This is a genomic window from Williamsia sp. (assembly GCF_036566845.1).
GTDB lineage: Bacteria > Actinomycetota > Actinomycetes > Mycobacteriales > Mycobacteriaceae > Williamsia.
In genome coordinates this window covers 1-47319 of the sequence record NZ_DATCVM010000063.1, presented here as the reverse complement: position 1 = coordinate 47319, position 47319 = coordinate 1, and the positions used below count along the sequence as shown (strand labels likewise).

At 62.5% G+C, this 47319-nt stretch carries 42 protein-coding genes and 1 tRNA gene; 27 read left to right on the top strand and 16 right to left on the bottom strand.

The features are described 5' to 3' along the window. Positions 1-77: 77 nt before the first annotated feature. Positions 78-206 carry a helix-turn-helix transcriptional regulator gene (locus tag VIQ49_RS05670; protein WP_331881830.1) on the top strand — a complete coding sequence of 43 codons (129 nt, stop codon included), beginning with the start codon at positions 78-80 and terminating at the stop codon, positions 204-206. A 265-nt stretch (positions 207-471) separates the two neighbouring features. Here VIQ49_RS05670 and VIQ49_RS05665 read toward each other — a convergent pair whose 3' ends face one another. Genes VIQ49_RS05665 through VIQ49_RS05640 form a run of 7 tightly spaced genes read right to left on the bottom strand, consistent with a single transcriptional unit; the run spans position 472 to position 7589 of the window. Beyond that, complete coding sequence (locus tag VIQ49_RS05665; RefSeq protein WP_331881828.1) at positions 472-927, bottom strand: MarR family winged helix-turn-helix transcriptional regulator; 456 nt, start codon at positions 925-927, stop codon at positions 472-474. Between the two features lie 56 nt (positions 928-983). Beyond that, on the bottom strand, positions 984-1655 hold the full coding sequence (locus VIQ49_RS28885; protein ID WP_414731580.1) for an MBL fold metallo-hydrolase: 672 nt from the start codon (positions 1653-1655) through the stop codon (positions 984-986). Beyond that, positions 1628-2572 carry a zinc-binding alcohol dehydrogenase family protein gene (locus tag VIQ49_RS05660; protein WP_331881825.1) on the bottom strand — a complete coding sequence of 315 codons (945 nt, stop codon included), beginning with the start codon at positions 2570-2572 and terminating at the stop codon, positions 1628-1630. Before VIQ49_RS05660 ends, VIQ49_RS28885 begins: the two co-directional genes overlap by 28 nt. A 21-nt stretch (positions 2573-2593) precedes the next feature. Then, positions 2594-4180 carry an MFS transporter gene (locus tag VIQ49_RS05655; RefSeq protein ID WP_331881823.1) on the bottom strand — a complete coding sequence of 529 codons (1587 nt, stop codon included), beginning with the start codon at positions 4178-4180 and terminating at the stop codon, positions 2594-2596. Positions 4181-4210: 30 nt separating this feature from the next. Beyond that, positions 4211-5644, bottom strand: coding sequence for an FAD-dependent oxidoreductase (locus VIQ49_RS05650; RefSeq protein ID WP_331881820.1), 1434 nt, complete (start codon positions 5642-5644; stop codon positions 4211-4213). Beyond that, entirely contained in the window at positions 5641-6681 is a 1041-nt protein-coding gene (locus VIQ49_RS05645) for a hypothetical protein (protein ID WP_331881817.1), read from the bottom strand. The genes VIQ49_RS05650 and VIQ49_RS05645 overlap by 4 nt, the downstream gene beginning before the upstream one ends. Positions 6682-6683: 2 nt before the next feature. Further along, positions 6684-7589: an aldo/keto reductase gene (locus VIQ49_RS05640; RefSeq protein WP_331881815.1), complete on the bottom strand. Its 906-nt coding sequence runs from the start codon at positions 7587-7589 to the stop codon at positions 6684-6686. A gap of 248 nt (positions 7590-7837) precedes the next feature. On the opposite strand from VIQ49_RS05640, the gene VIQ49_RS05635 reads away from it, so the two are divergent. The 7 genes from VIQ49_RS05635 (at position 7838) to VIQ49_RS05605 (ending at position 11748) form a co-directional block, all read left to right on the top strand. Beyond that, entirely contained in the window at positions 7838-8338 is a 501-nt protein-coding gene (locus VIQ49_RS05635; protein ID WP_331881812.1) for an AfsA-related hotdog domain-containing protein, read from the top strand. Further along, positions 8331-8603: a hypothetical protein gene (locus tag VIQ49_RS05630; protein WP_331881809.1), complete on the top strand. Its 273-nt coding sequence runs from the start codon at positions 8331-8333 to the stop codon at positions 8601-8603. The genes VIQ49_RS05635 and VIQ49_RS05630 overlap by 8 nt, the downstream gene beginning before the upstream one ends. Then, the gene (locus tag VIQ49_RS05625; RefSeq protein ID WP_331881807.1) at positions 8600-9286 is read left to right on the top strand and encodes an HAD-IB family hydrolase; all 687 of its coding nucleotides are present in this window, start codon (positions 8600-8602) and stop codon (positions 9284-9286) included. Before VIQ49_RS05630 ends, VIQ49_RS05625 begins: the two co-directional genes overlap by 4 nt. A gap of 8 nt (positions 9287-9294) precedes the next feature. Further along, positions 9295-9465 carry a hypothetical protein gene (locus VIQ49_RS05620; RefSeq protein WP_331881804.1) on the top strand — a complete coding sequence of 57 codons (171 nt, stop codon included), beginning with the start codon at positions 9295-9297 and terminating at the stop codon, positions 9463-9465. 157 nt (positions 9466-9622) lie between these two features. Beyond that, positions 9623-9922, top strand: a complete 300-nt coding sequence (locus VIQ49_RS05615; RefSeq protein WP_331881802.1) for a hypothetical protein — start codon at positions 9623-9625, stop codon at positions 9920-9922. Between the two features lie 364 nt (positions 9923-10286). Further along, entirely contained in the window at positions 10287-11246 is a 960-nt protein-coding gene (locus VIQ49_RS05610; RefSeq protein ID WP_331881800.1) for a hypothetical protein, read from the top strand. 304 nt (positions 11247-11550) lie between these two features. Then, positions 11551-11748: a hypothetical protein gene (locus VIQ49_RS05605; RefSeq protein ID WP_331881797.1), complete on the top strand. Its 198-nt coding sequence runs from the start codon at positions 11551-11553 to the stop codon at positions 11746-11748. A gap of 276 nt (positions 11749-12024) precedes the next feature. Here VIQ49_RS05605 and VIQ49_RS05600 read toward each other — a convergent pair whose 3' ends face one another. Continuing rightward, a complete protein-coding gene (locus VIQ49_RS05600) occupies positions 12025-12654 on the bottom strand; it encodes a hypothetical protein (protein ID WP_331881794.1) in 630 nt (209 codons plus the stop codon). Positions 12655-12899: 245 nt separating this feature from the next. Between VIQ49_RS05600 and VIQ49_RS05595 the strand changes: the two genes are divergently transcribed. Beyond that, a complete protein-coding gene (locus VIQ49_RS05595; RefSeq protein ID WP_331881791.1) occupies positions 12900-13925 on the top strand; it encodes a hypothetical protein in 1026 nt (341 codons plus the stop codon). Between the two features lie 116 nt (positions 13926-14041). Here the strand turns inward: VIQ49_RS05595 and VIQ49_RS05590 are convergent, their stop codons facing one another. Then, positions 14042-14461 (bottom strand): hypothetical protein, encoded by a 420-nt coding sequence (locus VIQ49_RS05590; protein WP_331881788.1) that lies wholly within the window; start codon positions 14459-14461, stop codon positions 14042-14044. Positions 14462-14674: 213 nt separating this feature from the next. Between VIQ49_RS05590 and VIQ49_RS05585 the strand changes: the two genes are divergently transcribed. Beyond that, positions 14675-15211, top strand: a complete 537-nt coding sequence (locus VIQ49_RS05585; protein WP_331881785.1) for a hypothetical protein — start codon at positions 14675-14677, stop codon at positions 15209-15211. A gap of 186 nt (positions 15212-15397) precedes the next feature. On the opposite strand, the gene VIQ49_RS05580 is transcribed toward VIQ49_RS05585, so the two are convergent. Then, a complete protein-coding gene (locus tag VIQ49_RS05580) occupies positions 15398-15559 on the bottom strand; it encodes a hypothetical protein (RefSeq protein ID WP_331881782.1) in 162 nt (53 codons plus the stop codon). 548 nt (positions 15560-16107) lie between these two features. Here VIQ49_RS05580 and VIQ49_RS05575 point away from each other — a divergent pair. The 3 genes from VIQ49_RS05575 to VIQ49_RS05565 all read left to right on the top strand — a co-directional run bounded on the left by VIQ49_RS05575 (position 16108) and on the right by VIQ49_RS05565 (position 17720). Next, entirely contained in the window at positions 16108-16419 is a 312-nt protein-coding gene (locus VIQ49_RS05575; protein ID WP_331881834.1) for a hypothetical protein, read from the top strand. 65 nt (positions 16420-16484) lie between these two features. Further along, entirely contained in the window at positions 16485-17423 is a 939-nt protein-coding gene (locus tag VIQ49_RS05570; protein ID WP_331881779.1) for a hypothetical protein, read from the top strand. 123 nt (positions 17424-17546) lie between these two features. After that, complete coding sequence (locus VIQ49_RS05565) at positions 17547-17720, top strand: hypothetical protein (protein ID WP_331881776.1); 174 nt, start codon at positions 17547-17549, stop codon at positions 17718-17720. 71 nt (positions 17721-17791) lie between these two features. Here VIQ49_RS05565 and VIQ49_RS05560 read toward each other — a convergent pair whose 3' ends face one another. Next, complete coding sequence (locus tag VIQ49_RS05560; protein WP_331881773.1) at positions 17792-19582, bottom strand: long-chain fatty acid--CoA ligase; 1791 nt, start codon at positions 19580-19582, stop codon at positions 17792-17794. Positions 19583-19850: 268 nt separating this feature from the next. On the opposite strand from VIQ49_RS05560, the gene VIQ49_RS05555 reads away from it, so the two are divergent. From VIQ49_RS05555 to VIQ49_RS05545, 3 genes are all read left to right on the top strand, one after another. After that, positions 19851-21527: a DEAD/DEAH box helicase gene (locus VIQ49_RS05555; protein WP_414731581.1), complete on the top strand. Its 1677-nt coding sequence runs from the start codon at positions 19851-19853 to the stop codon at positions 21525-21527. A 156-nt stretch (positions 21528-21683) separates the two neighbouring features. Continuing rightward, positions 21684-22034 carry a rhodanese-like domain-containing protein gene (locus tag VIQ49_RS05550; RefSeq protein ID WP_331881767.1) on the top strand — a complete coding sequence of 117 codons (351 nt, stop codon included), beginning with the start codon at positions 21684-21686 and terminating at the stop codon, positions 22032-22034. A gap of 103 nt (positions 22035-22137) precedes the next feature. Then, positions 22138-26301, top strand: coding sequence for an AAA domain-containing protein (locus tag VIQ49_RS05545; RefSeq protein WP_331881764.1), 4164 nt, complete (start codon positions 22138-22140; stop codon positions 26299-26301). Between the two features lie 2 nt (positions 26302-26303). On the opposite strand, the gene VIQ49_RS05540 is transcribed toward VIQ49_RS05545, so the two are convergent. After that, complete coding sequence (locus VIQ49_RS05540) at positions 26304-27077, bottom strand: NAD-dependent deacylase (protein ID WP_331881761.1); 774 nt, start codon at positions 27075-27077, stop codon at positions 26304-26306. Further along, a complete protein-coding gene (locus tag VIQ49_RS05535) occupies positions 27070-27504 on the bottom strand; it encodes an HIT family protein (RefSeq protein WP_331881758.1) in 435 nt (144 codons plus the stop codon). The genes VIQ49_RS05540 and VIQ49_RS05535 overlap by 8 nt, the downstream gene beginning before the upstream one ends. 437 nt (positions 27505-27941) lie before the next feature. Here VIQ49_RS05535 and VIQ49_RS05530 point away from each other — a divergent pair, with 437 nt between their 5' ends. Together VIQ49_RS05530 and VIQ49_RS05525 are read left to right on the top strand one after the other, a co-directional pair. Beyond that, positions 27942-37169, top strand: a complete 9228-nt coding sequence (locus VIQ49_RS05530; RefSeq protein WP_331881755.1) for a fatty acid synthase subunit beta domain-containing protein — start codon at positions 27942-27944, stop codon at positions 37167-37169. 13 nt (positions 37170-37182) lie between these two features. Further along, complete coding sequence (locus VIQ49_RS05525; RefSeq protein ID WP_331881752.1) at positions 37183-37587, top strand: holo-ACP synthase; 405 nt, start codon at positions 37183-37185, stop codon at positions 37585-37587. 27 nt (positions 37588-37614) lie between these two features. Here VIQ49_RS05525 and VIQ49_RS05520 read toward each other — a convergent pair whose 3' ends face one another. Continuing rightward, positions 37615-38328: a TetR/AcrR family transcriptional regulator gene (locus VIQ49_RS05520; RefSeq protein WP_331881749.1), complete on the bottom strand. Its 714-nt coding sequence runs from the start codon at positions 38326-38328 to the stop codon at positions 37615-37617. Between the two features lie 19 nt (positions 38329-38347). Then, the gene (bcp, locus tag VIQ49_RS05515; RefSeq protein ID WP_331881746.1) at positions 38348-38821 is read right to left on the bottom strand and encodes a thioredoxin-dependent thiol peroxidase; all 474 of its coding nucleotides are present in this window, start codon (positions 38819-38821) and stop codon (positions 38348-38350) included. Between the two features lie 141 nt (positions 38822-38962). Between bcp and VIQ49_RS05510 the strand changes: the two genes are divergently transcribed. After that, the gene (locus VIQ49_RS05510) at positions 38963-39184 is read left to right on the top strand and encodes a DUF3618 domain-containing protein (RefSeq protein ID WP_331881743.1); all 222 of its coding nucleotides are present in this window, start codon (positions 38963-38965) and stop codon (positions 39182-39184) included. Between the two features lie 194 nt (positions 39185-39378). Here VIQ49_RS05510 and VIQ49_RS05505 read toward each other — a convergent pair. Beyond that, positions 39379-39451 (bottom strand) — tRNA-Lys (locus VIQ49_RS05505). A gap of 247 nt (positions 39452-39698) precedes the next feature. On the opposite strand from VIQ49_RS05505, the gene VIQ49_RS05500 reads away from it, so the two are divergent. The 8 genes from VIQ49_RS05500 to VIQ49_RS05465 all read left to right on the top strand — a co-directional run bounded on the left by VIQ49_RS05500 (position 39699) and on the right by VIQ49_RS05465 (position 47224). Next, on the top strand, positions 39699-40931 hold the full coding sequence (locus VIQ49_RS05500; RefSeq protein WP_331881740.1) for a L,D-transpeptidase: 1233 nt from the start codon (positions 39699-39701) through the stop codon (positions 40929-40931). 454 nt (positions 40932-41385) lie between these two features. Continuing rightward, positions 41386-42456, top strand: coding sequence for a site-specific integrase (locus VIQ49_RS05495; RefSeq protein WP_331881737.1), 1071 nt, complete (start codon positions 41386-41388; stop codon positions 42454-42456). Positions 42457-43069: 613 nt separating this feature from the next. Then, positions 43070-43264, top strand: coding sequence for a helix-turn-helix domain-containing protein (locus tag VIQ49_RS05490; RefSeq protein ID WP_331881832.1), 195 nt, complete (start codon positions 43070-43072; stop codon positions 43262-43264). A 160-nt stretch (positions 43265-43424) separates the two neighbouring features. After that, positions 43425-43586 (top strand): helix-turn-helix domain-containing protein, encoded by a 162-nt coding sequence (locus tag VIQ49_RS05485; RefSeq protein ID WP_331881734.1) that lies wholly within the window; start codon positions 43425-43427, stop codon positions 43584-43586. A 214-nt stretch (positions 43587-43800) separates the two neighbouring features. Further along, entirely contained in the window at positions 43801-45711 is a 1911-nt protein-coding gene (locus VIQ49_RS05480; protein ID WP_331881731.1) for an AAA family ATPase, read from the top strand. 597 nt (positions 45712-46308) lie between these two features. Then, positions 46309-46566 carry a hypothetical protein gene (locus VIQ49_RS05475; RefSeq protein ID WP_331881728.1) on the top strand — a complete coding sequence of 86 codons (258 nt, stop codon included), beginning with the start codon at positions 46309-46311 and terminating at the stop codon, positions 46564-46566. Beyond that, a complete protein-coding gene (locus tag VIQ49_RS05470) occupies positions 46567-46731 on the top strand; it encodes a hypothetical protein (protein WP_331881725.1) in 165 nt (54 codons plus the stop codon). A 154-nt stretch (positions 46732-46885) separates the two neighbouring features. Beyond that, a complete protein-coding gene (locus VIQ49_RS05465) occupies positions 46886-47224 on the top strand; it encodes a hypothetical protein (RefSeq protein ID WP_331881722.1) in 339 nt (112 codons plus the stop codon). Positions 47225-47319: the final 95 nt, after the last annotated feature.

Genomic DNA, 47319 nt, shown 5'->3' with positions numbered 1-47319 from the left:
TCCGCGACATGTGAACATCCTCCCAGCGGGACCGGTGATCCCGCTATCTCGGTGTCCACTACCTCGGGGGAACCTCAATGGGCTTCCATCGCACGTACATGGGCAGCGTCGAACGAGGGGAGCGCAACCTCACCCTTCAGACTCTCGAGAAGATTGCCGACTTCCTGGAGGTAGATCCGATTGACCTGCTTAGGGAGTCGGCGTAGCTCAGCAGTTTGAGCCGCGGATGCCAGCGGGATCGGACGACGGGATCGGATCTTCGCGGCGCTAGCGATATGACGACGCGGATGCCCACGGGTGTCCAGACATCGTCTGTGGTGTATTCCGTCCCGCTGTCGCTGCGTAGTCGTGATGGCGCGGGGCGGGCTCAACCGCGGTCGGGCTGTGTGACGCAGGCCAGTCGTGAAGACCTCAGACGTCGGATCTTCGCGACTGCAATCGGTGAATCTGGTCGAGGGGGCTTTGGTGAGGTCATACCTGCAAGTGTCTTGCGGTGATCTGCTCGATCTTTACGAGGCTCTCGAAGAGTTCTTCTCCGATGGCTTTGCGTAGTTTGCGTTCGATACCTGCTGCGAGGTCGTCTGCTTTGTTGACAGTGTCGGTCCCGAGGTCCGTCAACCGTATTTCGATAAGCTTTTGATGGATTGGAGACGTCTGGCGCTCGATGAGGCCCTTGTTCTCGAGATTGTTGAGCATTGTTGCTATCGATTGGGGGGCTCCGAGCCCGCTACGTGCAAGTTGCGCAGCAGAACTGGGCTGAAGGTGCTTGATCGTGAGGAGGGCGGCGTATTGCGGGACGGTGATGTCGAGCGGACGCAGTTCTGCGGTCTTGGCCCCGATGATCAGTTGCTCAAGTCTTTTTACGTAGGTGCCAATCCTTTGGTCGAGGACCTCTGACAACAGCGCAAGGCCCACGTCGTCTGGCAAGGGTCTTCCTCCTCATTTGTTCCGTACTTGTGACAGCATACTGGGGCATATCAGATCTAGGGCATGATCTGGTAGGGGTTCCCGTGTCCTGGAAGGATCGTGCATGTCTCGTGGATCCATGCGGCGCGCAGGATGCCGGTGCTGCGGGAAAGTTGGTGTGCGTCACCTCCTGGTGGAACAGGTGTGCTGACCCGCCCATTGCCGAGGAGTGTGTCACCCGTGCAGACGATCCGTGCCGATCCGCAGTCGAGGACATAGGTGACTGAGCACGGAGTGTGCCCCGGCGTCGGTACCGTCGTGACCTGAAGACCGGCCAGGCGCATTACGGGGGCCGGGGCGAGGAGTTCGAGAGGTCGCCGATGCGGGTGCTTTTGGATCAGTCGGTGGGGAAACTGCGCGGGTAGTCCTTCCTCCGGTCGCGCGAGTAGGTGGTGTCCGGCCCGTGGAAGATGTACTGGGATGCGCAGTGTATCGGCGAGTGGCGCGGCGTCCCATGTGTGGTCCATGTGCCCATGGGTCAGGAGTACCGCGACGGCGTCTAGTCCTCGTTCGTCGAGTGTGTGGTGGACCCAGGGTGCGCTGCCGCGTCCTGGATCCACCACCACCACTTCATCGGAGTCTGTCGGCCCGACGATGTACGTGTTGGTGAACCCAAATTCAGGGCCAAAGGCCTTGTGGTGGTAGTCGATCACGGAGCTGGCTACCAGGTAAGGACGTACTTGCCACATGACGTGCGCTGTTCAAGGCGAGTGTGAGCCTCGCGCACCTCGTTGGCACCAATCTCGGTGAACTTGGCCCTAATCCGTCCGTCTGCGAGATGTGTGAGTGCCTGGCGCATGTGTTCGCGTAGCAGGTCGGGTTTGGAGTACCCGATCGCGCCTAGGTTGTAGCCGACCAGGGTGGTGCAGCCGAACCAGATGCTGTCGCAATCAATTTGAAGATCGTCGTTTGCTGCATCACCCATGATGACGTGACGGCCGAGTAACCGTGTCTTGTCTCGCAGCAGCTTTCGGACTGGGCCGCCGATGGTGTCAAAGATGACATCGAAGTCCTCGGCATCGGCAAGTTCGTCGTAGGTGACTGCTTCTGTGTCGGAGGTGAGTTCTCCGAGTTTGCTGAGATCGCTGGTGACGGCGACCAGGGTGAGATCTTCGCCCTGGAGTAGGTCGAGCAGGCACCGCCCGACGCCACCGGCCGCAGCGGTGATCAGGACTCTGTCGCCCGTGTGTGGTCGGCCGCTGAGTGCGATCGCGCCGATCGCGGTGGTGGCATTGCACAGAATTGCGGCGGTGCTTGCTCCGTCGAGTCCAGACAATCGGCCATCCAGCTTGATGGATTTGTCGGTGTCGGCAAGGGCGAGCTCTGCTTGCCCGCCTCCGCCGAGGGTGAGTGCTGCGACGCGATCCCCTATCGAGATGGGCCCTGGCTCAGTGCCTGTGGCGACGACTGTGCCCACCACTTCGAGCCCTGGCGTGTGGGGGAGGTCGACCGAAATCTGGCCTCGACGGAACATGACCTCTGCGAAGTTGATGCCAGCGTGGTCGACGTCGATGAGAATCTGTCCTGGTCCGGGTTTGGGAGCGGGGTCTTCGGCGACGTTGAGTACATCGGGCCCACCGAAGCGGTCGAATGAGATTGACTTCATAGAATTTTGTCCTTATCGGAGTCAGCTGGGTGTCGGAGCATCGACGGGTTGTGGTTGGTGGGAGGAAGAAGTGGCATCGGGTTCGCGCATGAAGACTGCGATGAAAGGCACAGTTAGCGCGCAAACGATCCCGATCCAGAAGTACGACCAGTGCATGGCGTGGTCGAACGCGTCGAGTGCCCAGTCGAGGAAGTCGCCGCGTGGGGGTTCCTCAAGTGCTTCGCTTGCTGTTCTCAGGCTGCCTTCGGCGATGGTGTTCGCGACGTCAGGGACGTCAGTTGCCAGGGATGCAGATTGATCGATAGGGGTATCGGAGAGAGCGCTTCTCAAGTAGGCCACGATCAGGCTGCCCATGACAGCGATGGCCACAACCTCCCCGGCGATGCGAGTGGTGTTGAACATGCCGACCGCCATGCCCGCACGTTCAGGAGCGACCGATGTAGCGGCGGCAGCGTCGAGGATTCCGTTCGAGATGCCGAAGCCGGTACCGATCACAATGAGCGGGAATGCTGTGGCTATCAGCGAGCTACTGCTATCGATGCTGATCATGCCGAAACAGCCGGCCGCGACGAGCGACATACAGACAACCATCAACCAGCGTGCGCTGTAGCCGCGGGCAACGAGTGCGCCAGCGACTCCGGGCATGACGAGGGTTGGCAGTGTCAGAGCCATCATGTAGACGCCGGCGTTCCAGGCAGTGAGGTCATGCGCGGTCATCAGGTACGTGGGGAGGTAGACCAGTAAGGCAACGAATCCGAATGCGAGCGAGATCGGGGCGAGGCATACCGCGAAGTAGCGCTTCTGTTTTAGTAGCGAAAGGTCGAACATCGGGTGCGAGGACCTAAGTTCGATGACGACGAATGCGGCCGCAAGCGCGACAGTGGCACCGAATAGAGCGAGAATATATGGGTCGTCGAGTCCTCGTTGTGGCGCTTCGACGAGGCCGAGGATGAAGCTAAACAGGCAGAGAACGAAGGCGACTGCTCCCGGCCAGTCAATATTTCTGGTGGCTGCTTCTGGTCGTCCAGGCAGTGGCTTCGAGCAACTCAGGGCGAGGATTGCCACGACGACTTGGGCGAGGAAGAATGCCCGCCAGCCGAACGCAGTCGACAAGCCGCCGGCGAGCATGGGGCCGAAGGCGAGCCCGATGCCGAAACTTGTTCCGAATAGTCCAAAGGCGCGAGCTTGGGCGGGGCCTTCGAAGTTTTGGGCGATGGCCGCAGCTGCGCTTGTCATTACTGCTGCCGCGGCGATACCCGTAATACCGCGTACGAGATCGAGGAAGAGCAGGTTGCTGGCAGCGCTCGCTGCCAGCGCGCATATGCCGTAGGTGGTAACTCCGATTCGGAACATCCGGCGGCGCCCGTAGATGTCTGACATTGAGCCCAACGCGAGCATGAACGCGGCGAATGTCAGGTCGTAGGCGTGAACGACCCACTGCAATTGGACGATATCGCCGCCGATGTCGGCAGCGATCGAAGGCAGAGCGACGCCTGTGCCGGTGATGGATGTAGGAAGCAGCACTGCTGCAATGCATGCCGCGGCCAGAACAACCGGATTGTTCTTTCGGCTGGACGCATGGTCAACGACGGGTTGAGTTTTCGCCATGAGTGGCCTTTCTGTAGAAGCGGTGGCGGACTATCTGAGAGCGGTGTAAGAGGTCACGTGTCCGTCTGGCCTGACGGTGATGACTGCTGGCTTTTTACCGAGCACTGCAGCGGCGTCGTCAGGAACCGCCGTAGCGTTCAGCGTGTGTGTATGTGCAACCGAAGCGTCGAGATGGGGAGTAGATCGGCTACCGGTCCAGCGATAGGTGCGGTGTGCGTGGTGAGGTGCTGTCGGCAAGTTGTCCGGCAGCCGATCACCTGGGCGAAGCGATGATTTCTCTCCAAAGCTGCGACGTGACGGGGCGTATCGCGTATCGAGCTGGGCGAGTCGGTGGGTGATCTTGCGGCGGACTGCAGGGGTGAAGCGCACAGCTGCCGAGAGAAGTTCACGTTCGATGCGGTTCGATAACGTCGAGGTGGCACCGAACCGCGTCAGCAGTCGGCTGGTCTGCATGACGCGTTTGACATCGCCGCGACGCTCCTGGGTGTACTCGTCGAGCAGCGTCGAAGGCTCAGCCGAGTGACTGACAATCTCTGTGATGCGCCATGCGAGGTTGGCTGCGTCTTGAAGGCCAGTGTTCATGCCTTGGCCGCCGGCCGGGCTCATGGTGTGCGCTGCATCGCCGACCAGCGCAGCTCGACCCATCGAGTAGGTGTCCGCGTGGCGAAACTTCACTTGGAAGTGAGATTCCCACGGCAGATCAACCAGGTCGGCGGTGATGCCCGCGCGCAAAGCAAGGGCTTCTCGAAATCCCTGCTGGCCGAGATAGTCTGCGCCGTGTGGAATACCGGTCGCAATCCGGAATGCTCCGGCTCCGACTGGCACTAGCCCGAGCGCTCCGTGGGTGCTGTAGTAATAGCCGACATCTCGCGGTGGGATTGTTCCGGAAATCGCGACGTCAGTGATGGCGAACGTAGTATCGGGCCCGTACTGCGAGAACTTGATGTTTAAGGCAGCGCGGACGCTGCTCTCCGGTCCATCAGCGCCCACGACGAAAGCGGCATGACGCTCGTATGTTGATCCGTGCACGTCGCGCAGCGCGACACAGACGCCACCTGCGGTGTTTTCGAGGCCAATCAGCTCGAGTCCGCCCTCGACCGTAATGCCTAGTTCACGTAACCGCAGACGGAGATGGGCCTCGAAATCGGGCTGCGGAATCGATATTCCGAAGGGGAATCTGGTGGTCGTCAACTCGCCGAGTTCGAACGTGCCGAGGCGGCGGTAGGGCGTGGACACCGTGATCCGGTCGACCCGGGTACCGGCCTCGATGACTGGTTCGGCCAGACCGTGCCTGTCGAGGAGTTCGAGTTGTCTTGACCAGATGGTCGTCGCTTTGGATCGGACCCCACGGTCGTTTCGTCCATCGATCACGGTGGCAGCTGTCCCGTTGAGTGTGAGCTCGAGGGCTGTCATCAGCCCCGTGGGACCGGCGCCGACGATCAGTACGGTTGACTCGTCGATCAAGACTCCCGCCTAGGGGCGACGGTGATTGCGGCGACAGTGATCGTGAAACCCGCTCCGGCGCTGATGAACAGGTGAGTGGCATCGTGGTTCTGCGGGTCCGCGACGCAATCGGCAAGGTTGGCAGTCAGATCGCCTGCCCCGAGGTGGCCGGTTTCCGGGACTGGCTCGGTTTGTAACGGAGTGCTGCGGCGGATGGCCGGAAGGTAAATTGAATCGATCGTTTCCGAGAGGAGGCGTGGTAGCCAAACTCTTCCGTCGGGGATGGCGCTAGCGATCGTGGCGGCCACCGTCACCTGGTCGATCAGCTCCTCGACGGAGCGCTGTAAAGACTTGTGTAGAAGGTCTTTTCCATAGTGTTCGAGATAGCGCTTTTTGGTGGCGCGCACGTTAACGGGCAAGCCTCGTGCCGGATCGAGTGACAGCATGTCAGGGGCATAATGCATGGCCTCAAGTTGCGACAATGCAGCTGTTGCCGTGGCAACTACAGTGCATATCGGTCCATGGGCCCGGTCGATCACCTCGAGTTGGTTGGTGGCGATCATTGCTGTCGCTGCATCGCCGTAGACGATGCCGTAGTCCGCGCCCCATCGGTCGAACCCCGGTGCAGCGAATACGTCGGAGGATGCAATGACCGATGTGAAGCCCTGGCCTGCGGCAACATTTTCAGACAATGAGAGCGCAGTGCCAACTCCATTGCACATCTGTTGGATACCGATCGGCACTGCGCGGTCGAGCCCGGCCCGACGTGCGACAGCGTGGGAGGGCGAGAAGAAATGGCTGCCCTGGTAGTAGGTGAACGCATAGAAGAGGCTGTCGATTGCTTCAGCGGAGATCTGGGATCTGTGCAGGCTCTCGCGTACCGCGGCCGACCCAAGATCGATTGGCCCAGTATCGGCAACAGGCACCCGAAATGACTCAGGAACAACAGGCTTGCGACCTATCGATGTGCCTGACGTGAGCGCTTCGCTGAGCGTCTGCCGCCTAGCGGGGGCGACCATCGTTGGGGCCAGGATTGTCAGATGCGTTGTCGATTCCATTGTCAGTACCGTGATCCGACAGCTGTGGGCAAGTTGTTCAAACGCTGCATCCACTCCTCTGGGATCGAGATCGCCCCCGCTGCAAGGTTTTGTTGGAGGTACTGCAGTCGCTGTGTGCCGGGGATAGTGACGATGTGATCGCCCTGGGCAAGCACCCAGGCGATGGCGACCTGCGCTGGGGTGGCTCCGATTTCGCGCGCGCATTGTTCGAGTGGTTGCACGATGTTGGTGCGGTTGACATGCGCGGCATCGGCCCGGAAGCGGGGGTTGTTGCGGCGCCAATCGCCGGCCGGTAGTGAACCGATATCCGTGCTGCCCCCGAGGAATCCTCGTCCGATAGGGGAGTAGGCGATGAATGTGATGCCATGGTCAGCGCAGTAGTCGATGACTTCAGCTAGTGGTTCCCGCGACCAGAGGGAGAGCTCGGACTGGATGCTGGCGACGGGATGAATGCGCTGCGCTCGTTCGATCTCTTCGATCGACACTTCAGAGAGCCCGATCTGCTTCGTTAGTCCGGCCTCGGCGAGCGCGGCCAGAGCTTCCCAGCTGTGTTCCAGTGGGACAGAGGGATCGACTCGGTGCAGCTGGTAGAGGTCGGCGTAATCGGTGCGGAGCCGGGCGAGACTGGCGCTCAGCGCCTCTCGTAGGTATTTGGGAGACCCGTTCCGTCCGGTACGACGTTCGGCGTCGACTACGAGTCCACCTTTTGTTGCTAGGAACACTTCCGGACGTACAGCTTCTAGTGCCTCGCCGACCAACGCCTCGTTTGTAAATGGCCCGTACTGGTCGCTGGTGTCAAACAGGCGCACCCCAGCATGGAATGCCGCGCGGAGAAATGTAACCCGGTCCTCGTGTGACTGGCTCGGATCCGTGTAACCCCATGACAATCCCATGCATCCCAGGCCCACCGAAGGAAAATCCTTAACTGATCTACCGATTCTGGCTGACTTCACTTGCTGCCCCGACTCTCCATGTCTATGGACCCTTAGTTATAGCAGAATACTGTCATACAGCCGAAGTGTGTCATATCACATAGACGATAGTTACTGTCTGCGCTCATTATCGTTATGCGGAGCGCAACGGGGGCAAGCGAAGTACCGCTCATCCCAGACCTGCGCCACGGGGAACGCAAATAGGCTACAAGTGGGAGGAAATCATGGCCGACAACGTTATTCAGGTAGTTGTGGTGGGCGACAGGTTCGAGGGGTTTTGTTGCCGCGCGAACGTCTATACCGTCTCTGCTTTCGTCTCCGCAGCACGCAGCGGGGACTTCACCAGCCCCGATCAGTCCTTCGAGGTGGTCATAGGCCAAGGAGTGACAACCTACGAGACGGAGCTAATCGAGCACACCTTGGTCCGGTTTAGCTGCTCAACGGTGTGTGTAATGCGTCATCCGCAGTCGAAGCTCGTACCTCGTCACCTCGTCCACAAGTGCGATCCCAGCAATGTGTTGATCGCAAACCTCGAACGCGTTGGAAGTGCGAGTTTTCAGGCGGTCCTTCGTATCCACAACAACAACGAACTGTTGATCGATCATCAAACAGGTCAACATGTTCAAGGCATGGTGATCGTCGAGGCCACTCGGCAGAATGTTCCTGGCTGTTTGCGAAAAATACCTGACACTGCCGACGCCTCAGCACTATTACCACGTGATTGACACGATGGACACTCGTTTCAGGAGCTTTCTGTTCCCCCTCGCCTCCGAGGTTCGGCTGGAACTCAACGACACCAAGATCGGCACTGGGCGACAAACTTTCGACGTCACGGTGACCATCACTCAAAGTGAAACAACCTGCGCAGAAACTCATGTCGTGTTCTCTGCCTTTGAGTCGACCCTAATCGCTCCGAAGGAGACCGCGCGAGCTGACAGCGCACTTCGGGACGCGGTAACGGACTACCGGACGCTCGAGACTCCGGCGTGAACGTGAACTGCGCATCGTTTTTTGACGTCGATGAAACACTCATCGCAGGCAAGAGCATGTTCGAGTTCCTCGATCATTACTGCGCGTCGACCTCGACCACTTTGTCAGGACTGGACATCCGCGCTGACATCGCACGAGCAGTGGAAAGCGGAGCACCGAGGGAGCATGTCAATCGTCGCTTCTACTCGCACCTAGCCGGCCACCGATGGACGGACCTCCTTGAGTCCGGCCAGCAGTGGTACACCGCGGCGTCAAGGCGCGAAGGTTTCTTCTGCCGCGGAGCTATCGATCAGCTGGACCATGACAGAAGCCGAGGTAATACGATCGTGCTTGTCTCGGGATCGTTCCTTCCGGCGCTGCGTCCGATCGCAGCGGCCCTCGATGTCGATGCCGTGCTCTGTACAGAGCTCTACCTTCGGGAAGGCATCGTCACCGGTCGAGTTCACGCCCCTATGATCGGTGCGGAGAAGCGAGTGGCTGTGGTCAGATATGCCGGCCAGCATCACATAAGTCTCGAGAAGTCATCCGCCTACGGTGATCACGAGTCTGACTTTCCCATGCTGAATGCCGTCGGCAACCCTGTTGTGGTCAATGCCGACCAACGAATGCGCCAACTGGCGAAAGAACTGCACTTCGCAGTCCTAGGTGACGCCACGACTGGGGAACCTCAAGTTTTGCATTAGTTCGAGCCTTGCCACGCGATGGAGTGCAGTTCTGGTTGATCCACGTCGTCGAGATCGATCAGTACACCCAAGCCCACGTAGGTGTCGACGGCGAAGTTGAGTATATGGCTCGCGACTTGATCGCAACCTGGCTCTATATCGACATTCGGGACGTGGAAGTCGCGGTGAAGTACGCCTGAGCAGGGCAGCAGGGTAAGAGGGTGCGACGCAGATGGATCGGGCAACTGGGTCGTCCGAATCTGACTCGTTGAAGTACCGCAAAGTCAACGAGCGAATAGCAAAGGCGAGACTGTTCGAAAGGCGCCAGTCCGGGCGTGGCGTGACTATGGTTGCAGGGTGACAAACAGTTCTCCGAGCCAGATCGACATCTGGTGGCCGCAGCTCAACGAGCAGATCCGCTCTGTGGTCGTGAACAACATATGGTCGCCGCTGGCGCCGTACACACTGGGAGAGATTGCTCGACTGGGTGGACCGTCGACCGGCGACTCGTACTTCGTTGAGACCGAAGGTGATTGGTACTTGCCGACGGAAGCGGTGAAGTGGCTAGCGAGTTGCGGTGAATTCACCCGCATGGCTAGGCCGGTGCAATCCGATCCCCGCGCCGCATACTTCAAGCGTTCGTGGCCGAAGCGGTAGAGCTCTCGCGATGATTGTCTGGCGCGCTTCGCTCAGGGGTGTCGCGGGTGCGGCGTTGGCCGGCGGAGAATCCCGGTCGCTCAGCAGTAAGAACGCAAGCAAGTCGTCGTCCAGGGTCTCGACGAGGCCGAGGACGCTCGCGGAACGGTCGTCCCCTGTGCGGCTGTCTCGAATCAGGCTGAGGACAGGGTGCATGAGTCCTCCTAGCGTGCCCGGATGCGAAGTGTTGACGTTGACAGCGTAGCTGGCTATCTGCGCCAGCGGCGCCGCAACCGTATGCTGGTTTGGTCACAAGATGCCCTGTGCACCAAGCAATGTGGCACTTCGCCAAGCGAACGCCGCTCGGAGGCTGTTGGATCGGTGAGTGGCAATCTCGCAGCAGCCCCTGCACTCGGGTCAAGTTGACGTTCGTCAGTGGGTTGCCGACGGCTGCCCGCCCGGCCGTTGGACAGGCTTCACCTATAAGACGACGGCGATCGCTCTGGCAAGCCGTCGACTGATCACCATTTCGAAGAAGGGTGGCAACTGGCAGGCATCGCTGCTGCCTGCTGGCCGCTACTACCTGGACCACGACGGATACCCGGCAGGCCACTGGCCGATCGGGAGGGGAGCGAAGCAACTGCCGGACATTCCGCCGGCGCGACCTGCGTCTACCGACGACAAATCTCTGCTGCCTCGAGTGTCCCTCGTCAAACGTCGCCGCCCGAAGCAGGTACAAGGCACGGACGAATCGACGCCGACCAGGCAACTTGTCAAAGACATTGTGGATGCCGGTGGCATGCTGGAACGAACATCAAGGACGACAAGACGAACTACAAGAGCCTTGTCGGGATCTGATCGGCGTGGCTTCGCGCCGGATGGTCAACAGGTCCTAATGTCACGAGGCCAGACCCACAACTCACTGATCTTGCGGTTCGAGCCCGTGTCGAATTGGCAGACGACGCAACCGCGGGATGTGATCGCTGCTGAACGTGTCGGAAAGTGGCACCCGGTCATTGCCGAGCTTCGGAACGACTATCTCAAGAAGGTGCCGGCGCCAGTCCGGCAGCGGTGCTTTCGTCTGCTGCACTGTCTGGCGCGTGAGGCAGAAGCCCGTGGGTATGAAGTCAGACCGATCCAGAAGGATCGCAATGGTTTTCAAGCTGATCGGGACGGTCTGCGTGGTTCTTCGTCATTGCTATCGGCGATACGCGGAGTGCGCTGTGGCTTGAGCAGCTGCACGATAACGTTCCCCATATCGCCACCCCGAAGGAACTCGCGCGTGCTGAGCGCGAAACCTGGTTCAGGATCCCGAAGTCCGACAGCGTTCCGTCTGATCGGTTGAAACTGTCGCTGAGAAGCTCCGGTCGCTACCACTTTAACGAGCACTGGTCAGACAGCAAGGCGAAGACAATCCCGCTGGAGGTTCGGCTACCGGACGTCATCGCGACCGTCGAGCGCGCTGGGCGCAGGAGGACATCGACCGGAAGGAAGCCGAGCGGATCAGTGCCATCGAGGCGCACGAGCGTCAGGAACGTGAGGATGCGCTGGCAGTCGAGAACCACCGCGAATACGCACTGTCTGTAAAGCTTCGGGCTGATCTCGAACAGTGGGAACTGGCAGAGCGATTCACTCCGTACCTCGCAGCGATGGCCGCCAAGGTCGAAGACCTCGACGATCCGGTCAAGAAGGAAGCCGCTGCGACGTGGTTGAGATGGTGTGAAAACTACGCCCGCAAACTCGATCCACTTGTCCGCGACGTAGCGACTCCCGTGATCGCTGCCCCGGGGTATGAGGAGTTGAACGCCGCTAAGAAGCGCCTCGGGCTGAGTCGCGGGCTTTGGTAGTCCGGCTCTGTTGAAACGACCGCGAGACGGTTCCGTCGTGCAGCAGCAGCGGGAGCGAAGAAAGAGTGTGCCGTCGATGCTGCGCGGTGAATACTGCGTGAATCAGCCACGGCGACGGGCATTCGCGACCATGATTTGCTGGTATTGCCATGACGTCGGTGACGCCATCGTAAGTGGACAGAGTCAGTGCGAATCATGGATACGCGCATGAAAGTGAGAAGAAGCGGCTCCATGTAGGGCGATTCGTCATGGGGGCAATTGAAAATCACGCCGCTATCAGTTGCCCTCACCCTTGCTTCTCTCGGCGCTTTGCACCTCCGGTGCACCGTTCGTTCGACCAAGGTTGAGCGGAAAATCAACACCGTCGTCCGTTGGCTGACTGGCGACGGCTTGGTGATCCGCAGGCGCTGGCTGATTTCCGGCGTTAGTGAGGGGGTCGATGGTTCGGGCGAACTCGGAAAGCTCGCGCAGAGTCACTGCGGAATCATCCAGAGCTGCGTCTTGCTCGAAGTAGTCTTGAAGCAGTCGGGTAGCTTCCTCTTGCGAGAGGACTTCGTTGGGGCGGACGGAGAGGGCGTTGGGGCCGTTGAATACGGTCTCGGTCGTGTCCTGCGTGGCCGAATCTTCGCGGCGCCCTACGACGTACAGCTTGATTTGATCTCCTTCCAGCCGAAAGAGCTCCACGGTGAATCGGCCATCGGAACCTGTGAACTGGATCAACTCGTCAGCCGTGATGTCGGCAGACGGATCGTATTCTGAGGGCACGGGATAGAGCGCCAAGAACTGGAATTTTCGGCCAACAAGGTTGGCGTACCCGGCGATCTCTTTTTCGATGCTGCCATGGCCCAGTCCGGTCAGTTCTGCGGCACTCCGGTCCGTCCGACGCTCGAATCGCATATGACTCACTACTTTCCTTGAGCACTTCGGTTTCGGAGCCCACTACCGACACAGGACGTGGACTTTTACCGGGTCAACCCGCGGGGGTATCAATCCGGCCGTTGACAGACATCCTCGGGTCCGAAGCTATAAAACTGCGGCCAGCTTTGGAGTTTACAGAGCAAGGGATGTCGGAGGGTCGTGCGACAGTGACCTACTCCCGCGACCAGGGGGAGTTATCGATTGCTTGAGTGCGACCAGAAGGGGAGAAGACAGTGAGAGACACATTTCGAAAATGGCGATTGCCGCTCCGAAATTGGAAGCCTCTGAACCTCTACGTGGTTCCTGGCGCCATGATTGTCGGCGCTTTGACCTGCTCTTTCGTGATGAACGAGTGGATCAACGATCGACCACTTCACATTCCAGCGAACAGCGTGCTAACTGGATTGTGGATCAGCGTCTCGATGCTGGGAGCGGGGTTGCTCGTTGCTGCGTTGATGAACGACGATGACCCGCGCGAGATCGCGTCCGATCAGGTATCCGTTCGGCAGATCCGCCAATACCAGGTCCATTCGGCAGCTCCAGGGATGTCGCTGTTGTCTGGTCTGGTGATCGCGGCCTTTGCGCCGTGGCCGTCGAGGCTGGGATGCGCCATTCTGGCAATGGTATTTTATGTCGTGCTGTCGGGGATGCACTGGCTCATGGTCTACAGCGATTCGCTGGCGGAAGCGCAGAAGAATTTGTATCGGCGGGAAAGTCGAGAACGCGCCGAACGACTCCGGCCCCGGTGCGAGCGACTCGCTCTGACGTCGATTCCGATACCGTGTCGGCTCCGAACTGTGGCTGCTGGCTGGGCGCTGTACGCTGCCTCGGCGCCCGCATTGGTTCCCATTGTGTTGGTGAGTAAGTCAGTCTTGGTTCAAAGTCCAGTCGTCGCCAAAGTACTGGTGGTTACGACTCTGTCGTTGCCATCTGTTGCGGCGGCCCTCGTGGTTCTCTACAGCCTGAGGTTCGTCGGTCTGGGGCTCGACATTATTGGCAATACGCTGCTGGCGATCATGTACATCGGTGTATCGCTAACCCTCGGTCTGAGCGCCGCGTTGGCGATTGCGTCTCAGTGCGGGCAGTCGTGGCTGATACTGCAGGTGCTGGCCGTCGTCGCGATCACCAGGCTTGTGTTCGGGTACAACGTCCGAGCATCTCGCGCTTGCAGGCCTACTTGGCGCACGCCGCTCGCAGTCGGATGGCACCGGTACGCGGCGGCGAACGACGGGACGAGCGCTCTAGGCGTCGCTATGTGACTCTTGGGATTGGCGAGGCTGCGGCAGTCCCAGTCCTCCACCCAATCGACGCCGTTCGTTGGCCGGAGGACGGGAATCTGCCATCGACGAACCTCGAGTTTGGTTTCGTGACCTGTTTATGAGAAGTCGCCTCCCGCTTCGACGGGTACGCCTGAGATGCGGACAATTGAAGCCAGTTCCCATGAGCCGGGTGTGTCGATGTTGTCCTGGCCGGGCATCAGCAGCGCGTCGGTGTCGGGTGACCACAGCGGGTCAACGTTAATCCAGGAGTGGGGATCGCCTTCGAGAAGGCCAGCGAACACTGATGCCACGATGATTGAGCCGACTGCTCCCAAATGTTCGCCGCCGCCGATCTCTGCTTCCTTGAGGATGTAGTACCAGAGTGACTCTGGTTCGACCTTGTTGTCGACCGCGATGGGACTAACGCCGAGCTTCTTGGCGACAGCGAGACCACTCGGGAGTTCAAGCCTGATCCCTCTCAGGATGTTTCTTGAGGCGAGGACGTTGTTCGGGTTGCCGCTGGGGCCTTCATGCAAGAAGGCCAGTGCGTTCGCGAGTTTGGTGTCGATGCGGTGCGCTGACTGCGGAAACTCGTCACCGGAGCTCGTAAGCTGGAGGAACCAGTCCCACTCGATCGCGTTGTCGTGGGAGACCGGACGAAATCCTCACAGGGATTGGGGCTCGGTGACTATATATCAGAAATTCGATACATTGAGTAAATGTAGAAGTTCGAATTCGAAAGGGAATTCATGAACGAAGAGTCGCGGGACGCATTTGTGTTGGTCGGGGAAGGGGCATTTCAGGTCTATGACTCGACCAATTCATTACTATTTTCGCAGACGCTTCAAGAGATGTTTTCTCTTCCGAATGTGTATGTCCTCGGAGGGGACTGGCGCGGCTACCAGTATCTCGTCTCTAGCGCTGACGAACTCAACGACCCGCAATCAGTTGTGCAGGTCTTTGACCCGTCAAGTATGAGCCTCGACCCGTTGGTTGATCTGGGGTCCTTTCAGGCGGCAATTCTTTCCGGAGATATAGTGGCGGCAGTGGATGGTCCGGCCTTCGTAGACTGGTGCAATAAGAACCAGCTGGACGGTATACCGGAAGGTCACTGCGTGAGCCCTGTCCGCTATGCGTTTCTATCTGGGTATGATCCGCGATTAGATGTCAAGCCAATTTCTACAATCGTGTATATAAACCTCGCGGCTAAGCTTAGGGTAAAAATGCAAGACATGGGAATAGAGCCGGGCGGACCACCCCCGGATGACTTCTTCGAGGGAGTATGAGCCCAAATTTACAGGTAGGGATGCTAACCATAAAATACCTGCTGGAGAGATGATGTGAGGCTGGTTCCGGTGTCCGTTGCATTCCTATCATCGGGAAAGCGCTCGTCTGTATTTGAATTTCTGCTCGCGGCTGTCCGACTAGTGTTCCGGTCCGGAATAAATCAAGTCAAATGAGACACGGGTAGTTCAGTTGATCTGTGGTTGCAGGGCGGGTTCGTTGATGTAGGCGATGGTCGGGATTGCCGGCGGTGTTGGTCGTCGGGAGAATCGTGCAGGGTTGGCGTGGAACGCGGCTGTCAGGGTGATCTGACGAGCTTCGTCGATAGCAGCTGCGGTGCCGAAGTGCACCGAGGCCGGAGTGTGCCAACCGATGCCGGAATGGTGATGGATGTGGTTGTATTCGTTGAAGAACCTTCCAGGAAGGTTCGCGCATCACCCAGTGTGGCAAACGATTTCGGGAAATCATGCAGGCATTCAAGGGTTTTGAACTGGGCTTCAGAAAATGGATTATCGTTGGAGACCCTCGGTCGTGAATGTGATCGGGTGACGCCGAGGAAGGTGAGGAGTTCGGAAACCAGTCCGGAGGTCATCGCGGTACCGCGGAACCTCAAGCTATTTTGGCGCCGACAGCACAATGACGCTTATGTAAACAATGCTGCGCCATTGCTTCGACAAGCGAGCGAACAAAATTGAATAGATGTGTTTCATTTTAATGTTCAGTTTTCTGGAAGCCCGCTTGGACTTATGGACCGCGAGCACCCGAAAGCGCATACGACCCGAGGATGAGGATGAAGTGGCGGGCGGCGTCCTCCACATCCGCGTTCGCGTCTGCAGGTATCGCCGCCCTGCCGTGGTTGAGACTAGCAGAGATTCGAACGTATGATCGAAGGGTGAAGGTGGCAGATATTGGCGGAGACGGCGGACGACCTCGTCGGTCGGCGTTCGTGCGGGTCGGCCATATCGCGGTCTCCATCGACCTTGTGACGCTGTACGCCTACCAACCGCATCACTCGGGCACCTACAACCCCGAAGGACTGCAGTTCCGGAGGAAGACGACAGGAGTGCTCACCGAGTGGGGGATGACCGAATGGGGTGAGTGGTTCGGGAAGGTCACCTACACGATCCCGGCGCGGGGACGCGACGAGAAGGTCACGCATTGGGTGCCCGGCTGGGCGCTACGCCCGGTTGACGGCCCGAAGAGCACCTGAATCGCGGATCCTCTGGGTGGGCAGCAGTGGCAGCGCACGCCAGATGAGCGGATGCTGTAATCACCATGTTCGCCAACCCCACCGGTTCCGGCCACCGGTCTGCACGAGCTGTCGTTGCGGGCTGGTTGATCGCCGTGCAAGTGCTGTTGACCGCGTCGGTCGGTGCGGTGTTCTGCGGTGCCGGCAACGCAACTGAGGCCGCGCCCGGCGGGGTCGTGCAGGTGGACCCGACGAACGGGGTGGACCCGACGAACGGGCAGAACGTGATCGCCGCGGTGGGGGCGGCGACTCGTGTCGCCGATGCCGTGGGACCGATGGAGCTCGAGGCGGCGATCCTCGACACCCGGACGGGTGAATTGGCTCTGGGCGGTCACCCTGTCACGCCGATGTTGTCGGCGTCGCTCTCGAAATTGCTTCTCGCGGTGGACATCGTCGACAGGCGGCGCGACGAAGGGTTGGTGGTGGGCCAGCCGGCCATCGATCTGATCCGGCAAGCACTCGGACCCAGTGACGACTTCGCGATGAACGAGCTGTGGACCGGTTTCGACGGGGCCGGCGCAGTCGGGCGAGTGAGCGTCCGACTCGGGTTGACCGGGACCGTGGTGCCGGACGATCCTTCGATCTGGGGCGAGGTGACCATCACCGCCGCCGACATCGCGAAGGTCTACCGGCACGTGCTCCGGATGCCTCAGTCCGACCGGGAACTGATACTCGGCGCGCTCGCCGCGGCGCCGGCCGTCGCCGCCGACGGCTTTGATCAATCGTTCGGTCTGCTGGCCCCGCGGTCCACCGGCTCGGTTGTCGGCAAGCAGGGGTGGATGTGTTGTTGGGGCCGGACCAGCTACCTGCACAGCGCGGGGGTCGTGGGCGACGAGCGCTTCGTGGTGGTCCTGTTGAGTCGTCAAGAGCTCGAAGAAGATTGGCAGGCCGGACGCGACCGACTCACAGCAGTGGCGAATACGGTCAACGAGGTGTTGGGTGCGCCAGTCGATGTCGAGCCGTAGCCCGGGTTCTGCTCGACCGGCGACCAGCAGAATGTGATGTCGGTCGCGCACGGTCGCGTTCGGGAACGTAACCGGTGGCCTTCGCCGTTGAGCGGGAGTCAAGTCTTCGAGGAGTAGTTGATCGTGAGTGCATTCCCACCCCCACCGCCATGGACCAGTGGCTTCCGCGCGCAGCAGGCGCGCCTCCGCCGGGACGATGAGGAGGTGAGCCCGCGAAAGAGTCGGGGCGACAAATGGGAATGGTTGATCCTGGCGATCCTCCTGGCCGTCGTGGTGGTTGTCCTGATTCTGAAGTGACGCTGACGCATCACACAGCAAGGGGAGACCACCGCGACGGTGGTCTCCCCTTGCCAGTGGTGGTGTGCCGCCTACTTGGCGTACAGCCCCTCGATCTCAGTGGTGTGCGAATCGTGGATCACGTTGCGCTTGAGCTTGAGAGTCGGAGTCAGCTCGCCCGACTCGATGGTGAAGTCGGTCTCGATGACGCGGTACTTCTTGATCGCCTCGGCCTTGGACACCAAGGCGTTCGCCGCGGCGATGGCGTCGTCGACGTCGGCGAGAATCTTCTTGTTCTCCAGCAGGTCTGAGATCGGGGTGTCTGCCGGGAGTTCGTGGCGCTCGAGCCAACCGGGCAGTGCCTCCGGGTCCAGGGTGATCAGGGCCGCGATGTACGGCTTGTTGTCGCCGACGACCAGGGCCTGGCTGACCAGTGGATGGGCGCGGACCGCATCTTCCATCTGCGCCGGCGAGACATTCTTGCCGCCGGCGGTGACGATCAGTTCCTTCTTGCGTCCGGTGATCGAGAGATAACCGTCGTCGAGGGTGCCGATGTCGCCGGTGTGGAACCAGCCGTCCTTGATCGCGTCGTTGGTGGCCTGCTCGTTCTTCCAATAGCCCCCGAAGACCACAGGCCCCTTGAGGAGGACCTCACCGTCTTCGGCGATCGCCACCGCCTGGCCGTGGACGGGGCGTCCTACGGTGCCGATGCGTTGTGCGCCTTCGGCATTGACGGTGACGGCCGCAGTGGTCTCACTCAGTCCGTAGCCCTCGAAGATCGGGACACCGATACCGCGGAAGAAGTGGCCGAGACGTGCGCCCAGGGCGGCGCCGCCGGACACGGCACTGTCGCAGTTACCGCCGAGTGCCTGGCGAAGCTTCGAGTAGACGAGCACGTCGAAGAGCTTGTGCTTGAGCTTGAGCACCAGACCGGGGCCGCCCGCTTCCAGTGCCTTCGAGTAGTCGATGGCGGTTTCGGTGGCGGCGTCGAAGATCTTGCCCTTGCCGCCGTCCTCGGCCTTCTGCTTTGCGCCGTTGTAGACCTTTTCGAACACGCGGGGAACAGACAGTAGGTAGCTGGGCTTGAACGCGGCCAGGTCGTCCATCAGCGTGGGGGTCACCGTGGTGTGACCGAGTTGTACGAGGTGCTCGATCGACGCCACCGAGATGACCCGCGCGAAGATGTGGGCCAACGGAAGGAACAACAGTGTGGAGCTGCCCTCCGACATCAGGTCGCCGAGGGTGACCCGAACTGCGTGGCATTCGTGGATGAAGTTGGCGTGGGTCAGGGCCACACCCTTGGGCTTGCCGGTGGTGCCGGAGGTATAGACCAGCGTCGCGGTGTCGGACGCCAGGTTGTTCGCGTGACGCTGGTCGAGTTCGTCGTCGCCGATGGACGCGCCGCGTTTGACCAGTTCGTCGATGCAGCCCTCGTCGATGACAAGCGTCTCCTTGAGCTCGGCGGCGTCGGCGAGGGCGGGGGAGTGCTGCGCCTTCTGGTCGGCGGTCTCTACGACCAGAAGCGATGTTCCGGAATTCTCGACGATGTACTCGACCTGTGACGGCGACGACGTCTCATAGATGGCGACCGTGATGCCGCCGGCCCGCCAGACGGCGTAGTCGAGGACAGTCCACTCATAGCGCGTTGCCGAGAGGATGGAGACCCGGTCACCCGGTCCGATACCCGATGCGACAAAACCCTTGGCGACCTTGTCGACGAGATCGGCGAACTCCTTGGCGGTCACGTCGTACCAGGAGCCGTCCGCTGCGCGGCGCTTGAACAATGCTTTTGTGGGTGATTCTGCGCGGTGTCTCAGCATCGAATCGACGATCGATGCCTTCTCCGGCACAACGAAGTCCGAGGGGACGGTGATCTCTTGCACGTTGGCCTCCAGGGGAAGGTTAGGGCGGCGAGTGGGTGGCCGACCAATTCGGACACCAGTGATTGTGGGCCAGGTTACCTTTTCACGTTACTCGCGAGTAGGGCGCGGGTGGTGTAAGCGTGTCGCCTGCTCACCACGCGGGTCTGGAATAACGGATTTGAGCTGATCACGGCTACAGTGGGAACCGATGACAGACAGTATTGGTGCGGTCCCCACGAGTGATACGGCCGCCGAAAATGAAGAAACCGTGACCTTTGCGGACCTCGGGATGGATCCCCGTGTGTTGCAAGCACTCACGGATGTGGGTTACGAAACCCCATCGCCGATCCAGGCAGCGACAATCCCGCCGCTCCTCGACGGCCGGGACGTGGTCGGTCTTGCGCAGACCGGTACAGGTAAGACCGCCGCCTTTGCGGTACCGATTCTCTCGGGCATCGATCCGAGTGCTCGCAAGCCCAAGGCGCTGGTCCTCGCACCGACCCGTGAGCTCGCCCTGCAGGTTGCCGAGGCCTTCGGTCGTTACTCGGTTCATCTCCCCGGTGTGAAGGTGCTGCCGATCTACGGCGGCCAGAGCTACACCGTCCAGTTGTCGGGGCTGCGACGCGGTGCCCAGATCGTCGTGGGCACCCCCGGTCGTGTGATCGATCACCTCGACAAGGGAACCCTCGACATCTCCGAGCTCGACTACCTCGTCCTCGACGAGGCGGACGAGATGCTGAACATGGGCTTCGCCGAGGACGTCGAGCGCATCCTGCGCGATACTCCTGACAGCAAGCAGGTAGCATTGTTCTCCGCGACCATGCCCAAGACCATCGGACGGTTGTCGCAGCGGTACCTCAAGAATCCGGTCGAGGTCACCATGAAGGCCAAGACCGCGACCGCATCGAACATCACGCAGCGCTACCTGCAGGTGTCGCATCAGCGGAAGCTCGATGCGCTGACCCGTGTTCTCGAGGTCGAGTCGTTCGACGCGATGATCGTGTTCGTCCGCACCAAGCAGGCCACCGAAGACCTTGCCGAGCGTCTGCGTTCCCGCGGCTTCTCGGCAGCAGCGATCAACGGCGACATCGCCCAGGCGCAGCGCGAACGGACGATCGCTCAGCTCAAGAACGGTCAGGTCGACATCCTCGTCGCCACCGATGTCGCAGCCCGCGGACTCGATGTCGAGCGGATCTCTCACGTACTCAACTACGACATCCCGCACGACACCGAGGCCTATGTGCACCGCATCGGACGTACCGGCCGCGCCGGTCGTTCGGGCAACGCGCTGCTCTTCGTGTCGCCGCGTGAGCGTCACCTGCTCCGCGCGATCGAGAAGGCCACCCGGCAACCTCTCGACGAGATCGGCCTGCCGAGTGTTGATGACGTCAACGCCCAGCGGGTGGCGAAGTTCGGCGAATCGATCACCAGCAACCTGGGATCGGACAACCTCGACCTCTTCCGCAAACTGATCGAGGATTACGCGAGCGAGAACGACGTCACCATGGCCGACATCGCGGCAGCGCTGGCGCTGGAAACGCGGGACGGCGGATTCCTGCTGTCGCCCGACCCGCCGGCGAGCGAGCGCAAAGACCGTGACCGCAAGGAGCGCGCCGAGCGTTCCGGGCGTGGCGACGGCGATTTCGCGACGTACCGCCTCGCCGTGGGACGTCAGAACAACGTGACGCCGGGTGCGATCGTCGGCGCTATCGCCAACGAGGGCGGCCTGTCTCGTGGAGATTTCGGTCACATCAGCATTCGTGCCGATCACTCTCTGGTCGAACTGCCCCGGAACCTCGACCGCGAAACGCTGTCACGGTTGCGCAGTACCCGAATTGCCGGTGTTCCCATCGGAATCAAGAAGGACGAGGGATCGCCGCGCGGTCGCGCGCAGGGGTATGGAAACAAGTCCTACGGCCGCGATCGCCGCGGATCTCAGAAGGTTGCGGGCCGGGGTCGACCCTAGTAAACCCCCTGCTCGAGGCTGTTCCTGTTGCCAATCCATGTCCGAGTTCGGATTGCGTTCGCTAGTGTGAAACCTTCCCGTAACAATTCGGGTTTGCGCCACGACGTACCAAGTGACGCATGTGTATCTCGCGCAACACAGGTTTGAGCAACAGGAATGGTGATGAGTTCAGTGGCGACGGCGGATCCGATCACGGCGGCAGAGGCCGCCGAACATCGCGATCGCGGAACGGCGATAGTGGTCGACATGCGACCACAGGTGGTGCGACATCAGGGCAGTCTGCCCGGGGCCGTGGTGGTCGAACCAGGTGAGTTGCACGATGCCTTCGAACCGGGGTCGAGCCGCCGTATTCCGGCGATCGACGGCCTCGACACCGAGATCGACGTCGTATCGGTGAAGTCGCAGGCCGCTCGGATCGCCCAGAAGATCGCTGCCATGGGGTACACGAACGTCCATTACGTTGTCGGCGAGTACCGCGCATTGCGCACCGCTATCGGACACAAGTGACCACCACGGCCTGCAACAGACACGTGGTGTGAACCGAAGCGCTCCAACGGGTAGCGTTCAGGGTGAAAAATAGTGTCAACCTGAGGCTTAACTCGAGGACGTGATGATCGATTCGGTGTCCGGCGACGACCGGCGTGGCAGAGTTCTGCGTTTGTTGCAGTTCCTGCATGAACTGATCCGCGCAAAATCGTCTGTCATTCGTGATGTGGACGACCATGCCGGCGTGGTGTGGCTCGGCGACAGCTACGACATCCCGGTGAACCGCGAAGCGGCCGTCGGTCAGGTGATCACTCAGTTGTCGCGGGACAATCCGGCGCAGAACACCGGGTATGACCTTCTCGCCCAGGCGATCGACGAATTGGCCGAGCGCCCCGAGTCCCTGGAACTGGTCCTGGCATCGGGCCTGCTGACCCACGGCGACCCGGTGCTGGTCCGAGAGCATCTGGTCACGCAGCCCGTTCTTGCCCGCCACGACCACACAGCGGGCATCATCACTGTCAAGCTCGCCGGTGGCACGCAACCAGAACTGCATGCCGGACATCTGCTGACCGGTTTCGCGGGTTTCGACCTCGCGGCCTCGACGGAGCTGTCGGGTCAATTGGCCACCACGCGGTCACCGGTGGCCGATTCCATCGAGAAGTTCTTCACGAAATGGCGCCGTGCGGTCGCCGATGATCCGGCGTCGGTGACGGTAGACCTGGAACCCGCGTTGGTCCTGCGCCGCCGCGGTTCGGCACCGCTACTGGACTACTACGAGTCGATGATCGCGGCTCTTCGGGACGAGTCGAACGACATCCCGGTCGGTCTGGCCCAGTTGGTGGAACCGGTGGAGGCCGAAGAACGCATTCGACGTCTGGGTGCCACTGGTGCCATGTCGGCCGAAGAGCTCATCGAGGACGCGCTGTATCCGCTGCCGTCCAACGTCGAGCAGCGCGACATCCTGGCCCAGCTCGGTCTCGACAGCGGCGTTGTGGTCGAGGGACCTCCGGGAACCGGCAAGACGCACACCATCGCCAACTTGATGACCGCACTGCTGGCCAAGGGGCAGCGCGTGTTGGTGGTCTCGGAGAAGGCGCAGGCCCTGCATGTCCTGCGTGACAAACTGCCCCTCGAAGTACAGCAACTCGCGGTGTCTATCACCGATGTCACCAAGGACGGGTCGCAGTCGTTGATCGACAGCGTCGAGGCGATCGCCAACCGCAAGGGGAGTTTTCAGTCGCGCGTCGCGACCAGCGAGATCAAGAATCTGAGGTCCAAGCGGGATCAGGCCAGGTCCAAGCGGGAACAGATCCTGCGCGAGATCTGGCAGTTACGCGAGTCCGAGACAGAAAAGCACGAATGGGTGGCCGCCGGCTACAGCGGCACCGCCGCCGGAATCGTCCGGCAATGCAATGATGTTGCCGCGCAGTATGAATGGCTTCCGGGGCCGCTGCACAGTCCGCTGCCACCACTGGAGCCTGACGAGTTCGATCGGCTCCTCGAGCTCCTGGGCAGACGGACCGAGCGTTGGTCGAGCCGGCTCGGTCAGCATCTGCCCGACCTCGATGTGGTGCTGCCGGGGACGATGGAACTCGAGGCGATCTGCATCCGTGTGCGCAATCGTCCCACCGAAGACATGGTCGGCAGTGGTTCGCTGCTGGCGATCCTCGCCGATGTCGACAGCGCCCGGTTGCTCAGGGTCAAGGCGCGTTGCGATCGGCTCGGGGCAGCGGTGCGTGAAGTCCGTGCGTTCCCACCACATCTGCAACAGATGGCCGACCGCCTGCTGTCGGGTGAGGCCTCATACCTGTGGAATCGGGTCACGGCCTTGTCGGGTGTGATCGACGATGCCACCGAACGCGACACCCGGATCGGCACACACACCATCGAGGGTGGGGGCGCCGTTCCTGGCGATCTGGTCCTCTACGAGAAGGCTGCCGAGTACCTCGAGTCGGGTGGCCAGTGGCGGGGACGTTTCCGGAAAGCTCCACAGCAGAAGGCAATCGAAGATCTCGGTGCGACGTACACCGTGGACGGCCGGGAACCGACCGACGCGGCATCGCTGCGCCTGGTCGCCGATCACCTCGGTGTCCTCGACGCGGTCGCACGCGTGCAGGCGATTTTGGCCGAGGTGAACGTCCCGATCGACATCTCCGGGACGCGATCGGTCCAGCTCGGCCGGTTGGTGCGACTCGATGGGCAGCTGGCCTGGGTCTCGGAATTGCTCACCGGCCGTGATCAATTGGTGCGTGAACTCAATGCGATCAGTCCCGGTGGTCCGCGGCCGAAGAGCATCGACGAAGTCGAAGAGGTCGCCCGGCAGGCGGGTGCGATCGCCGCGGCCAACGACGGCGTGCTGGCTCGGCGCGAGCTCGACGACGTCGCCCGGGCACTGTCTGCCGAAGTCGAGAAGGGGCCGTCCCCGGAAGGGGACGCGTTGCTGGCCGCGGTGCGGGCGGCCGACGCCGACGGCGTGCTCGAAGCGCGTCGGGCCTGGTACACCGCCCGCGGTGAACTCGAAAACCAGGGTGCCCTGGATCTTTTGGAATTGCGGTTGAAGCAGAAGGCGCCGGCGCTGGTGAAGCTTCTCGTGGAAACAGCCGACGACCCGGTGTGGGAGGATCGCTTCGCCGACCTCGATGCCGCCTGGTCGTGGCGCCGTGCCTATCAGTGGGCCCAGGAGCGCAGCGATCCCGATCGCGAGACCCGCCTGGAAGCCGACCTCGATGAGGTCGAGGCCGACATCACGCATTTCACCGCCCGGCTGGCTGCCGCATGTGCCTGGCGGGAATGCCTGGAGCACATGACTGTCAGTCAGGTGCAGGCGTTGCAGTCGTACCGCGACCACATCACCAACATCGGAAAGGGTTCGGGTAAACATGCCGAGCGCTTCCGGTTGGCGGCACGATCGGCGATGGCTCAGGCCCAGACGGCGGTTCCGGCGTGGATCATGCCGATTTCCCAGGTCCTCAGTTCGGTTGCGCCTGCACAGAACTCGTTCGACGTGGTCATCGTCGACGAGGCGAGCCAGGCCGACATCTCCAGCTTGTTCCTGCTCTGGCTCGCGCCGCGCGTCATCGTCGTCGGCGACGATCGTCAGTGTGCCCCGGGCGGTTTCGGTGGTTCGGGTATGGAAGAGGTCTTCGCCAAGCTGGACAACTACCTGCCCGACATCCCGCAGTACATGCGTGACAGTCTCACGCCGCGGTCGAGCCTGTTCTCGATGCTGCGGACAAGATTCGGCCACGTCGTTCGGTTGCGTGAACACTTCCGGTCGATGCCGGAGATCATCGAGTTCTCGAGCCGGCAGTTCTATCCGGACTCACCGCTGATCCCGGTGCGCCAGTTCGGTGCCGACCGGTTGCCGCCACTGCGCACGCACCATGTCGAGGATGCCCGGAGTACCGGATCCAACTCGTCGCTGGTCAACGTCGACGAGGCGAATACCCTTGTGAGCCTGCTGACCGGGTGTCTGGACGACCCACGCTATGACGGCATGTCCTTCGGTGTGGTGGTGCTGCAGGGGCAACGTCAGGTGGATCTGGTCACCCAGTTGTTGCGCGAGGCGATCGATCCGCAGGTGTGGCGTGACCGTAACCTGCGGGTCGGCACACCACCGGATTTCCAGGGCGACGAGCGGCATGTCGTGTTCCTGTCGATGGTGGTGTGTCCCGACACCAACGTTAATGCTCTGACTCGCAGCGAATCCCAGCGGCGTATCAACGTGGCCGCGTCGCGCGCGATGGAACAGCTATGGCTGGTCCACTCCGTCCTGCCCGACGACCTCAAAGAGAACGATCTGCGCTATTCGCTGTTGACGTACCTGCAGAAGACCGAAGGTGCGCTGGTGGATCCGATGCCGGCGGATGTCACCCCGACCACACGGACAGAGCCCTTCGATTCACTCTTCGAGCAGCAGATCTTCGTCGACCTGGTCGACCGCGGGTTCTATGTGAATCCAAAGGTGGTCGTCAACAACCGGATCGTGGACCTGGTTGTCACCGGAAGCGACGCCCGGCTGGCCGTGGAGTGCGACGGCGACGAGTTCACGAGCACACCCGAACAGGCCCGCGCCGACATGGAGCGCGAGCGTGAACTCCGTCGGTGCGGCTGGCGGTTCTGGCGGGTCCGGGAATCGGAATACCTGCTCAATCCCGGCCATGCCCTCGACGGACTCTGGGACGAACTCGACAAGCGTGGCGTGCGGCCCGGTTCGGTCGGGCCGGAACTGGCGGGCGGCCGGATCGACGATCCCTGGCAGCCGGTGGCGCTGACCCGCGGCGACTAGCGCTACGAGCCGTCGGCGGGGACTTCCCGCAGAAGTGCCGGGAGACCGATGGCCGCCGTGGTCTGCATGAAGTGCGTGACCGATGAGCTCAAAGGTGTTGGTTCCGGATTGATCTCGATCACCGGGGTACCTGCGGCGAGGGCCCGCTCGGGCAACGATGCGGCCGGGTAGACGATGCCCGATGTGCCGACGACGATGAGCAGGTCGCAGCCGGCCGCGGCGTCGGCCGCGCGTTCCCAGGCGTCGGAGGGGAGTGGTTCACCGAACCACACAACACCCGGCCGGACCTCCGACAGGCACCGCGGACACGACGGTGGTTCGACGCGAAGTGTCTCGGTTGCGGCGTCGGGGTCCGCGTCGATGCCGGCATAGTGCAGATCGCAGTGGGAGCATCTCGGTTCGAACAGACTGCCGTGCAGATGCGCGGTGACGGTGCTGCCGGCCCGCTCGTGGAGATCGTCGACGTTCTGTGTGACCACCATGACGGTCCGGCGGTCGGCCCACTCGGCGAGTGCCAGGTGACCCGGGTTGGGTGTGGTCGAACGGACCAGCTTGGCTCGCCACTGGTACCAGGCCCACACCAACGCCGAGTCTCGGGACCATGCCTGCGGTGTGGCCAGCTCCGCTGGGTCGAAGCGTTCCCACAGTCCGGTCTCCGCATCACGGAAGGTCGGCACGTTGCTCTCGGCGGACATCCCGGCACCGGAGCAGACCGTCACCCAGTTTGCGTCTCGCACCAGATCTGCAAGCGCCGGATCGAGTGTGGTCTCAGTCATCGGCGGCAGAACTCTCCAAGTGGGCGCGCAGTATCGCGGCGGTTGCCGGCATGTCGTTGTCCCGTCTGGTCAGCAGGCCTCGGGCCAGGGTCAGCTTGTCGCCGTGGTGGCGCGGCACCACGTGCAGGTGCGAGTGGAAGACCGTTTGGAAGGCCGCCCGGCCATCGTTGACCAGCAGGTTCACCCCGTCGGCGGCTATCGGGGACGTGCGCAGCGCAGCAGCGATGGATTGCCCGGCGACAAAGAGTTTGCCGCCCAGTTCCGGGCTCAGTTCGGCCAGGTCGGCGGCGTGCTGCTTGGGGATCAGCAGGGTGTGTCCGGGGCGCACCGGGCGGATGTCGAGGAACCCCAGGATGTCGGTGTCCTCGTAGACGATGTGGGCCGGCGATGCGCCGGTGGCGATGGCACAGAAGATGCACTCCGTCATTGCCTCAGCCTAATGGCAGGCGCGAACGGCGCGAATAGTGAGCAATTCAATTGTCACGGTTTCATAACAACCTTTTGTGCGCGATTTCGCCCGTGCGAGCGGTCGTTCGGGCGGTGTGATCTGGCGATCATGCGATTGTTTACCCCTTCTTGCGGATTGCTGGAGGGGTGGCCTCGTAGGTTACCCGCCGGTATACCCGCGGGTCACTTTCAAACATGAGGAAAACCTCATTTTCGTGTGCCAACATGGTCTCCATGCGCATCTGAGGATGTCGGGCGTCGAGGCCTGGCTCTGGCGGTGAATCATGTTGCACCACAACATGATCGACAGCGTTGTGGTCGCTGACGGGTGGAACACGCTCGCAGATGCGCAGTCAAGGACGATGAGCGGTGTCACGCCCGCAGACCATCAATATGCAACAGCAATGAGGGAGCCCCGTGACCATTCACCAGTTTCGCGCAGGAGCAGAAGAGAACTCGGCCTGGGCCCGGCGCCCAGATGGATCGCTGATCGATCGACTTCGCGAAGGTGAGTCATACGCGGTCAGTTTCGGGGGACAGGGTGGCCCGTGGCTGCCTGTGCTCGCCGAATTGGTGATCGACGCAGATCTCGATCGCAGCACCACAAAGATCGTCGAGGCCGCAGAACGACTGATCGAGCCGGTGGCCGATCAGCTCTCCGCCGCGCGCCCCGACGGCTTCCACCCGTTGAGTTGGGTGCACGCCTACAACAGCGAAGAGGCACTGCCCGCCGACTCGGCCCTCGTCGCCGCCCCGGTCTCCGTACCGGGCATCCTGCTGGCGCAGCTCGCCGCGATCAGTGCCAACCGTAAGCAGGGACTCGACCTCGACGCGCTGCCTCCGGTCGCCGCAGTCGGTCACTCCCAAGGTGTCCTCGCCGCCGAGGCCATCAATTCCTCATCGGAGGGTGGGCTCGGAGACGGCGCCCTGCTCGCTGTTGCGCACCTCATCGGTGCGGCGGGCGCACTGATCGCCCGCCGCCGCGGACTTTCCGCGGACGCTGCGGGTAGCCCGATGCTGTCGGTCACCCAGGTCGATCCCGCTCGCATCCAGGTCCTGGTCGACGACTACGCCAAAGGGCTGCAGGAATCCGACCGGGTGTCGGCTCCGGTTGTCTCGATCATCAACGGTCGCCGTTCGGTTGTGCTCTCGGGTGCGCCGCGCCACCTCGCCGCATTCATCAGCCAGTGCGAGTCCGTCGCCGCCGCCGAGGCCGACGACCGCAAGAAGAAGGTCACCGGCGGTTCTCCGTTCGCGCCGGTGTTCGATTCGCTGGCGGTGTCGATCGCGTTCCACCATCCTTCCCTGGAAGCGGCTTGCGACCTCGTCGCCGACTGGGCCCGTGCCTGTGACATCGACGAGGCCGCTGCCCGTCGGCTCGCTGCCGCAGTCCTCGTCGATCAGGTCCGCTGGGTCGAAGCCCTCGACGACGTGATCAACGTCGGCGCGAAGTGGATCCTCGACCTCGGTCCCGGCGATGTGGCAACCCGCCTGAGCGTTCCCGTGGTTCGCGGGCAGGGCATCGGACTGATCTCCGTCAGCCAGCGCGGTGGACAGCGCAACCTGTTCGCCCCCGGAGGCATCCCCGACGTCCAGATCCCGTGGAGCAGCTACCGTCCGCGCATCGTGTCGCTGCCCGACGGCCGCCAGGTTGTCGACACCGCATTCACGCGCCTGACCGGTCGCTCGCCGATCCTGCTCGCCGGTATGACCCCGACGACGGTTGACCCCGCGATTGTCGCCGCTGCCGCCAACGCCGGTCACTGGGCCGAGCTGGCCGGTGGCGGACAGGTGACCGAGGCGATCTTCGCCGACAACGTCGCAAAGCTCACCGACCTGCTTGAGCCCGGTCGTCAGGCACAGTTCAACACCCTGTTCCTCGACCCCTACCTCTGGAAGCTGCAGATCGGCGGCAAGCGCCTGGTGCAGAAGGCCCGTGCCAACGGCGCCCCGATCGACGGTGTCATCGTCACCGCCGGCATCCCCGAGCTGGACGAAGCCGTCGCGCTGGTGTCCGAGCTCGCCGATGCGCAGATCCCGTACATCGCCTTCAAGCCCGGAACGATCAGCCAGATCCGCTCGGTGATCCGAATCGCCGCCGAGGTGCCGCATTACCCGGTGATCGTGCAGATCGAGGGTGGCCGCGCCGGTGGACACCATTCGTGGGAGGACCTCGACGCCCTGCTGCTGGCCACGTACGGCGAACTGCGTTCGCGCCCGAACGTCGTCATCTGTGTCGGTGGTGGCATCGGCACCGCCGAGCGCGCCAGCGAATACCTGACCGGTGCCTGGTCGGCCGCACACGACTACCCGCTGATGCCGCTCGACGGCATCCTGGTCGGCACCGCCGCCATGGCAACCAAAGAGGCGACCACCTCGCCGTCCGTCAAGGAACTGCTCGTCAACACCCCCGGGTGTGACGAGTGGATCGGTGCCGGTTTTGCCGCTGCCGGAATGGCATCGGGCCGAAGCCAGTTGGGCGCCGACATCCACGAGATCGACAACTCGGCCTCCCGCGCCGGCCGCCTGCTCGACGACGTCGCCGGCGACGAAGAGGCAGTGGCCGAGCGTCGCGATGAGATCATCGAGGCGCTGTCCCGCACCGCCAAGCCGTACTTCGGTGACGTCCCGCAGATGACCTACCAGCAGTGGCTCGAGCGCTATGTGGAGCTCGCCGTCGGTGAGGCCACCGGCGAGGCGACCTGGGTGGACATCACCTGGCGTCAGCGTTTCGTCGAGATGCTGCAGCGCGCGGAAGCCCGCTTGAACGAGGCCGACCGCGGACAGATCACCACCCTCTTCGGACATCCCTCGGCGACGGACAACGCCGGTGCCGCCATCGATGCGCTGATCGCGGTCTATCCGTCGGCCGGCACCGATGTGCTGCACCCCGCCGACGTGGTGTTCTTCCTCGAGCTGTGCCGGACCCCGGGCAAGCCGGTGAACTTCGTGCCGGTCGTAGACAAGGACGTCCGCCGCTGGTGGCGCAGTGACTCGCTGTGGCAGGCACACGACCCGCGATATACCGCCGACGAGGTCTGCATCATTCCCGGCACCGTTGCCGTCGCCGGCATCACCCGGGTCGACGAGCCGGTCGGAGACCTGCTCAACCGCTTCGAGGCGCAGGTTGTCACCGACCTCGCCGGCACCGGTGAGCAGGCTCAGCCGATCAGTGCGCGTCGGCGCTCCGGACTGGCCGATGTCGATGGTGTCCTCGGCAGTGTCATCGAATCGCTGAACGTGCAGTGGTCGGGCCGGCTGGTCGCCAATCCGATTGCGCTGCTCGGCGATCGCGATGCCTGGGAGTTCCCGTCCACCGAGCGTGGCGAGCACGAGCCCACCGGTGCCGTGCTGGAGCGCACCGACGACGGCGTCGTCCTCAATGTGCCGATCGGCAAGTCGACCGTCTCGATCCCGATGATCGTCGACAACTCGATCTTCGACGGTGGAGTCCCGAAGGTGACCATCGATGCGGCTGCGGGCGCCATGCGTCAGCTGCTCACCGTGGCCGCCGGCGGATCGCTCACCGCGGTGTCCGATCGCACCGCGACCGCCACCGCGACGTGGGATCCCGAAGCGGTTGCCGACCACGCCGCCGTGACCGCATACACGCTGCCCGAACACCTCAGCGCCTCACTTCCGCAGGGCGTGAACGGCTTCGCCAACCCCGACACCCTCGTCGGGTTGTGCTGGCCGAGCGTTTTCAGCGTGATCGGGGCAGCAACCACAGCCGACGGCGCACCCGTCGTCGAGGGTCTCCTCGATCTGGTCCACCTCGATCACGTGGCGTCGACCGTCGGACAACTCCCGCGTAGCCGGGCCGAGTTCACCGTCACCGCAACCCTTTCCGATGTGACCGACACAGACCTGGGTCGAGTGATCACCGTCGCGGTGTCCATCACCGACGGCTCTGTCGTGGTCGCCGAGATGACCGAGCGGTTCGCCGTTCGCGGCCGCACCGGGTCCGGAGAGCTGTCTGATCCCGACCGCGCCGGTGGTGCACTGAGCGCCGCCGCCGGCGACGCAACCCGGAAGAAGTTGCGGGAAGCCAAGATCGCCACCCCGTCGCGGATGCACGGCTTCGCGCTGGTGTCGGGCGACCACAACCCGATCCACGTCAACGATTCGGCCGCCAAGATGGCCGGACTCGGAAGCCCGATCGCGCACGGTATGTGGCTGTCGGCCGCTGCCCAGCATGTCGCCACCGCCACCGACGCCAAGAACCCGATCCCGGTTCCGCGTGCGCTGCAGGGCTGGACCGCCCGCTTCCTCGGCATGGTCCGTCCCGGCGACGAGGTCACGATTCGCGTCGACCGCGTCGGTATGGATGCCGGCCGCGACATCATCGAGGTCAGCTGCAAGGTGGGCGACCTGCTGGTCATGAACGCCACCGGACTGCTGGCCCCGCCGAAGACCGTCTACGCATTCCCGGGACAGGGCATCCAGAGCAAGGGCATGGGTCTCGACGCCCGGGCTCGCTCCAAGGCCGCCCGCAAGATCTGGGACCGTGCCGACAAGCACACCCGCGACGCACTGGGCTTCTCGATCCTGGCCGTGGTGCGTGACAACCCGACCACGTTGTCTGCGGGTGGCACCACGTACCAGCATCCTGACGGCGTCCTGTTCCTGACGCAGTTCACCCAGGTTGCGATGGCGACTCTCGGTGTTGCGCAGATCGCCGAGCTGAAAGAGTCCGGAGCCTTCGTCGAAGGCGCGATCACCTGCGGCCACTCGGTCGGTGAGTACAACGCACTGGCCGCCTGCGCCGGTGTTCTCCCGCTCGAGGCCGTCCTCGAGGTCGTCTTCCAGCGCGGTGAGGCCATGCACCATCTCGTTCCGCGAGATGCCAAGGGCCGCAGCGACTACCAGATGGCGGCGATCCGGCCGAGCCAGTTCGGTCTGGCTGACGCCGACGTCATTCCTTTTGTCAACGAGATCGGTGAGCGCAGCGGCGAGTTCGTCGAGGTCGTGAACCTCAACCTGCTCGGTTCGCAGTACGCCATCGCCGGCACCGTGAAGGGGCTGGAAGCACTCGAGGCCGAGATCGAGGTGCGTCGCGCGAAGACCGGCGGCAAGCGCTCGTTCATCGTCGTCCCCGGCATCGACGTGCCGTTCCACTCGACCGTGTTGCGTGCCGGCGTGCCCGACTTCCGGAACCGTCTGCAGGATCTGCTGCCCGAGCACATCGACCCCGACATCCTCGTCGGACGCTACGTGCCCAACCTGGTGCCGCGGATGTTCAACCTGGGCCGTGACTTCGTCCAGGAGATCGCCGACCTGGTTCCGTCCGATCCGCTGAACGAGGTTCTGGCCGACTGGGATTCGTGGAGCGCGAAGCCCGGCGAGTTGACCCGCGTGATCCTGGTGGAGCTGCTGGCATGGCAGTTCGCGAGCCCGGTCCGGTGGATAGAGACGCAGGATCTGCTGTTCACCCCCGCCGAGCGCGGTGGCGTGGGCGTGGAGCGGTTCATCGAGGTCGGCGTGAAGTCGGCACCGACCCTGAGCGGTCTGGCCGGCAACACCCTGAAGCTCGACGACTACCAGCAGGCCGCCGTCCAGGTGCTCAACATCGAGCGCGACTCCGACGCGATCCTGTCCAAGGATTCCGCGCCCGAGGTGGACGACGATGATGTCGTCGCCGAGGCTCCGGCAGACGCCGGTGCACCGGCCGAAGCAGCCGCGCCTGCCGCGGTGGCTCCGGCTCCCGTTGCCGCCCCGGCAGATTCAGGTCCGCGTCCCGACGACATCTCGTTCGGCCCGGCCGACGCCGTGAACTCGGTGATCGCCTTGTGGACCAAGATCCGCGTCGACCAGATCGGATCGGCGGACACGATCGAGGCGCTGTGTGACGGTGTCTCCTCGCGCCGTAACCAGCTGCTCCTCGATATCGGCGGAGAGCTCGGACTGGGTGCCATCGACGGTGCCGCGGAGGCAGAGATGCCGGCGCTCGCATCGACCGTGAACGCACTGGCCCGCGGCTACAAGCCGCTGGGATCGGTCCTTTCCGATGCGGTGGGCGACCAGATTCGCAAGGTCTTCGGCCCGGCGGGCAAGCGCTCGTCGTACATCGAAGACCGCGTCACGTCGGTGTGGCAGCTCGGCTCCGGCTGGGCGACGCACACCACGGTGGCGGTGGCATTGGGCAGCCGCGACGGCGTGAGCGTGCGCGGTGGCGATCTCGGTGACCTCATGTCTTCGGCTCCGGCGAACGCCGAAGCAGTGGACGCACTGATCGACGCCGCGGTCGCCAAGGTCGGTGCCATCAAGGGCGTTGCCGTCTCCAAGCCCGCCGCCGGTGGCGGTGGTGGCGGAGGCATGGTCGACGCTGCGGCGCTGGGCGAGCTGACCGAACAGTTCACCGGACGTAGCGGGGCCCTGGCCTCGGCTGCCAAGACCATCCTGGAAAAGCTCGGTCTGGCCGATGAGGTTTCGGCCGCCGAACCCGCGGAGGACAACACCGCGGCACTCGAGCGCGTCAGCGCCGAACTGGGTTCGGACTGGCTGCGTGTCGTGGCCCCGGCCTTCGATGAGCGCCGTGCGGTCCTGATCGACGATCGCTGGGCCAGCTCCCGTGAAGACCTGGCGCGGTTGTGGGTCGAAGACGAGCACGTCCTCGACCAGGACTTCTACGACATCGCCGCCCGCTTCATCGGCGCCGGCGAGACCGTGTGCCATCAGGCCACCTGGTGGCAGGGCAAGGCATTGGCCGGTGGCCTGCAGGAGCACTCGCGCCTGTACGCCCAGATCGCCCATGCCGCACAGGATCCGAAGCCTTCGTCGTACGCCGACGATGTCGCGGTTGTGACCGGCGCCAGCAAGGGCTCGATCGCCGCCGCTGTGGTCGAACAGCTCTTGGCCGATGGCGCAACGGTTGTCGCGACCACCTCACGGCTGGACGAGGGCCGGATGGCATTCTTCAAGTCGCTGTACCGCCGCAGTGCCCGCGGAAACGCCGCGCTCTGGGTGGTTCCGGCCAACCTGTCGTCCTACACCGACGTCGACGAGCTCGTCTCGTGGATCGGCAGCGAACAGACCGAGAACCTCGGTGGCAAAACAGGTGTGGTGAAGCCGGCTCTCAAGCCGACGTTGCTGTTCCCGTTCGCCGCACCGCGGGTCGCCGGTGACCTGACCGACGCCGGTGGTCGTGCCGAGCTCGAGATGAAGGTGCTGCTGTGGTCGGTCGAGCGGCTGATCGCCGGTCTCGGCGACATCGCAGCCGACCACCATCTGGCCGCACGCCTGCACGTGGTGCTGCCCGGCTCCCCGAACCGCGGAATGTTCGGCGGCGACGGTGCCTACGGCGAATCCAAGGCCGCCCTCGACGCACTCGTGAAGCGTTGGGGCGCCGAGGATTCATGGAACTCGAAGGTCACCCTCGCCCACGCCCTGATCGGCTGGGTCTCCGGAACCGGTCTCATGGGTCACAACGACGGACTCGTCGCGGCCGTGGAGGCTGCGGGTGTCAAGACGTGGTCGACACCCGAGATGGCCACCGAATTGCTCAAGGCCGTCACTCCCGAGGCCCGTCAGCAGGCACGCACCGAACCGTTGCAGCTCGACCTGACCGGTGGACTCGGTGATGCCAAGCTCGACATGAAGGCACTGGCCCAGGCTCAGGCCGACGCGGCTGCCGCAACCGAGGACGACATCGAGGACGACGAGCCGACCGTGGCGGCGCTGCCGTCGCCGGCCCGCGCGCCCGAGTCGACCACCCCGGCGTGGGGAACCATCGACGCCCGCCCCGAGGATCTCGTGGTGATCGTCGGAGCCGGCGAGCTCGGACCGTATGGCAGCAGCCGTACGCGCTTCGAGATGGAGGTCGCAGAAGAACTGTCGGCGGCCGGTGTGCTCGAGCTGGCCTGGAGCACCGGTCTCATCACCTGGGAGGCCACACCGAAGCCGGGTTGGTACGACGCCGAATCCGGTGATCCGGTAGCGGAAGCGGACATCGCCGATCGCTACCACGATGCCGTGGTCGAACGCTGCGGCATCCGCCGGTACGCGGACGACGGCGACATGATCGACAACGCGTCGCCGCTGCTCACCTCGGTGTTCCTCGACAACGACCTCACCTTCTCGGTGGCGTCGGAGGCCGAGGCACGGTCGTTCCTGTCCGCAGCACCCGACAAGACCAAGATCAAGGTCGACGCCGAGAGCGGCGAATGGCAGGTGACCCGCATGTCGGGTACCGAGATCCGGGTCCCGCGCAAGTTCAAGCTCAGCCGCACCGTCGGCGGTCAGATCCCCACCGGATTCGATCCCACTCGCTGGGGTGTCTCCGCGGACATGACCGAATCGATCGACCGGGTCGCGCTGTGGAACCTGATCGCCACCGTGGACGCGTTCCTCGCCTCCGGATTCGAGCCGTCGGAGCTGATGCGCTGGGTCCACCCGGGTCTGGTCGCCAACACACAGGGCACCGGCATGGGCGGCATGACGTCGATGCGTTCGCTGTACCTCGACACCTTCACCGGTGAGGCCAAGGCCAACGACATCCTGCAGGAAGCTCTGCCGAATGTGGTTGCGGCCCACGTGGTCCAGTCGTACATCGGTAGCTACGGCGCGATGATCCATCCGGTCGCCGCCTGCGCCACCGCCGCCGTCTCGGTGGAGGAGGGTGTCGACAAGATCAAGCTCGGCAAGGCGCTGTTCGCGGTCGCCGGCGGCTTCGACGATCTCGGTATCGAGGGCATCGTCGGATTCGGTGACATGTCGGCCACCGCGGAGTCCGGGAAGATGGCAGCGCAGGGCATCAACGAGCGCCGCTACTCACGCGCCAACGACCGTCGTCGTGGCGGATTCGTGGAGTCACAGGGTGGCGGCACGATCCTGCTCGCCCGCGGCGATGTCGCGGCCGAGATGGGACTGCCCGTCCTCGGTGTCGTGGGTTGGGCGCAGAGCTTCGGCGACGGCGTCCATACCTCGATCCCGGCCCCGGGCATCGGCGCGCTGGGTGCGGCTCGTGGACAGAAGGATTCGGGCTTTGCCCGGTCGCTGCGCCAGCTGGGTGTGAGCCCGGACGACGTCGCGCTGGTCTCGAAGCACGACACCTCGACCAAGGCCAACGATCCCAACGAGTCGAACCTGCACGAACGTCTCGCCGAGGCGATCGGCCGCAGCGAAGGAGCACCACTGTTCGTGGTGTCCCAGAAGTCGCTGACCGGTCACGCCAAGGGCGGTGCCGCGGCATTCCAGCTGATCGGCCTGTGCCAGATGTTGCGCGACGGCGTCATCCCGCCGAACCGCAGCCTGGATTGCGTCGACGAGGCCATGGAGGAGTACAAGCACCTCGTGTGGCCGACCAAGCCGCTGCACTTCGGCGACCGCTTCGCACTCAAGGCAGGTCTGCTGACCAGCCTCGGCTTCGGTCACGTCTCCGGCCTGATCGCAGTTGTCCACCCGGAAGCCTTTGTGGCATCGCTTGATCCGGCTCAGCGCGAGAAGTACCGGACCGCGGCTGCGGAGCGGTCACGTCTGGGACAGCAGCGTCTGCTCGAATCGATGTTCGGTGGTGAGCCCGCCTACCAGCGGCCGCCGAACCGTCGCTTCGACGACAGCGCCTATGAGGGCGATCAGGAAGCGGCCATGCTGCTCGACGTCGATGCCCGCTTGTCGGCCAACGGGCACTACGGCGCCGGCGTATGACGGCCGGCACCGAATGACGGTTATCGGAGTGGGGATCGACCTCGTGTCGATCCCCGGCTTCGCCGAACAGCTGAAGCAGCCGGGCACCACGTTCGCCGACCGGTTCACGGTGGGGGAGCGTCGTGACTCGGCGGTCGGAACCGGCGAGGACGCCAGGCATCTGGCGGCCCGCTGGGCGGCGAAGGAAGCCTTTATCAAGGCCTGGTCGGTCAGTCGGTTCGCGCGGAAGCCGTTGCTGCCGTTGATCCGTCACGGCGACATCGAGGTCGTCACCGACACCTGGGGACGTCCGGCGATCAGGCTGGGTGGTGAGATATCCACGCACCTCGAGGGAACCGTGGTGCACATCTCGCTGACCCACGACGGCGACACTGCAGCAGCCGTGGCCGTCATCGAAGAGGCACCGAAAGACGACTGAATCACGCAGACGCGCGGAGCCGCCGGATCACCTTGTGGTCGGGCGGTTTTCGCGGTTTTCGAGCATCATGTACCGCCCGAGCATGAGTTTGAGCTCGGCGACGGTGTCAGGATGGTTGTGGCCTTCTTGCACGGAAAAACTCAGCAACGAATATGCCGTGTGGACAAGCAGCTCCGACATCAGCGCCCGGCGATCGCGCTGCGGGGTCAACGGTGCGATGATGCGCGCGACCTGGGCGGCCAGGGCGCGTTCGTGGACGGTCGCGGTGGCCCGGGTCGCCGGAGTCGACTGCACCGCCAGCCACACCGCGCGCCGAGAGGGATCATCGTGCCAGAGCCTGGCGAGGTGATCGATGAACTTCTCGAGCAGACGGGGCCAGTCCAGCGACGGGATCTCCGCAGCGAAACTCGCCAGCTCGCTCTGGACGCCTGCCGCGTCTTCCCGGTCGAGTTCGCAGACCACCACGTATTTGTTCGCGAAATACTGGTAGAGCGTGCCGATCGGGACATCGGCCCGGGCGGCGATGTGCTCGCACGTCAAGGATTCGAATCCGACTTCGATCAGGAGTTCCCGCGCGGCGGTCAGCATCGCGTCGAAGCGGAGTTGGCTCCGTTGCTGTGTCGGTCGCTTGCGGGGGACCAGTGGTTCGGCACTCAGCAGCCGGGCCGCACCGGGTTTCGGAGCACCGGTCTTGAGTGCTCCGGAGGACCCGTGTGCGGGGCCGGACTGCCGTGAAGCCATGGGGGGTGCCTGCCTCCGGTCAGACCGAGAGGTCGCGGCGCAGTTTGGCCACGTGGCCGGTGGCCCGCACGTTGTATTGGGCGGCAGCGATTTTGCCGTCGGCATCGACGAGGAAGGTGGACCGGATGACCCCGGTTACCGTCTTGCCGTACATCTTCTTCTCACCGAAGGCACCCCAGGCGGCCAGGACCGACCTGTCGACATCCGAGAGAAGCGGGAACGTCAGACTCTCGGCGTCACGGAACTTCGCGAGTTTGGCTGGCTTGTCGGGGGAGATCCCGATGACATCGATGCCCTCGGTGTTCAGCTCGGCGAGGTTGTCGCGGAAGTCGCAAGCCTGCTTCGTGCAACCCGGGGTGCTGGCCGCCGGATAGAAGTAGACGATCACCTGTCGTCCGCGGTAGTCCGAGAGGGAGACGGTGTTCTCGTCTGCATCGGGCAGAGAGAACCCGGGGGCGTCGTCGCCAACTGCCAAGCGTGTGTTTTCAGTCATCGAACCCAGGCTAGCCGAGTGAGCAATCAGTGTGGCGCAACACGTGCAACACGGTGCGTGAACTACCGTAGACCCGAAGACCTGACCGGACCGATCCACGCCCAGCTACGGTGAGGACGGCACTGTACTGATGGAGGACCTGTGGCACGCGACACCGACAGCATCGAACGCGATATCGAGCGGGCCCGCGACGAACTGGCCGGGACGCTCGACGCGCTGGCCACCCGGACCAGCCCGCAACGACTGGCCGAGGACGCCAAGTCGACCGTGGTGGCCACGGTCAGCAAGCCGGCGGTTGCCGGGACCCTGATCGCGGTGGGTGTCGTCGTGATCGCCATCGTGATCAAGAAGATTGTCAGCTGAACGAATGAATCGGCGGGACACCCGCCTTCGGAACGCCCGTCCGGTGAGCGCTGTTCACCTGGCGGGCGTCTGCGTCTGCGGCTCGCGCTGAAAACCCCGATTCCGGCTCGGCTGTATCGAAGGCGCCCGAAGTCCCGTCGGACGGCATCCGGGCAAAAGTAAAACCCCCAGTTTCCTGGGGGTTTCGTGTTATGTGCGCCATCAGGGACTCGAACCCCGAACCCGCTGATTAAGAGTCAGCTGCTCTGCCAATTGAGCTAATGGCGCTTGTTGTTCAGTTGTTTTGACTTGTTCTTGCGAGACAGAACGCTATCAGGCCGACCCGCAGAAATAAAAATCGCCTGGTCGCCTCTGTTCGAGACCACGGAAACGCCTGGTTCGCAGGGTGCTTCGTGTAGTCGGTGTCACACCTTCGTGGAGTCATTGTTTCCTGGATGTCATCCATACCCCGTAGACTGCGGATAGTTAATTTCTTGCCCGCGTCGTCGGGCCTTGGACAGATCTTGGGAGTGTGATGGGGTTCACGCAGGCCTCTGTGACCCGGAGGGCGAATACGCCCACGGTTCTGTTGATTTTGTTGGTGACACTCGCGGGTGTGGCGTCAGCGTGCTCATCTGATCCCCAGCCCCCGAAGTACAGCGATCAGGTGGTGAGCACCACGCCCTTCGACGATCTGCTGCAGCCCGCTGTCGAGGTCACCGGATTCGCGAACCAGCCGGTCGTCGACGGCGACGTCGGTTTCGCGCCGGGCGCGCCGGTTCAGGTGGTCGCCAACGACGGTCGCCTCACCAACGTCGAGATCACCAACTCCGCCGGAGTCGCTGTGCCGGGCGTCATGTCGGAAGACCAGAGGACCTGGACGGTGCCCGCCGGATCGTTCGGTTACAACAAGCAGTACACACTCGTGGCCGACGCCAAGGGCATCGGCGGTACCACCCAGTCGAGCCGGACGTTCACCACCAGCTCACCGAACAACCTGACCCAGGCCTACCTGATGCCGGAGACAGGTTCGACTGTCGGTGTCGGTATGCCCGTCTCGATCCGGTTCGACGAGTCGATCCCGAACCGTAAGGCCGCGCAGGACGCGATCACCATCAAGACCGATCCTCCGACCGAGGGCGCGTTCTACTGGCTCAGCGACACCGAACTGCGCTGGCGGCCCGAGAACTACTGGAAGCCGGGCACCAAGGTCGACGTCGAGATCAACACCTACGGAATCGACCTGGGGGACGGCCTGTTCGGTCAGGAGAACCTCAAGACGAACTTCACCATCGGCCGCGAGCTGATCGCGGTGGCCGATGACAACACCAAGACGATCACCATCAGTGAGAACGGCAACGTCATCAAGACCATGCCGACGTCGATGGGCAAGGATTCGACACCCACCGACAACGGCACGTACATCATCGGCGACCGCCTCGATCAGATCGTGATGGACTCGTCCACCTATGGCGTCCCGGTGAACTCGCCGGCCGGATACAGGCTCGACGTCGACTACGCGACCCAGATGTCCTGGAGCGGTATCTACATCCACTCCGCGCCGTGGTCGGTGTACGCACAGGGTTCTGAGAACACCAGCCATGGATGTCTGAACGTCAGCCCCGAGAACGCGCTGTGGTGGGTGCAGAACTCGCTGCGCGGCGACATCGTCACCGTCAAGAACACGGTCGGGCCGGAGCTGTCGGGCACAGACGGCCTCGGTGACTGGAACATCCCATGGGAGACCTGGAAGAAGGGCAACGCCTGATCTGGGGAGAACTCAGACCCGCGTAGAACCAATGCCGCGCCGGGTGGTGATCGTCGAAAGACGATCACCACCCGGCGTTTGGCGTATCGGGGTCCGTGTCAGAGTGCAGCGACCCTAGGTGCGGATACAGAAATGGTCTACCACGCCCGAAGGTGTGATAGACCATTTCTTTGGGTGGACGACGGGACTCGAACCCGCGACAGCCAGAATCACAATCTGACCTCCGTAATTCAGTTTTGGGCGAGCCTACCTGCGTCGATTCCCGATTCTTCCCAGGTCAGCGCAACCATACATGTGGACATAACTGCACGCAACAACCCACGTCGTTACGCACGTAGGGCACAATTAGTGCATGGCACCTGGCGGTTCGGATAGAAAAAACACTCGTCGGAATACGCGTCGATCCTTCGGGAAGCTCCGCAAACTGCCATCGGGTCGGTGGCAGGCTAGCTACGTGGACCCCAACGGGAGCCAGCGTCGCTACACGGCCCCGCGGACATATGACGCGCGCCAGGATGCCGAAGGGTGGCTATCAGCCGAATCTCGGCTCATCCAGTTGGGGGAGTGGTCGCCGCCCGCTGAGCGTGCCGAGACCAAAGCCGCCAAGGTGATCACGCTCAACGAGTACAGCGAACGATGGTTGGCTGAACGCGACCTGACACCCAAAACCCGGTCTCTGTATCGGGCCGTCATGGACAGCCGGATACTGCCGATCCTTGGTCCTGAACTGTTGGCCGACGTGACGCCTGCGCTCGTGCGCACATGGTGGGCTGGGCTCGACAAAGACAAGACGCCAACACGGTCGGCGCAGTCGTACACCGTTCTCAAGATCATCATGAACACGGCGGTGGCGGACAAGCTGATCAAAGAGAATCCGTGTCAGATTAAGAGTGCGGGCAAGCCGCCAAAACGTCGCGAAGTTGAGTTGCTGACGTTGGCCGAGTTGGACACAGTGACAGCGAGGATGCCGGAAACGTATCGGGTGGCGGTCCCACTCCTGGCATGGTGTGGGCTGCGGTTCGGTGAACTGATCGAACTTCGACGCAAAGATGTGGCGGTCACGGACGACAAGGTGGTGTTGCGGCTGCGACGGGCAGCGACACGTGTTGACGGGAAGATCATCGTCGGCAAACCCAAGTCCGATGCTGGTATCCGTGATGTGCACGTTCCGCCCCACGTTGCCGACATGCTCAGGGCGCACATGAAGGTTCTCACCCACAATGGGCCGGAATCGTTCGTGTTCACTACAACGCGGGGTTTGAGGTTGTCTCAGGCGGCGTTCGGGAAACAGTTCAAGATCGCGGTGGCTGAGGTTGGCAAGCCCTACATCCGCGTTCACGATCTGCGTCACGTCGGCGCGGTCCTGGCGGCGCAGGCCGGGGCGACCACCAAGGAACTCATGTCGCGGTTGGGGCACACAACCCCGAACATGGCGATGCATTACCAACACGCGGCGGCAGACCGGGACGCGGCTATAGCCGACAAGCTGTCAGGGCTGGCCGGGTGGGCTCCCCCCGAAGTCTAGAGACGTTTGCGGCCCACGTTCGGCCACGCGTTCACAATGTCAGACCACCGATAGAGCCGGGTGTGGTGGCTAACACCAGGTGGCGCATCGCAGGGCCGTTCAGGACCAGACCTGCATGTGGGACAAGTGATGTTCCACGGTGACGCCGGTGGATTGGGCAGTGCGCGCAGCATGGCCCGGTTCGGGTCCGCTTTCAGCATTTGCAGCGGATAGCGGGCAACGCTCTTCTCATAGGCCGTGTTGGGGCGATGGCAGTGGGCGCAGTTCGCGGCGTGGCCGTTGTTGCCGCGTCTGCGGAATTGGCTGATCGGTTTGCGTTTACCGCACTTCGTGCACAGCCGGTGTGTGACGAGGGGTGGTTTGGGGGTTGCTGCCCGTCGTTTCCGCATGTTGGTGGCGGTGCACAGCTTGCATTCGGCGCGTCGCTGTTCGGCCCGTGTGGGTGTGGCGTGACGGACGACTTGGAACTCGGTGTACGGGCGTTGCGTGCCGCACTGCTTGCAATGTTTCACGGCGCGTTGCATATCCTTGTAAGTGCTGTAGTGGTCGAACTTCGTAACAACACTATCGTTCTGTCTTGTTGGTGTCCATCAGTGGGTGCATCTGGTGGCTTATGAGGCAAATGGGAGTGGTTGTGAGCAAATATCTTTCGGTGGACCAGGCTGCCGAGGAACTGGGCGTGTCCTCGAAGTCGATCCGCAGGTGGATCAGTGGCGGTCGGCTGACGGCACGTCGAGCAGGGCCAAGGTTGATCAGGATCGATCGCCGGGAGATTGAGAAAATGATGAGTCCCGTTGGTGCACAGTGACTGTCGGTGAACGATGATGTGCAATCGACAGGTGTTCGTCCTAAAGATCGCACTACAGCTCTATCTAGACTGATCTATGTAGAGGCGGACCGAACTGGTTTGGCCTTGTTGTTTCGCCTGGTTACCCGGGCATCCCAACCCCCGTGAAGGTGGTGAAACTATGGGCAAAATCTCTCTGAAGCAGGCAGCGGAGCTGACTGGATTTTCGGTGGACTACCTGCGCCGGTTGGCGAAGTCGGGCGAGCTACCAGCATCACGTCGCGGCAAGCGGCTGATCGTTGTGGACCCCGCCGATCTGGCACTCCTAGACAGGCCGCTGTAGTCGCGGCGATCCGAATCATGTTCTTTGACAACTAAATAGGGATACATCGTTGGGATTCTGCGCGGTGGTCGTGCAGGACGTGGAGAGAGGGCCAAGAGTGGCCGATTCATATCGAAAAGTGTTGGATTCGTTCACAAATGCCGGGTTGCATGTTGATGATCGTGGTGGGCGGGCGTCGTGTCAGGCCCCGGGTCACAGCGTTGCCGATCGGTCGGTGTCGGTGAAGCGCTCGGAGGGGCGAACACTGATGTTCTGCCACAGCGGCCACGATTTGATCGAGGTCCTGCAAGGGGTTGGGCTACAGGCGCGAGACCTGTTCGACAACGCGAATGGTATTACCTACGCCTACCCGGACGGCAGGAAGGTGCACCGCTCGCCCGCAAAGGCGTTTCGGCAGTCGGGTAACACCAAGGGCAAGAGTCTGTATCGCGTTGAGCGCCTACCCGATGATCTGTCGATCACGGTTCACGTGGTCGAAGGTGAGCAGGATGTGCACGCGGTCGAAGCTGTTGGTGGTCGTGCCGTGTGTTCTGCGATGGGCGCAGGCAACGCGCATCTGTTCGACTGGTCACCGCTTGCGGGTAGGCCGGTGGTCATCGTGGCTGACAAGGATTCTCCGGGTCAGAAGCACGCTGCTGACATTCGAGGACTGGTGGCTGACGTAGCGGCGTCTGTGGCCGTCGTGGAGGCGCTGACGGGCAAGGATGCGGCAGACCATATCGCCGCCGGTCACGGACTCGATGAATTGGTGCTGGCGAACGTTCCCGCAAGTATCGAACCGGCACGACCAAAGGTGTTCAAGGCGTCAGAGCTGCGACCGGCTGCACAGCCGAGGTGGTTGGCGAAAGGAAGGCTACCGCGTGCCGCAATCGCGATCCTGGTAGGTGATGAGGGAATCGGCAAGTCGTTGCTGTGGGTGTGGTTGGTGGGAGCTGTGACGACCGGGAAGGCGTTACCTGAGTTCGGGATTCCCGAGCGTGAGCCTGCGCATGTCCTGCTGGTGTTGACCGAAGACGATTGGTCTTCGACGGTGCGTCCACGGCTAGAGGTTGCTGGCGCGGATCTGTCGCGGGTCATGGTGATCTGCACTGACACCGATGGTTCCGGCGCTCCAGAGTTCCCGAGAGACATGGATTTGGTGCTCGGTGCCGACCCGGTTCCGGCGCTGGTGATCGTAGATGCCTGGTTGGACACTGTGCCCGGCAGATTGTCGGTGAAAGATCCACAACAGGCCCGGCAAGCGTTGCATCCGTGGAAGGAAGCGGCGACCGTCACCGATGCGGCGATCATGTTGTTGACGCACACGAACCGCATGGCGTCGGCCAACGCGCGAGACAAGTACGGCGCGACCAGTGAGCTACGCAAGAAGGCGCGTATGACTCTGTTCGCGCAACAGGACGATGAAGGCAACCTAGTTGTCGGTCCTGAAAAGGCAAACACGGCAGGTTCTGTCGCGGCATCGATCTTCACTATCGACCCCATTGAGTTCTTCGAGGCAACCGAAGATCACGACGGCACAGTGCCTTTGCTGCGGTACATCGGTGAATCTGATGTGTCCGCGCGGGACATGGTGGCCGATGTTGCATCCGGTGACGGAACCGATCAGCGTCACGCACTTGATGACCTACTACTCAGGTTGTTGGCCGATGGTCCGGTGGGCGCGACGAAGGCACAGGCAGCTACCGAAGCGGCTGGGTTTTCTACTGATCAGACCAAACGTGCGAAGAAGCGAATCGGGGCGAAGTCAGTGAGAGACAGTTTCGGCGGTGGGTGGGTTTGGCAGCTCGACCAAGGGAGCGCACCCAAGGGAGCGGGTCACGTCGATGATCGTGGTGATTCACCCAAGGGAGCACCCAAAGACCTGTATCACGTAGAAAGTGCTCCCTTCGCTCTCTTCCCAGGTCAGAACCAAGAGAGCAGTTGCTCCCTTGAGGTGCTCCCTTCGGAAGGTGCTCCCTTCCAAGGGAGCCAAGGGAGCACCCAGACCGATACACCTACGGCCGCTCCCTTCGCTACATGTTCGACGTGCCCCGAACTGTTGATCACTCAGAAATCGGCTGCGGACGGTCAGTGCACAGAATGCCGACACTGTGAGGAAATCGAAGCTCTGGAGGCGGCAGCGTGAGGATTCAAACGAATGGACGGTGCACTCTTGCTGCGGATCGTCGGCGTGACGGTGACGGCGTGAAGGTTCGGCAAGGCAACAAGATGCTTTTGTTGACCGATTCCGAAGCGCTGGAACTCTCGCGTGTGCTGGTGGCATTGGTGGTGGTCCGTGATCGGTGACACGTTCTCGACGTTCGACATGCTGTCTGCAACAGCCGACGTGATCGAAGCGCTACGGGGGCCGGAACAGCATAGGATGGGCCGAATCTCACGATTGGGGATTGGGTTCTAGCGGGAGTCTTGCCGGTCGCCGCCTTCTCGGATGACGGTCGCCAGTTGTATGAGGGTGCTGACGTGTTGCGCGCCGCCCGTGAAATGGGGCGTCGATACCGAGAACGACCGCATAAGGCCGGTCCGGGCCGAGGACACAAGTCACACGAACGCCCCGAGATCATCGATGCCTTGCGGTTGGGGTTGACGACTGAGGAGGTGGCGCGGCAGGTGGGCGTTTCCTGCGCCCTGATTAGTGCTGTGCGGCGCGAACTCCGCTCCGATGGGGGATGTATAGGTTCTGCGCAAATATGTTGCGCAGGAATGATTTAGAGGGGATTTAAGAATGATTGAAGAAGAAGTTCGGCTGGTAGTTCGAGGAGAGCACCCGCCGATCAGCGTAGCGCGGTCGACGCGCGGCGACGGGGTTGTCCTTCGCCAAGGGAGTTCGTGGCTTGTGCTGCCAGCCAGCGCCGTCGATGCGCTCATTGAAACTGTGGACCGTGTTATCGATGCCGATCCCAATCCCAAGCCCAAGCCGGAGCTGGGGAAAATCGCGAAGTTCGGGGCAGCGACTGCGAAGCACCCGCATTGGGGTTCGTAGATGCCGAGCATACGAACCGGCACAGGGCTTGTGCAGGTTCATGGAACCGAGGACGGCAGCTCGGTCCGGTTGAGGCGACTCAAGCACTTCATCGACCTACCTGTGCCGGTCGCGCTGGCTGTCGCGGACCTGATTGTCGACGTGGCCGAACGGAAGGCTGCATGAGGCTGAACATGCCCGGTGATCGGCCTATTACGTTGCACGAAAACGGGATTCACAAAGTTGAGGTCCGCGTAGCGGGTTTGACCTTCACGGCGACCCGAACTGAACTCGCCAACGTGGCGAAAGATATCTAAGACTTACCCGAAGGATAGAACATATGGCATTTGAACTGAACCCAACAATCGTTCGCGAACTGTTGGACATCAAGAGTCTGGCGGGACCCCTCCACGCGTTGGGCCTGCTCACCGACGAACAACTAGCCGAGACCGAGCGGCTTACCCGCATCGCGGACGCAGCGCAGGTCGCTGGACGAGAGTTCGAGGAAGAGCGGCAGCACAAGCTCCAAAAGGCTGGCCGAGAGCTCGCTACAAGCGGCGAAATCACTGTTGCCAGCCTGACCAAAGTCCTCAAAGACTTCGGGCCGGTCAAAGACGTGGACACGGTGGCGGATGAACCGCACCGGGTTGTCCGGAGGCTTCATTTCTTAGGAGAATGAAGCCATGGCACGACCGTCTAACAACTACCCGCCCGAGCTGCGTGAACGCTCGGTGAGCATGTTCAACGTGATCCGCAAGGACTACCCCTCGGACT

What these genes read in the sequence shown, in the direction of transcription:
- VIQ49_RS05670 (WP_331881830.1), top strand. Translation starts at nt 78, where the DNA reads ATGGGCTTCCATCGCACGTACATGGGCAGCGTCGAACGAGGGGAGCGC.
- VIQ49_RS28885 (WP_414731580.1), bottom strand. Translation starts at nt 1,655, where the DNA reads ATGTGGCAAGTACGTCCTTACCTGGTAGCCAGCTCCGTGATCGACTAC.
- VIQ49_RS05660 (WP_331881825.1), bottom strand. Translation starts at nt 2,572, where the DNA reads ATGAAGTCAATCTCATTCGACCGCTTCGGTGGGCCCGATGTACTCAAC.
- VIQ49_RS05655 (WP_331881823.1), bottom strand. Translation starts at nt 4,180, where the DNA reads ATGGCGAAAACTCAACCCGTCGTTGACCATGCGTCCAGCCGAAAGAAC.
- VIQ49_RS05645 (WP_331881817.1), bottom strand. Translation starts at nt 6,681, where the DNA reads ATGGAATCGACAACGCATCTGACAATCCTGGCCCCAACGATGGTCGCC.
- VIQ49_RS05635 (WP_331881812.1), top strand. Translation starts at nt 7,838, where the DNA reads ATGGCCGACAACGTTATTCAGGTAGTTGTGGTGGGCGACAGGTTCGAG.
- VIQ49_RS05605 (WP_331881797.1), top strand. Translation starts at nt 11,551, where the DNA reads ATGGCCGCCAAGGTCGAAGACCTCGACGATCCGGTCAAGAAGGAAGCC.
- VIQ49_RS05585 (WP_331881785.1), top strand. Translation starts at nt 14,675, where the DNA reads ATGAACGAAGAGTCGCGGGACGCATTTGTGTTGGTCGGGGAAGGGGCA.
- VIQ49_RS05570 (WP_331881779.1), top strand. Translation starts at nt 16,485, where the DNA reads ATGTTCGCCAACCCCACCGGTTCCGGCCACCGGTCTGCACGAGCTGTC.
- VIQ49_RS05555 (WP_414731581.1), top strand. Translation starts at nt 19,851, where the DNA reads ATGGATCCCCGTGTGTTGCAAGCACTCACGGATGTGGGTTACGAAACC.
- VIQ49_RS05550 (WP_331881767.1), top strand. Translation starts at nt 21,684, where the DNA reads ATGGTGATGAGTTCAGTGGCGACGGCGGATCCGATCACGGCGGCAGAG.
- VIQ49_RS05545 (WP_331881764.1), top strand. Translation starts at nt 22,138, where the DNA reads ATGATCGATTCGGTGTCCGGCGACGACCGGCGTGGCAGAGTTCTGCGT.
- VIQ49_RS05540 (WP_331881761.1), bottom strand. Translation starts at nt 27,077, where the DNA reads ATGACTGAGACCACACTCGATCCGGCGCTTGCAGATCTGGTGCGAGAC.
- VIQ49_RS05535 (WP_331881758.1), bottom strand. Translation starts at nt 27,504, where the DNA reads ATGACGGAGTGCATCTTCTGTGCCATCGCCACCGGCGCATCGCCGGCC.
- VIQ49_RS05525 (WP_331881752.1), top strand. Translation starts at nt 37,183, where the DNA reads ATGACGGTTATCGGAGTGGGGATCGACCTCGTGTCGATCCCCGGCTTC.
- VIQ49_RS05520 (WP_331881749.1), bottom strand. Translation starts at nt 38,328, where the DNA reads ATGGCTTCACGGCAGTCCGGCCCCGCACACGGGTCCTCCGGAGCACTC.
- bcp (WP_331881746.1), bottom strand. Translation starts at nt 38,821, where the DNA reads ATGACTGAAAACACACGCTTGGCAGTTGGCGACGACGCCCCCGGGTTC.
- VIQ49_RS05500 (WP_331881740.1), top strand. Translation starts at nt 39,699, where the DNA reads ATGGGGTTCACGCAGGCCTCTGTGACCCGGAGGGCGAATACGCCCACG.
- VIQ49_RS05490 (WP_331881832.1), top strand. Translation starts at nt 43,070, where the DNA reads ATGAGGCAAATGGGAGTGGTTGTGAGCAAATATCTTTCGGTGGACCAG.
- VIQ49_RS05485 (WP_331881734.1), top strand. Translation starts at nt 43,425, where the DNA reads ATGGGCAAAATCTCTCTGAAGCAGGCAGCGGAGCTGACTGGATTTTCG.
- VIQ49_RS05475 (WP_331881728.1), top strand. Translation starts at nt 46,309, where the DNA reads ATGATTGAAGAAGAAGTTCGGCTGGTAGTTCGAGGAGAGCACCCGCCG.
- VIQ49_RS05470 (WP_331881725.1), top strand. Translation starts at nt 46,567, where the DNA reads ATGCCGAGCATACGAACCGGCACAGGGCTTGTGCAGGTTCATGGAACC.
- VIQ49_RS05465 (WP_331881722.1), top strand. Translation starts at nt 46,886, where the DNA reads ATGGCATTTGAACTGAACCCAACAATCGTTCGCGAACTGTTGGACATC.